Annotated in this window: 57 protein-coding genes and 2 tRNA genes (2 of these 59 cut by a window edge); 20 read left to right on the top strand and 39 right to left on the bottom strand. The window is 50.1% G+C overall.

All coding sequences use genetic code 11. The features are described 5' to 3' along the window. The 12 genes from ACFSW8_RS11080 to ACFSW8_RS11135 form a co-directional block, all read right to left on the bottom strand. On the bottom strand, positions 1-99 hold the beginning of the coding sequence (locus ACFSW8_RS11080; protein ID WP_377086170.1) for a LysM peptidoglycan-binding domain-containing protein. The gene continues 708 nt to the left of window position 1, outside the view; the window shows 99 of its 807 coding nt (coding positions 1-99); it begins with the start codon at positions 97-99; its stop codon lies beyond the left edge, outside the window. A 49-nt stretch (positions 100-148) separates the two neighbouring features. Continuing rightward, positions 149-1,456: a UDP-N-acetylmuramoyl-L-alanine--D-glutamate ligase gene (gene murD / locus ACFSW8_RS11085; protein WP_377178243.1), complete on the bottom strand. Its 1,308-nt coding sequence runs from the start codon at positions 1,454-1,456 to the stop codon at positions 149-151. After that, positions 1,453-2,733, bottom strand: a complete 1,281-nt coding sequence (mraY, locus tag ACFSW8_RS11090) for a phospho-N-acetylmuramoyl-pentapeptide-transferase (RefSeq protein ID WP_377086174.1) — start codon at positions 2,731-2,733, stop codon at positions 1,453-1,455. The genes murD and mraY overlap by 4 nt, the downstream gene beginning before the upstream one ends. 2 nt (positions 2,734-2,735) lie before the next feature. After that, positions 2,736-4,112 (bottom strand): UDP-N-acetylmuramoyl-tripeptide--D-alanyl-D-alanine ligase, encoded by a 1,377-nt coding sequence (locus tag ACFSW8_RS11095; RefSeq protein WP_377086175.1) that lies wholly within the window; start codon positions 4,110-4,112, stop codon positions 2,736-2,738. Positions 4,113-4,124: 12 nt separating this feature from the next. Beyond that, positions 4,125-5,837: a UDP-N-acetylmuramoyl-L-alanyl-D-glutamate--2,6-diaminopimelate ligase gene (locus ACFSW8_RS11100; protein ID WP_377086176.1), complete on the bottom strand. Its 1,713-nt coding sequence runs from the start codon at positions 5,835-5,837 to the stop codon at positions 4,125-4,127. Next, complete coding sequence (locus ACFSW8_RS11105; RefSeq protein WP_377086179.1) at positions 5,834-7,726, bottom strand: peptidoglycan D,D-transpeptidase FtsI family protein; 1,893 nt, start codon at positions 7,724-7,726, stop codon at positions 5,834-5,836. The genes ACFSW8_RS11100 and ACFSW8_RS11105 overlap by 4 nt, the downstream gene beginning before the upstream one ends. Positions 7,727-7,728: 2 nt before the next feature. Further along, positions 7,729-8,064 (bottom strand): hypothetical protein, encoded by a 336-nt coding sequence (locus ACFSW8_RS11110; protein WP_377086180.1) that lies wholly within the window; start codon positions 8,062-8,064, stop codon positions 7,729-7,731. Between the two features lie 12 nt (positions 8,065-8,076). Continuing rightward, positions 8,077-9,132: a 16S rRNA (cytosine(1402)-N(4))-methyltransferase RsmH gene (gene rsmH / locus ACFSW8_RS11115; RefSeq protein WP_377178245.1), complete on the bottom strand. Its 1,056-nt coding sequence runs from the start codon at positions 9,130-9,132 to the stop codon at positions 8,077-8,079. 32 nt (positions 9,133-9,164) lie between these two features. Beyond that, on the bottom strand, positions 9,165-9,629 hold the full coding sequence (locus tag ACFSW8_RS11120; RefSeq protein WP_377086183.1) for a division/cell wall cluster transcriptional repressor MraZ: 465 nt from the start codon (positions 9,627-9,629) through the stop codon (positions 9,165-9,167). Between the two features lie 309 nt (positions 9,630-9,938). Next, on the bottom strand, positions 9,939-10,265 hold the full coding sequence (locus ACFSW8_RS11125) for a hypothetical protein (protein ID WP_377178247.1): 327 nt from the start codon (positions 10,263-10,265) through the stop codon (positions 9,939-9,941). Positions 10,266-10,268: 3 nt separating this feature from the next. Beyond that, positions 10,269-11,771 (bottom strand): hypothetical protein, encoded by a 1,503-nt coding sequence (locus ACFSW8_RS11130; protein ID WP_377086185.1) that lies wholly within the window; start codon positions 11,769-11,771, stop codon positions 10,269-10,271. Between the two features lie 89 nt (positions 11,772-11,860). Then, on the bottom strand, positions 11,861-13,960 hold the full coding sequence (locus tag ACFSW8_RS11135) for a S9 family peptidase (RefSeq protein WP_377178249.1): 2,100 nt from the start codon (positions 13,958-13,960) through the stop codon (positions 11,861-11,863). A gap of 243 nt (positions 13,961-14,203) precedes the next feature. Here ACFSW8_RS11135 and ACFSW8_RS11140 point away from each other — a divergent pair, with 243 nt between their 5' ends. The 3 genes from ACFSW8_RS11140 to ACFSW8_RS11150 are packed head-to-tail and all read left to right on the top strand — an operon-like array spanning position 14,204 to position 17,372. Continuing rightward, complete coding sequence (locus ACFSW8_RS11140; RefSeq protein WP_377086188.1) at positions 14,204-14,866, top strand: HAD family hydrolase; 663 nt, start codon at positions 14,204-14,206, stop codon at positions 14,864-14,866. A 58-nt stretch (positions 14,867-14,924) separates the two neighbouring features. Next, positions 14,925-16,475 (top strand): twin-arginine translocase subunit TatC, encoded by a 1,551-nt coding sequence (tatC, locus tag ACFSW8_RS11145; protein ID WP_377086189.1) that lies wholly within the window; start codon positions 14,925-14,927, stop codon positions 16,473-16,475. Positions 16,476-16,496: 21 nt separating this feature from the next. After that, positions 16,497-17,372 (top strand): YicC/YloC family endoribonuclease, encoded by an 876-nt coding sequence (locus ACFSW8_RS11150; RefSeq protein ID WP_377086191.1) that lies wholly within the window; start codon positions 16,497-16,499, stop codon positions 17,370-17,372. Positions 17,373-17,385: 13 nt separating this feature from the next. On the opposite strand, the gene ACFSW8_RS11155 is transcribed toward ACFSW8_RS11150, so the two are convergent. Further along, positions 17,386-18,966, bottom strand: coding sequence for a LamG-like jellyroll fold domain-containing protein (locus ACFSW8_RS11155; RefSeq protein WP_377178251.1), 1,581 nt, complete (start codon positions 18,964-18,966; stop codon positions 17,386-17,388). Then, the gene (locus ACFSW8_RS11160; RefSeq protein WP_377086195.1) at positions 18,963-19,505 is read right to left on the bottom strand and encodes a sigma-70 family RNA polymerase sigma factor; all 543 of its coding nucleotides are present in this window, start codon (positions 19,503-19,505) and stop codon (positions 18,963-18,965) included. Before ACFSW8_RS11160 ends, ACFSW8_RS11155 begins: the two co-directional genes overlap by 4 nt. Positions 19,506-19,689: 184 nt before the next feature. Here ACFSW8_RS11160 and ACFSW8_RS11165 point away from each other — a divergent pair, with 184 nt between their 5' ends. Then, positions 19,690-20,967 (top strand): hypothetical protein, encoded by a 1,278-nt coding sequence (locus ACFSW8_RS11165; RefSeq protein WP_377178253.1) that lies wholly within the window; start codon positions 19,690-19,692, stop codon positions 20,965-20,967. 92 nt (positions 20,968-21,059) lie between these two features. Here the strand turns inward: ACFSW8_RS11165 and ACFSW8_RS11170 are convergent, their stop codons facing one another. The 4 genes from ACFSW8_RS11170 to ACFSW8_RS11185 form a co-directional block, all read right to left on the bottom strand. Next, positions 21,060-21,242, bottom strand: a complete 183-nt coding sequence (locus ACFSW8_RS11170; protein WP_377178255.1) for a hypothetical protein — start codon at positions 21,240-21,242, stop codon at positions 21,060-21,062. 107 nt (positions 21,243-21,349) lie between these two features. Then, positions 21,350-21,901, bottom strand: a complete 552-nt coding sequence (locus ACFSW8_RS11175) for a DUF4136 domain-containing protein (protein WP_377086200.1) — start codon at positions 21,899-21,901, stop codon at positions 21,350-21,352. 160 nt (positions 21,902-22,061) lie between these two features. Continuing rightward, on the bottom strand, positions 22,062-22,985 hold the full coding sequence (locus ACFSW8_RS11180) for a DUF6607 family protein (protein ID WP_377086202.1): 924 nt from the start codon (positions 22,983-22,985) through the stop codon (positions 22,062-22,064). A gap of 149 nt (positions 22,986-23,134) precedes the next feature. After that, positions 23,135-25,423, bottom strand: coding sequence for a TonB-dependent hemoglobin/transferrin/lactoferrin family receptor (locus tag ACFSW8_RS11185; protein ID WP_377178257.1), 2,289 nt, complete (start codon positions 25,421-25,423; stop codon positions 23,135-23,137). A gap of 274 nt (positions 25,424-25,697) precedes the next feature. Between ACFSW8_RS11185 and ACFSW8_RS11190 the strand changes: the two genes are divergently transcribed. Further along, complete coding sequence (locus ACFSW8_RS11190; protein WP_377086205.1) at positions 25,698-26,384, top strand: DNRLRE domain-containing protein; 687 nt, start codon at positions 25,698-25,700, stop codon at positions 26,382-26,384. A gap of 137 nt (positions 26,385-26,521) precedes the next feature. Here the strand turns inward: ACFSW8_RS11190 and ACFSW8_RS11195 are convergent, their stop codons facing one another. Then, entirely contained in the window at positions 26,522-27,652 is a 1,131-nt protein-coding gene (locus ACFSW8_RS11195) for a citrate/2-methylcitrate synthase (protein ID WP_377086207.1), read from the bottom strand. Positions 27,653-27,806: 154 nt separating this feature from the next. Here ACFSW8_RS11195 and tsaB point away from each other — a divergent pair, with 154 nt between their 5' ends. Beyond that, positions 27,807-28,481, top strand: coding sequence for a tRNA (adenosine(37)-N6)-threonylcarbamoyltransferase complex dimerization subunit type 1 TsaB (gene tsaB, locus ACFSW8_RS11200; RefSeq protein ID WP_377086208.1), 675 nt, complete (start codon positions 27,807-27,809; stop codon positions 28,479-28,481). A gap of 4 nt (positions 28,482-28,485) precedes the next feature. Here the strand turns inward: tsaB and rnhA are convergent, their stop codons facing one another. Further along, positions 28,486-28,974 (bottom strand): ribonuclease HI, encoded by a 489-nt coding sequence (rnhA, locus tag ACFSW8_RS11205; RefSeq protein ID WP_377091363.1) that lies wholly within the window; start codon positions 28,972-28,974, stop codon positions 28,486-28,488. A gap of 61 nt (positions 28,975-29,035) precedes the next feature. Here rnhA and trmD point away from each other — a divergent pair, with 61 nt between their 5' ends. Continuing rightward, positions 29,036-29,710: a tRNA (guanosine(37)-N1)-methyltransferase TrmD gene (gene trmD / locus ACFSW8_RS11210; protein ID WP_377086210.1), complete on the top strand. Its 675-nt coding sequence runs from the start codon at positions 29,036-29,038 to the stop codon at positions 29,708-29,710. Here trmD and ACFSW8_RS11215 read toward each other — a convergent pair. Next, on the bottom strand, positions 29,699-30,103 hold the full coding sequence (locus ACFSW8_RS11215; protein WP_377086211.1) for a putative signal transducing protein: 405 nt from the start codon (positions 30,101-30,103) through the stop codon (positions 29,699-29,701). The two genes, trmD and ACFSW8_RS11215, sit on opposite strands and share 12 nt — an antisense overlap. Positions 30,104-30,106: 3 nt before the next feature. Then, positions 30,107-30,808 (bottom strand): hypothetical protein, encoded by a 702-nt coding sequence (locus ACFSW8_RS11220; RefSeq protein ID WP_377178259.1) that lies wholly within the window; start codon positions 30,806-30,808, stop codon positions 30,107-30,109. Between the two features lie 168 nt (positions 30,809-30,976). Here ACFSW8_RS11220 and hemL point away from each other — a divergent pair, with 168 nt between their 5' ends. Beyond that, positions 30,977-32,260 (top strand): glutamate-1-semialdehyde 2,1-aminomutase, encoded by a 1,284-nt coding sequence (gene hemL, locus ACFSW8_RS11225; RefSeq protein ID WP_377091364.1) that lies wholly within the window; start codon positions 30,977-30,979, stop codon positions 32,258-32,260. 125 nt (positions 32,261-32,385) lie between these two features. Beyond that, positions 32,386-32,460: transfer RNA gene (locus ACFSW8_RS11230), tRNA-Arg, on the top strand. Between the two features lie 7 nt (positions 32,461-32,467). On the opposite strand, the gene ACFSW8_RS11235 is transcribed toward ACFSW8_RS11230, so the two are convergent. After that, the gene (locus tag ACFSW8_RS11235; protein WP_377178261.1) at positions 32,468-33,202 is read right to left on the bottom strand and encodes a hypothetical protein; all 735 of its coding nucleotides are present in this window, start codon (positions 33,200-33,202) and stop codon (positions 32,468-32,470) included. 258 nt (positions 33,203-33,460) lie between these two features. On the opposite strand from ACFSW8_RS11235, the gene tig reads away from it, so the two are divergent. The 3 genes from tig (at position 33,461) to clpX (ending at position 36,999) form a co-directional block, all read left to right on the top strand. After that, complete coding sequence (tig, locus tag ACFSW8_RS11240; RefSeq protein ID WP_377086216.1) at positions 33,461-34,798, top strand: trigger factor; 1,338 nt, start codon at positions 33,461-33,463, stop codon at positions 34,796-34,798. Next, positions 34,791-35,438: an ATP-dependent Clp protease proteolytic subunit gene (locus ACFSW8_RS11245; RefSeq protein WP_377086217.1), complete on the top strand. Its 648-nt coding sequence runs from the start codon at positions 34,791-34,793 to the stop codon at positions 35,436-35,438. Before tig ends, ACFSW8_RS11245 begins: the two co-directional genes overlap by 8 nt. Before the next feature lie 274 nt (positions 35,439-35,712). After that, positions 35,713-36,999, top strand: coding sequence for an ATP-dependent Clp protease ATP-binding subunit ClpX (clpX, locus tag ACFSW8_RS11250; RefSeq protein WP_377086219.1), 1,287 nt, complete (start codon positions 35,713-35,715; stop codon positions 36,997-36,999). Between the two features lie 154 nt (positions 37,000-37,153). On the opposite strand, the gene ACFSW8_RS11255 is transcribed toward clpX, so the two are convergent. Further along, a tRNA-Ser gene (locus ACFSW8_RS11255) sits at positions 37,154-37,243 on the bottom strand. A gap of 134 nt (positions 37,244-37,377) precedes the next feature. Here ACFSW8_RS11255 and ACFSW8_RS11260 point away from each other — a divergent pair. Beyond that, positions 37,378-37,776 (top strand): hypothetical protein, encoded by a 399-nt coding sequence (locus ACFSW8_RS11260; RefSeq protein ID WP_377086221.1) that lies wholly within the window; start codon positions 37,378-37,380, stop codon positions 37,774-37,776. A gap of 177 nt (positions 37,777-37,953) precedes the next feature. Beyond that, positions 37,954-38,382: a MarR family winged helix-turn-helix transcriptional regulator gene (locus tag ACFSW8_RS11265; protein ID WP_377178263.1), complete on the top strand. Its 429-nt coding sequence runs from the start codon at positions 37,954-37,956 to the stop codon at positions 38,380-38,382. Positions 38,383-38,472: 90 nt separating this feature from the next. Here ACFSW8_RS11265 and ACFSW8_RS11270 read toward each other — a convergent pair whose 3' ends face one another. The 4 genes from ACFSW8_RS11270 to ACFSW8_RS11285 all read right to left on the bottom strand — a co-directional run bounded on the left by ACFSW8_RS11270 (position 38,473) and on the right by ACFSW8_RS11285 (position 41,610). Then, a complete protein-coding gene (locus ACFSW8_RS11270) occupies positions 38,473-39,618 on the bottom strand; it encodes a methyltransferase domain-containing protein (RefSeq protein ID WP_377086224.1) in 1,146 nt (381 codons plus the stop codon). 87 nt (positions 39,619-39,705) lie between these two features. Continuing rightward, positions 39,706-40,689 carry a hypothetical protein gene (locus ACFSW8_RS11275; RefSeq protein WP_377086225.1) on the bottom strand — a complete coding sequence of 328 codons (984 nt, stop codon included), beginning with the start codon at positions 40,687-40,689 and terminating at the stop codon, positions 39,706-39,708. Continuing rightward, a complete protein-coding gene (locus ACFSW8_RS11280) occupies positions 40,682-41,212 on the bottom strand; it encodes an RNA polymerase sigma factor (RefSeq protein ID WP_377086227.1) in 531 nt (176 codons plus the stop codon). The genes ACFSW8_RS11275 and ACFSW8_RS11280 overlap by 8 nt, the downstream gene beginning before the upstream one ends. Positions 41,213-41,304: 92 nt before the next feature. Further along, the gene (locus tag ACFSW8_RS11285) at positions 41,305-41,610 is read right to left on the bottom strand and encodes a hypothetical protein (RefSeq protein ID WP_377086228.1); all 306 of its coding nucleotides are present in this window, start codon (positions 41,608-41,610) and stop codon (positions 41,305-41,307) included. A 126-nt stretch (positions 41,611-41,736) separates the two neighbouring features. Here ACFSW8_RS11285 and aroB point away from each other — a divergent pair, with 126 nt between their 5' ends. Then, positions 41,737-42,813 (top strand): 3-dehydroquinate synthase, encoded by a 1,077-nt coding sequence (gene aroB / locus ACFSW8_RS11290; protein WP_377086230.1) that lies wholly within the window; start codon positions 41,737-41,739, stop codon positions 42,811-42,813. Between the two features lie 66 nt (positions 42,814-42,879). On the opposite strand, the gene ACFSW8_RS11295 is transcribed toward aroB, so the two are convergent. From ACFSW8_RS11295 to ACFSW8_RS11330, 8 genes are all read right to left on the bottom strand, one after another. After that, positions 42,880-44,796 carry a hypothetical protein gene (locus ACFSW8_RS11295; RefSeq protein WP_377086231.1) on the bottom strand — a complete coding sequence of 639 codons (1,917 nt, stop codon included), beginning with the start codon at positions 44,794-44,796 and terminating at the stop codon, positions 42,880-42,882. After that, on the bottom strand, positions 44,793-45,320 hold the full coding sequence (locus ACFSW8_RS11300; protein ID WP_377178265.1) for a prepilin-type N-terminal cleavage/methylation domain-containing protein: 528 nt from the start codon (positions 45,318-45,320) through the stop codon (positions 44,793-44,795). The genes ACFSW8_RS11295 and ACFSW8_RS11300 overlap by 4 nt, the downstream gene beginning before the upstream one ends. A 4-nt stretch (positions 45,321-45,324) precedes the next feature. Further along, positions 45,325-45,909 carry a hypothetical protein gene (locus ACFSW8_RS11305; protein WP_377086233.1) on the bottom strand — a complete coding sequence of 195 codons (585 nt, stop codon included), beginning with the start codon at positions 45,907-45,909 and terminating at the stop codon, positions 45,325-45,327. Between the two features lie 219 nt (positions 45,910-46,128). Next, positions 46,129-46,482, bottom strand: a complete 354-nt coding sequence (locus ACFSW8_RS11310; RefSeq protein WP_377178267.1) for a hypothetical protein — start codon at positions 46,480-46,482, stop codon at positions 46,129-46,131. 98 nt (positions 46,483-46,580) lie between these two features. After that, positions 46,581-47,375: a GTP cyclohydrolase FolE2 gene (folE2, locus tag ACFSW8_RS11315; RefSeq protein WP_377086238.1), complete on the bottom strand. Its 795-nt coding sequence runs from the start codon at positions 47,373-47,375 to the stop codon at positions 46,581-46,583. A gap of 112 nt (positions 47,376-47,487) precedes the next feature. Beyond that, positions 47,488-47,733, bottom strand: a complete 246-nt coding sequence (gene rpsR / locus ACFSW8_RS11320; RefSeq protein WP_377086240.1) for a 30S ribosomal protein S18 — start codon at positions 47,731-47,733, stop codon at positions 47,488-47,490. Positions 47,734-47,768: 35 nt separating this feature from the next. Then, positions 47,769-47,942: a 50S ribosomal protein L33 gene (gene rpmG / locus ACFSW8_RS11325; RefSeq protein ID WP_377086242.1), complete on the bottom strand. Its 174-nt coding sequence runs from the start codon at positions 47,940-47,942 to the stop codon at positions 47,769-47,771. Positions 47,943-48,105: 163 nt separating this feature from the next. After that, a complete protein-coding gene (locus ACFSW8_RS11330; protein WP_377086244.1) occupies positions 48,106-49,035 on the bottom strand; it encodes a TraR/DksA family transcriptional regulator in 930 nt (309 codons plus the stop codon). Positions 49,036-49,217: 182 nt separating this feature from the next. On the opposite strand from ACFSW8_RS11330, the gene ACFSW8_RS11335 reads away from it, so the two are divergent. Together ACFSW8_RS11335 and ACFSW8_RS11340 are read left to right on the top strand one after the other, a co-directional pair. After that, complete coding sequence (locus ACFSW8_RS11335; protein ID WP_377086246.1) at positions 49,218-49,733, top strand: hypothetical protein; 516 nt, start codon at positions 49,218-49,220, stop codon at positions 49,731-49,733. Positions 49,734-49,739: 6 nt separating this feature from the next. Next, positions 49,740-50,357, top strand: coding sequence for a hypothetical protein (locus tag ACFSW8_RS11340; RefSeq protein ID WP_377086247.1), 618 nt, complete (start codon positions 49,740-49,742; stop codon positions 50,355-50,357). 109 nt (positions 50,358-50,466) lie between these two features. Here the strand turns inward: ACFSW8_RS11340 and purD are convergent, their stop codons facing one another. Further along, entirely contained in the window at positions 50,467-51,717 is a 1,251-nt protein-coding gene (gene purD / locus ACFSW8_RS11345) for a phosphoribosylamine--glycine ligase (protein WP_377086250.1), read from the bottom strand. 83 nt (positions 51,718-51,800) lie between these two features. On the opposite strand from purD, the gene ACFSW8_RS11350 reads away from it, so the two are divergent. Together ACFSW8_RS11350 and rlmN are read left to right on the top strand one after the other, a co-directional pair. Further along, positions 51,801-52,790 (top strand): cell envelope integrity TolA family protein, encoded by a 990-nt coding sequence (locus ACFSW8_RS11350; protein WP_377086251.1) that lies wholly within the window; start codon positions 51,801-51,803, stop codon positions 52,788-52,790. Between the two features lie 73 nt (positions 52,791-52,863). Next, a complete protein-coding gene (gene rlmN / locus ACFSW8_RS11355; RefSeq protein WP_377086253.1) occupies positions 52,864-53,958 on the top strand; it encodes a dual-specificity RNA methyltransferase RlmN in 1,095 nt (364 codons plus the stop codon). 128 nt (positions 53,959-54,086) lie between these two features. On the opposite strand, the gene ACFSW8_RS11360 is transcribed toward rlmN, so the two are convergent. Next, complete coding sequence (locus ACFSW8_RS11360; RefSeq protein ID WP_377178269.1) at positions 54,087-55,043, bottom strand: DUF3137 domain-containing protein; 957 nt, start codon at positions 55,041-55,043, stop codon at positions 54,087-54,089. Between the two features lie 174 nt (positions 55,044-55,217). Continuing rightward, positions 55,218-56,180, bottom strand: coding sequence for a sialate O-acetylesterase (locus ACFSW8_RS11365; RefSeq protein ID WP_377178271.1), 963 nt, complete (start codon positions 56,178-56,180; stop codon positions 55,218-55,220). A gap of 230 nt (positions 56,181-56,410) precedes the next feature. On the opposite strand from ACFSW8_RS11365, the gene ACFSW8_RS11370 reads away from it, so the two are divergent. Further along, positions 56,411-56,648, top strand: partial view of a DEAD/DEAH box helicase gene (locus ACFSW8_RS11370; protein WP_377178273.1) — the 5' end (the start) only. It continues 2,306 nt past the right edge of the window; only the first 238 of its 2,544 coding nucleotides appear in the window; the start codon lies at positions 56,411-56,413; the stop codon falls past the right edge of the window.

Here is a 56,648-nt window from a genome sequence, read left to right on the forward strand (position 1 = left end):
GACGCGTTGCTTGCGGCGGGCACCAGAGCTCACTCTGGCATGGAGCTTGCGAAAGCCCTTCTTTGTTTGACGCTTAGTCTGGAGTTCTTTGTTTTTCATGGTGATTTTTTGGGGTTCCTATCGGAATGTGTCGTTCGGTGTGCTGTGGCTATCTGAGTTTATGTACGAGTTCGCGGAAATGGTCCCCTCGCGCTTCATAACCAGCAAACTGGTCGAATGATGAGGTTCCCGGAGAAAGTAAGACAACATCTCCATGCTGAGCGTGGCTCTGAGCCAACTTCACTGCTTGGTCGAGTGTCTCTACCGACTCGGTCTCCACAACTTGCGAGAAGGTCTGATGGAGCACGGGTGCGATCTCGCCAAAGACGATGGCGCAGCGCGCTTTATCTTTCAGACGTACTAACAGTTCATCGTATTCAAGGCCTTTTTCTTTTCCGCCTGCTAACAAGACGACTGGTCGCGATTGCGAACGCAAGGCACTATCCAGTGCATGCAGATTAGTCGCTTTCGAGTCGTTGAGGTATTCCACACCATCGAGGGTGCGGATCAACTCACAGCGGTGCATCGGCGGAGCAAACCCTTGCAATGCCGCCTGAGCTGTAGCGTAGGACACCCCAAGCGCATGGCACGCAGCCACTGCACTCATGACATTCTCCGCATTGTGTAGACCACGCATCCGCGTCTCAGAAAGGTCGATGACTTTCTGGCCACCCGCAAAGATGCTGAGTCCATCGAGGTGGTAATCCGCAGCACTCCCCTCAGATGAAAAGCTGATGTGCTGCGCAACGAGTGAACCGAGTTCTTCACCTTCGCGCACCACCGCAGTGTCCGCTGCCGTCTGGTTGATGAAGATCTGCATTTTGGCGCGGAAATAGTCGTCCAAGCTCGTGTAACGGTCCATGTGGTCGGCCGAGAAATTGAGCCAGATGGCCACATCCGCATGAAATTCCACTACTGTCTCTAACTGGAAGGAACTGAGCTCCAGCGCCACGGCGTCAGGCACCGTCTCCATCATCACCACTTCAGAAAATGGCACACCGTAGTTGCCACAGGCCACACAGGAAAGCCCACTGTGCTCGAGAATCCGCTGGACTAACTCCGTCGTCGTTGTCTTCCCATTTGTGCCTGTGATCCCAACAATCTTGCCTACATAGAAGCGATATGCGAGCTCAGTCTCCCCAATCAAGGCACCCGCATTCTCAGCAAAGGCTTTGACGAAGGAACCATAGGTGTCGATGCCCGGAGAAATCACTAAGTAGTCGCACTGGCTGGCGCGGCCAGTCTCTTCACTCGCTCCTGCAAACCCCTCAATGCCATCGGCCAACCCCTCAAAGCTTGCCTGTGGGTTGGCATCGTAAAGGCGCACCTGCGCTCCCTTAGCATGCGCAAGTGTTGCTGCTGCTCGACCACTGCGGCCAGCACCTAACACAATAACCTGTTTACCTGTAAGGGTCATATAATCTTGAGAGTTGCGAGTCCGAGCATGGCGCAGAGGATCGAGATGATCCAAAAACGAATGATCACCTGGCTCTCATGCCAGCCACGTAATTCAAAGTGATGGTGGATCGGAGCCATCGCAAATACCCGCTTCTTACGCAGTTTGAAGCTACCCACCTGAATCATCACCGAGAGGGCCTCCATCACAAACACCCAGCCGATCACCACTAACAAAAGCTCTTGCTTGGTACAAATAGCCGCAGTGCCCAATGCCCCACCAATAGCTAAAGATCCCGTGTCACCCATGAAGACCTTCGCTGGGTGGCAGTTAAACCACAGGAAGCCAAATGCCGCTCCTACCAAGGCCATCATCACCACAGCCAATTCTCCTAACATCGGGTTGTAGGCAATGTGCAAGTAGTCAAAGCCCAAAATCAAATGCCCGCCCAAATAGGCCACCACCGCATAGGCTAGGCCAGTCGTAATCGTACAACCAGCTGCCAACCCATCGAGGCCGTCGGTCAAGTTCACCGCATTCGACGCCCCAATGATGATAAAAGCAAAAAATGGAATAGCTAAAAACCAAAGGTCAAAAAGTGGTTTCTTCACCACTGGTGCCGTCAAGGCACTGGAACGCATCGGCTCAGCCTTGCCATCCACCTGTAACCAATACCCTGTTGCATCCTTCGGTGGGAAACGTTCAGAATTTTCAGATCCAATCCTCTCACCCTCATTTTCAACCACCTCGATGGTCGCACGCCGTGGTTCCTTAGCCTCAATCGACCCCGAGAGCTCAGGCTTAAAGAAAAGGAAACATCCCGCCACCAAGGCGATGCCAAACTGCCAAGCTAACTTCGTCCGAGCACTCACCCCGTCCGAGTTCTTCAATTTCACCTTTGTGTAGTCATCGACAAAACCTAACAAGCCTAGACCTAACATCACAAACATTGTCACGGCCACAAAAGGGTTCAGCGCACGTCCACAGAGCAACACAGCCACCAACACCGAACCCAAGATCATCACCCCACCCATGGTAGGAGTGCCAGCCTTCGCACCGTGAAGCTCATGCAACTTGTGCACCTCTTCAGCTGAACGAATCGGCTGCCCAACTTTGAGAGAAATTAACTTTCGGATCACACGAGGGCCAAAGACCAATGAGAGGATAAAAGTCAACATACAGGCGAGCGCAGCCCGCACCGTAAGGTACTTCAAGATGTTCAAGAAGCTCATTGTCTTCGCCCACTCTGCACCATCTTGCAGAGCTGCAAACCACCATTCATAAATTGCGTATAACATGATTAATCCGTCGGAAAAGCTTTGTGCATCACCCGCTCCATGGCAGCCGCGCGACTCCCCTTAAAGAGGACCGCATCGCCACTAACACAGGTCGTTTGCAACCATTCGGCTGCATCTTCTATTGATTCGAAATGAACTGCCTGAGCACCAGACTCCGCCGCTGCTGCGGAAATCGCGCGCGCTTCGTCCCCCAATGTCATCACTCCCAGGCCACGCTCAGCTGCTAGAGAACCAATCTCTTTGCTTGCCGAGTCAGCGTGTTTGCCTAGCTCAGCCATCTTCCCTAACACCACGTACCTCTGGGCTGAACAAGCAACCTTCACCTCAGATAAGGTCTCAATCGCAGCCTTCATCGACTCTGGATTCGCATTGTAGGTATCGTCAAACACCGTCACCCCAGCCGATTCAAATGAACGCAGGCGCCCACTCGTCAAAGAAGCGCGATTCAACCCCGCTGCAATCTCCTCAATCTTCATCCCAAGCGTGTGGCCAGCACCCGCTGCCAAGAGGGAGTTGGCTACCATGTGCCTCCCAACTACCGGCAATTTCACCTTCTGAGATTCTTGACCGTCGATCACTAACAAAAACTCTGAGCCTGTATGGTCCATCCGCAATTCTTCCGCCCGCACCGCTCCACGACCATTGCCCACAATCATCGTTCTTGCCTGAGTGTGGTCGCGGTAGTAGTCCGCGTAGTCGCAGGCAGCGGAGACAATCAACACCCCATCTGCAGGCAAAGCTCTGGCGAGCGCGCCCTTCTCGTCGGCGATCGCCTGCCGTGAGCCTAAATACTCAATATGTGCGGTGCCGACATTGGTGATGATACCAATCCGTGGCTTGGCAATCTGGCAAAGCGGAGCGATCTCACCGGAGTGGTTCATCCCCATTTCCACCACACACACTTCATCATCCTCTTCGGTTGCCAACACAGTCAGTGGCACGCCGATGTGGTTGTTCAAGTTGCCAATGGTCGCATGCACCTTAAAGCGTTCACCTAACACCGCCTTGGTGAAATCCTTCGTCGAGGTCTTCCCGTTAGACCCCGTGATCGCTACCACCTCAATCTCAAGCGAACGAATATACCAAGCCGCAAATGCCTGCAGTGCGTTGAGTGTGTCCTTCACCACAATCACTGAAGAATTACCCAAGTTCACACCTGCTGGCACATGCTCAACCACAATCGCAGATGCGCCTGCCTCAGCCGCCTTCTCAATGAAGTTGTGGGCGTCGAAGTTCTCACCGCGTAGGGCGAAAAATGCCGAACTCTCCCCAATCGTTCGCGTGTCTGTGGACACAGAGGTCACAACACCAGCGGACTCACCTGAGTGAAGTCGGCCGTGCACAGCATTTACGAGTTGTTGGATTGGGGTGGTTTTCATCGGTCTCTTTGGTTAGCGTTGATCTTTTCGCTCGCCGCTTGGTCGATCGCGGCGGCCTTTGAAGCCATCACGACGGTCGCTCTTACGTGGAGGCTTCCCTCCTACTCGGCGCTCACCATACTTCTCTGGCTTCTGATACTCGGGCTTCTCGCCCTCTTTGCGCTCAGGCTTCTCATCGCGATCTCGCCACTCGCCTTCCTTGCGCGTAAAATTCTTTTTCTTCTCAGCAGGTGCTGCTGCGCGAGTACTTGGTCGATCACGCAATGCCCAATGAGCAACTTTGCGGTCATCGAAGTCCACGGTCTTATCTGCAAATTGCTGGTAGGTCTCATGTCCTTTCCCTGCAATCAAAACGATATCGCCAGCCGCTGCCACATTGACTGCTGTGCGGATCGCTTCCTCGCGATCAACCACTGCCCGGTACGCCTTGCTCTTCATTCCTGCTTCGATCTCTTTAATGATCGCCTCTGGGTCCTCAGACCGTGGGTTGTCAGAAGTAATCAAGCTCAGGTTAGAAAGCTCACTCACAGCCTCAGCCATCAATGGGCGCTTTGATTGGTCTCTATCTCCCCCACAGCCAAATACCGTGATCAGCTTGTTAGGCTCAAGATCCTTCAAAGTCGCGCAAACATTCTTCAGAGCATCTGGTGTATGTGCGTAGTCGACAAACACATTGACTCCCTCGCGTGTCCCAACGTGCTCAAGACGACCAGGAACCTGCGGAGCCTCAGCAAGAGCTTTCACAGCATCGCGGATCTTAATACCACAAGCCGCACAAGCAGCGATCGCTGCGAGCGTATTGTAAACATTGAAGCGTCCAATGTAGGGAGTCCGCACGAGATAGGACTTCCCTCGATTATCCAATTGGAACTCTGTTCCGCGAACCTGCTGGCGCATCTTCGTTACTTTAAAGTCGACGTGTGCCCCCATCCCGTAAGTGATCACCCGCTGGCTCTCACCGAGCTCTTTCACTAACTTCTCACCGTATTGGTCGTCGCTATTGATGATCGCCACAGGCTTTTTCTTGCCACCTTGTTCAGCGAGTCCAGTGAACAATGCCTTCTTCGCCTCATAGTAGGCAGCCATGGAGCCATGGTAATCAAGATGGTCCTGAGAAAGGTTAGTGAATACCGCTGCATCAAACTCAACCGCTGCAATCCGCTGTTGGTCGATCCCGTGCGAGCTCACCTCTAGAGCCACTCCGCGGCATCCATTGTCAGCCATTTCACCCAGCTGTGACTGCAAGGTGTCCGCCATCGGTGTAGTGTGTGTTGCTGCAACGCGCTCAAATCCGTTGTCGACTTCGATCGTCCCCAATAGCCCCGCGCGTGTCCAAACCGACTTCATGATGTGCTGAATCAAAAATGTCGTTGTCGTCTTGCCATTCGTCCCAGTGACTCCCACCGTCTTCATCTGCTGCGATGGATCACCCGCAAGTGCCGCAGCCAACTGCCCAAGAGCATCTCGCGTGTTGTTGCTGTGCACCCACACCGCCTCACCTGTATAGTCGCTCGCCGGCGCTACCTCTGCCACTACCGCACACGCCCCTTGCTTGAGTGCCGCATCGATAAATTTGTGTCCGTCGGTCTCAGTCCCGCGGATGGCGACGAAAACCGAACCAGCTTTGACCTGACGGCTGTCAGATGTCACACCGCTGGCGGTCTGGTCGAGATTGCCCGTGGCCACAGCCTTCGGAATACGAGTGAGTAAATCGCGTAAAATCATTGGTTCTTGGTAAGTTGTTCAGAGATTGCTTCCGTAGGAGTCAGGTGCATGTGCGCTGCAGTGCGCTCAGCAATCCGCTTCCAAACCGGTGCAGCCATGGAGCCGCCGCCGTGCTTTACTTCAGTTGTCTGTGGATCGTCAATAACGACCACACAAACAAATGCAGGATTTTCCGCTGGAAGCATCCCTGCAAAGGAAACTGTGTGACGATCTTTCTGGTACGCCTTGGTCTCTACGTCATAACGCCAAGCGGTTCCTGTCTTCCCTCCCTCGGTGAACCCCTCTACATCAGCCCGTCTCGCAGTACCCTCTTTTGCACAAACCGTCTTCAAGGCCTCGCGCATCGTCTTTGCCGTTTCCTCAGAAATCGCACGCCCAATCACCTCAGGATGGAAACGCTCAATCACCAATCCTGAATTCGTGTCGATTGACTTCACAATCCTCGGCTGCATCAACTTACCTCCATTGGCAATCGTGCAATACGCATTCGCTATCTGCAAAGGAGTGACACTGACACCATAGCCGTATGAAATACGTGAGAAGTCAGTTGGGTTCCCGGTATTTCTCAACAAGCCCTTGCTCTCACCCGCCAGCTGGACATTCGTCTTCATCCCAAAACCAAACGCCTTGGCATACGCGTAGTAAGTATCCACACCTACCATCTTCGCCATTTTGTAGGAGCCGATGTTGTTTGACTTCTGCAAGATCTTCCAAACTGGGATCACACCCTTCGGGTAGCCATCCTTCACGATCACACTGCCATCGCGGAAGTACCCCCATTGGCAATCGATCTCCGTATTCATATACACCTTCCCCTCGTTGATCGCCGCTGCCGCCGCAATCGCTTTGAATGTGGACCCTGGTTCGTAGACTGCCTGAAGCGCAAAGTTGAAGCCGTTGTCCACCACCTTTTCACGGAGGTTCAGATTGTAATGCGGACGGCTCGCCATCGCCAAGATCTCGCCAGTGTGGGGATCCATCAAAACCACACAGCCACGCACCGCTTCAAACTCAGCCATCCCCTTGTCCAATTCCTCTTCGCAAATCGCTTGAATCCCCATATCCAAGGTAAGCTGCACATTCAGGCCATTGTTCGGTGGACGAAAGCTTCCCTTGTGCGCCGGCATCACATTGCCCCGGATATCGCGCATCTCAATCTCATAACCATTCGCCCCCTCCAGCCACTTGTTCGCTGAAGATTCCACCCCCGCAAGCCCCTTACCTTCCCGGTTCACATAGCCAATCAAATGCGTTGCCAACTCAGGAGCCGGATACCAACGACGCTTTTCCTCTCTAAAGAAAAACCCTTTGATCCGACGCTCCTTGATCAAACGCTCCAAACGCACCGCCAACTCCGTCGGCAAGCCTTGGTAAATCACACGTTCACCAGAACGACGCTCCATCGGCACCTTCGCTCGTAAAGCTTCCTTCGTCAGGCCCAATGGCCGCGCCAGCTGGGAAATCGCATAATCCAAATGCATCTCAACTAAGGCATTTGGATTCGTGCTGTGCTCATCTAACAAGGAACGCACCTTGGCATTGATCTTGGAATTGCGCTTCTTTGTGTCCCAAGTTTTCCACGCAGGGTCCTTGCGCAACTCCGCACACGCCACCCCTTTGGCAACGTGCTGGGCATCTTTAAGGTGCTGGACGTCCACCACCACGGACTTAGAAATCACTGAAGTCGCAATGATTTCTTCATTGCGGTCTAGCAACACGCCGCGGTTCGCCTGAATGACTTCCTTGCGGCGATAAGAATTTTCAGCAGTCTCCGCATAACGCGTGCGATCAAAAACCTGGAGGTAAACCAGACGCCCCGATAGAGCACTCAGCCCTGCAATGAGAGCGAGACAGAGGATGATGCAGCGACGCTGTGCGGATTTATCCATTCTTAGGGAGTAGTCTGGGCGACAGAGGTGGATGCAGTTGTCACAACCTCCACGGCCTGTGAAGGAATTTGCTTGAGTTCAGAACCTCGGCTGGCGAGTTCGGCTCGGATCATGTGACGGTTGAGTTTGCGATCAATCTTCACCTGAACCATCTTCATCGTCTCTTCAGCTTCTTCGATCTGAGATTTTGCGGCATCGATTTCACGCGCTACTTCGACCTGACGGTTCTTCATCACAGCGTGAAGAACGCCACCCGTAGCGAGCAACATGCCAATGACAATCACCATAACAATGTGAATAGTGTGAGACTGGTTAGATTGGGTACGTCGTTGATTCATAAAATTAGATAGTTAAAGAGTCTTCTGTAGACGCTCACCCACCCGGAGGATGGCCGAACGCGATCTTGGGTTGCGCTGCACCTCCTCAGCTGTTGCCTTGATCGGTTTGCGCGAAATGGTTTTGAATGTGTGGTCTGGATTAGGGCGCGGCTCTGGCCACTCGGGTCGGTCGATTTCTTCCTGAGAGGCATGCTTAAGAAAGCGCTTCACCATCCTGTCTTCGAGACTGTGGAAGCTGATCACGCAGAGTCTCCCACCAGGCGCCAACAACTCAGCTGCCGATGCCAATAGCTTTTTCAGTGCCCCGAGCTCATCGTTCACCTCAATCCGCAGTGCCTGAAACACCTTGGTCGCCGGATGAATCTTTTTGCCGTGCCGCGGGATTAACTTCTCAATGCTGGCCGCAAGCTGAGTGGTCGTCCTGTATGGCTCTATCTCGCGTTGCTGACAAAGATGCTTGGCGATCTTTCTTGATGCGCGCTCCTCGCCATACTCCCAAAAGATCCGTGCCAATTCCTGCTCTGGCCATTGGTTGACAATCTCCGCGGCTGTCATCGGCGAACTCGGCCCCATACGCATGTCCAAAGGACCTTCCTTCTGGAAAGAGAAACCTCTCTCGTCACAGTCAAACTGCCGCGATGAAACTCCCAAATCCACCAAAATGCCATCGACCTTCTCGACCCCTTCTGCCTCTAACAAGCTCAGAGCATCCGCAAAGTTGCCGACCAATGGATGGAAACGGTCGTCATATTGCTTCAGTCGCTGCCCAGCATAAGCATGCGCTTCTGGGTCTCTATCAATGCTGTAGACATCTGCACCACGCTCTAACATCAAGCCCGTGTGTCCACCACCACCTAGAGTGCCATCCACTAAAACCTTGCCTGGCCCCGCCTGCATTGCATCCACAGATTCCTCCAACAGCACCGTCTCATGATAGTGCGGCAAAGATGCGGAACCACCTCCGCCACCCTCTGTAGGCTCCGCGTAAAGACGCTGCTGCTGCGAACAGGAAATCAGTCGATTGCCTGCTCCGGCTTTGGCCACAGCTGCTTGGTAGGATAGCTTCATTGCTACGCGGATTGTTCAGGGAATGATAAAGATCAGAAGATATCCATCTCCGCGTTGAGCTCAGCAATCTCAGCTTCCTCACGGACACGCATCTCTTCGTAGTTCTCGGGATTGATGATCTCGAAATAGGTTCCTCTCCCGACAAGAGTTACCTGACCTTCCGGCTCGAGACTCGGGTGACTGCAAAGCGCCTTCGGAATCAAAAGCTTCCCCTGCGGGTTGAGCTTCGTCTTCTGACAATCCGAAAACAACTTGCCACTCATCATGCGACGCTGGGCCGGCGTCCACTCACTGCGATTCTTAATCTCCTCAAGAATCGTCGCGAACTCCTCCTCAGTTAGAACACGCAATGTCGGCAACTCATATGCCTTCGAGCGCATCAAACGTAAGGTCCCACTGCCCGCAGCCACTCGCCAATCCGACGGGACAGACACCCGACACTTGGGGTCCATCTTGTGTTCGTACACCCCTTCCAGGGTATGTTCATACGGCGTCATAGTGGTTGCTAATACATGAGAGCGCACTCTTATACACTTTAGTACACTTTGATGTCAAACCTCAAAACGTTAGAAACTCCAGCAAAATGAACGATTTACATAAAAAGCAACGCGAACCATTGTAATTCCAATGGTTAACAGAAAAAACTAACACAAATACACCCTAAGAATAGACCTACCGACCCCAAACCCACACTACCCGCCTAATCCTTGTTAGCTAGGGGATTCAACCCAAGTGTACCCACAAAATCACCCGAGTGTGCACTCGGGTGTACTGAAGCAAACTTCTGCCAACTGCAGCAGCAGAATCTACTCCACCACTTTCGTTCCAGCGTCAGGAGCAGCGAGCATATTCCTATACGCTTTACGCAGAATCAACAAATTCACCGCAATCAAAAAACAATTCCCCACTAGATAGAGAGAAAACATCAACCCCTGAAACTGTGGCATGTACATCCCCACCAGAGAGGAGCTCAAATACAGAAAAACCGCAGCACCCATCGCTGCTAACAAAAGTAAAAGTGGGTACCGCCTCGCCTTCGATGCGGAATACCCCTTACTGGCTGCGAGGCGGCCAAAACGCATTGCCGCCACCGCGCCTGTGATACATATACTTGCAAAGAAGAGCAAAGGCATCGCTTATGCCTTGGGCTCTTCACTGCCTTCTTCAGAAGCTGGAGCCTCCTCGCTGGAAGGAGCCTCAGTCGGCTCCTTTACCTCAGCTGCAGCTTGGTCTTCATTTGCTTCTGGAGTTGCTTGAGCTTCTTCAGTAACCACCTCAGCTACAGGCTCCGGACTTACTTCCTGGGAAACCGGCTTCTGTGACTTCCCCTGCTTCTTCGCAGCCTTTGGTTTAGAAAAGTTAGAGGTAAAAATATGCCCATCGCTCAGAAGCACGATGTAACCTTGATTGATCATCCAGTGAAGGTCATGGAACCATTCCTTCTTCACTTCATCCGTGACATCTTCAGAAAGAAGCCCCTTCCACAACTCATCAACCCCTGCACCTGGGTGCTCATTAACCCACTTGTACAGAGCCTCTGGGCGCTCGGCTAACTTCACATCATCAGCAATAGCATGCGGTCGTGAAGGTCCACAATGCAACTTACCCTGCCACTTAAACACCGCTAGATGACGGCCAGAGAGCTGACGGCACAAAAACGGTGCCAACTTGCCCGGGTACCTGCGTTGCTCAGAGATGGTCTCCTTCAATAAAGTCAACAACCCTGGCGAAAGCAACTTGCCAGGAATTTGAGAATCAACATCCGCACGGTGCGTGGCTCGGAAAGTCTCTCCAAAAGCATTCGCTTCGAAGTGGCTGAGCATCTCTTTCTCGGAAGCGAGTACTGTCTCAGTATCTGCCACTGGACGGTATTGCACCTGCTTCTTCATAGTGTCTAACCATGCGTTGACCGCGTCCTCACCACTCTCAGTCACAATTCGTGACTTGTAGCGGTCCAAACTCATGTTGGAGAACTGAGCTTGGTGCAGGTCCACAATCTTCTGGTTGTATGCATGGTAGTTTGGCGGACCAAACACTTCACCCGAGAAACCACACTTCGCGATCGTTTGAAAACTCCCCTTCGGAGCCTCAACTTCAACCTCCTCGGAGACATAGAGCTCTTTGATCCATTCCGCTGTGCGGAAGTGACTCAGACACTCACCTTTGCTGAGATAAACGGCACCATCATACTTGCACTGAAGCAACTCAGGACCACCTTCTTCTTTTCGGAAGACAATCTTATAGCGCTCGCGTGACGCCAAGATCATACGCGCCAACTCAAACACCGAATAGGTGCGACCAGCTGCCACAATCTCCTTTGAAAGATTATCAATGCCCTCTTCAATTGGCATAATGTCAGCAACGAGACCTTCCGGAGCAGCAACCGGCTGAGGACGCTGCGGGCGACGACGCTCGTCACGCCCACGATGATCTCTAGAGAATTTACCTCTTTCCCCACGTTGTGGTCGACCACCTTCACGGCGTTTTCCTTTGTTGCCATCACGGCGTTGGCCACCACGTTCGCCTGGGTGATCCGTGTATTTCTTACTCGGCTTGGACTCACCTTGTCGCGCCCAAGATGGACCAAAATCCAATGCGCTCAGGTCCAATGCTTTATTATCTTCAGGTTTCTCGTTCATCTGACGCGGCGATGCTGGCAGGTTTTTTCAAGAAAACAACCCCATCTTTATGACTGCTGACGAAGATTCCCAAATTATACAAATCCACTCTATTCTGCTGAGCCCAAGTGTTTCTCGAACCAATCGATCCGCTGCCACTTAGGGTAGAGCCCCTCACCAGCACCATGACCGCCACCCGGAACCACGATCAACTTATGATCAACCCCCGCCTTCATCAGAGCGTTAGAGACTTGCATCGTCGATGCAGGATCTACATTGCGATCTAACTCCCCCACTGTCAGCAAAAGCTTCCCCTTCAGTTTATGGGCATGTGTGACATTCGACTGAGCGGCATAGTGCTCCCCCACTGGCCAATCCATCCATTGTTCATTCCACCAAATTTTATCCATGCGGTTGTCGTGACAACCACAGTCAGAAACTGCCACCTTGTAAAAATCCCCGTGAAAGAGCAAAGCTCCAGTCGAATTCTGACCACCAGCAGACCCACCATAAATCCCCACACGCTCTAAATCCATCTGCGGCACCACTTTCGCCACCGCCCGCATCCATGCAATCCGATCCGGAAAGCCCGCATCCGCGATATTTTTGTAGCAAAAATGAGAAAATTCGCGGCATCGCTTACCCGTTCCCTTCCCATCAATCCTCACCACAATAAAACCACGCTGCGCAAGGTCAGTCGTACTACCATTCCACACCCTGAAACGCTTCGGCACGTGTTGGTCGTGCGGTCCCGCATAGATATTCTCAATCACAGGATACTTTTTGGACGGGTCAAAATCATCGGGGAATTCCACAGATCCCCAGATGTCAAACTTCCCATCACGATCCTTCGCGACAAAGGGCTGAGGCTCTCTCCAACCCGTTTGCTTCAATGCCTCAAGATCACACACCGCAAGCACACACACCTCAGCTGCATCCTTCGCACGACGCAGCACATGGCGAGGAGCCCTGTGAACCTCAGACACAGAATCCACATAATATTTCCCGTCTGGTGAAAACTCCACACTGTGAGTCCCCTCGGCAGGCGTCAGATGCAACATCTGACCAGTCTTGAGATCCACGCGATACCAATGCTTGTAGTAGGGATCTTGCCCCGACTCCTTACCCCCAGCTATCAAGATAACTTCACCTGCTTCCTCATCCACCCGCACCACCTTGTGCACAACATAGTTGCCGTGAGTCAGCTGCTTTTTCACACCACCAGTCTTACCATCCAACAAGTAGAGGTGGTTCCATCCATCACGCTCCGAGAGCCAGAGAATCTCAGACCCTCCATTCAGGTCATGGCGAAAGCCATTCCCCCAAACGTAAATATAAGTCGCGCTTTCCTCCCTAACTAAAACCCGATGCTTTCGCTCCTCCGTATCAGCCTCCAGAACATAATGCTTACCGAAGCCACGCTCAATATACTCATAAGTGAGCCGCTGACTATCCGAGCGCCAAGCCAATTTGTTCACCTGAAATGGATCCTTAAGCAAAGCGTAATCAGGCACCAACACCGGACGACTATCAGTGAAGAAGACATAAGGAGCTTGGGTGTCAATCACATCGCCTGGCTTATCATAGCGCAATGAATGCAGTTTCGGCTGTAGCTGATCAGCCGGCGAAGACTCCACCATTTTAACCATGCGTCTCTGCCCTTTCTTCATTTTCCACACCACAAAACGACTGGAATCTGGAGCCCACAGTACCCCCTGGTAGCCGTGATCGCTATTCCCATCGCTGGTGAGCACGCGCGTCTCCCCCCCCTTGCGTGGCTCCAAAATGACATTGTGGTCTTGAATGCGGACCTCCCACTTCCCGTCCGGAGATTGCTGGGAACTTTGACTCTCACTCTTCGTTTCCTGCTGCTTCGGCACTTTCTCTCCATCTAACTTCTTCCACTCTCCCTTGTGCTGCATTTCAAGCCCCGCACTGCCATAACGCAATGCTTTGATGGGCAATTTATCCGGAGAGGCTTCCAGCACCTTTGCCACCGCCTGATGGTCGAATACTCTCCCTTTCTTCCCATCCTTCAAATGAACCTTCAGGAACTCCCAGCCACCTTCTTTTTCATGCTTGTAGACCATCTCCATCCCATCCGGCGACCATGCCGGCTTCAACTTCAGGTTCCACACCGCCTTCTGACGCGCTTGGTATGCAGCACGTAATTCCTTCTCCCCCTCTGGCACCGCGCAGAGATCCTGCACAATCATGAGACCAAACCAAATCGCTATCAGCATTCGCATACCCACATATATACGTAGATTCCCACATTCTTACAAACTCAACCAAATGCCAACCCCCCACTAGGAAATCAGCAAATTCATTCCCACCATCACCCTCACAATCCCATCCCAGCAAGCAACACCCTAGACGGCACAACCCCACACCCCCCTTGACCCATCAACAAATTGCCTTTTCAAAAAGCAAAGCCCGATTACTCTCCGAGCATGCTCGCAAACGCACAAGCAGTCCTCTTCGACTTCGATGGCGTCATTCTCGACACGGAATGGCCCATCTACGAAACATGGCTGAACCTCTTTCGCTCTGAAGGACAAGACCTTCCTATCGAGACCTACGTCCAGTGCATCGGCTCCGACTTCGATACCTGGTCCCCCGAAAAGCACCTCGAGGAGCTGACTGGAAAATCCTACGACTGGGAAACCATCAACCCAGCTAGACAAATTGAAATCCGAGCTGCCTTGGAAAACCCCATCGCCCTCCCCGGTGTGCGCGAACTCATGCAACACCTCTTTGAGGAAAACATCCCCACCCTCGTCGTCTCATCTTCATCCCATGACTGGGTGGATTCTTGGTTGGAAAAACTCCACCTGACTGAATTTGTTCAGTCCTCAGTCTGTAAAGGGGATGCCCCACGCATCAAGCCCGCTCCCGACCTCTACCTCGAAGCCATCCGCCAAGTCCAGCTTCCCGCCGACCAATGCTTGGTCATCGAAGACTCACTCAATGGCACCAAAGCCGCCATCGCAGCTGGTTGCCAAACCTGCGTCGTGCCCTCGCGCCTCACCGATTGCCTGGACTTCTCCATTGCGGACCGTGTCCTCGGCTCGCTGAAAGAACTCCTCCCTGCTGCCCGTCTCATTGAGGGCTAAGTCACATCAGCTCGCTCCTGATCCCAATTTCACCCAATCCACACCCTGAGATTCCACTATGTTCTTGCTCACCAAAGCCTTCAAAATGCGCGATAAAGCAAATGTTGGCAACGACGAGAAACCCTTTCTCGAGCATTTGGAAGACCTCCGTGTGACGATCACGCGAATCGTGGTCACTCTCCTCATCTCTACGATTGCCTGTTACGCACTCAAAGACACCCTGATGGACCTACTGCGTCGCCCTATCGAAGTGGTCTGGGAACAATCTCAAAAAAGCCGCCTCCCTGACACCATCAGCCCAGAGCGCTGGGAGCTAGCAAAGTCATGCTCAGCCAATATCACCAGCCTCAGCCCAGAGCAAAAAGGCGCCTACTTCCAACAGTTTGATGACAAAGAACTCCCGTTCTACAGCGAGTGCGCCGGTTATTACCGCGCCGCCCGCACCATCAAAGGCGACGGCGATGCCGACACACTCAAGAAACAATTCGATTTCATCGATGCACTCCCTGAGACCGATCAAGCAGTCAAAGATCAGGTCAAAGTTCTCCTAGAACTCAAACCCAACGCCCAAGCCGGAGCTAAAAATAATGTGGTCTACATGCGCTCGCTCAAGCCCACAGAAACCTTCATGCTCTCCCTCAAACTCGCCTTCTTCGCAGGCGTGATTGTCTCCTTCCCATTCATTCTCGCCTTCGTCCTTCAATTTGTTCTGCCTGGCCTCAAAGACGAAGAGAAAAAAGCGCTCTGGCCCGCCCTCGCCATCGGCTTTGGCCTCTTCCTTTCCGGGGTGTGCTTCTGTTACTTCATGGTGCTCCCGAAAGCCCTCGAATTCTTCTACCTCTACTCGGGCAGCATGGGGGTAGAAAACGAGTGGAGAATTGGCGAATACATCACCTTCGCCACCCAGTTCACCCTCATCTTCGGACTCGCATTCGAACTCCCAGTCGTCGTCATGACCTTGGTCAAAATTGGCCTCCTCGATTACGACATCATGAGCAAAACCCGCTCCTATGCCATCGTCTCAATCTTTGTGATTGCAGCCGTAATCACCCCCACTGGCGACGCCCTCACGCTCTGCATGCTCGCCGCGCCAATGACTCTCCTCTACGAAATCTGTATCTGGTTCGCCTTCTTCACTCGTAAAAAAGAACTCGAAGCCGAAGCCGCTGAAATGGCCGAATACCGAGCCAACCTCGCCGAACACACCGACGACTACCAAGAAGACGCTCACGAGTACGAACAAATCCACGACCACGATTACTTCCAACAAGAGGCCTCCGAACAAAATGACCACGAGGGAGAAGAACTCGACGACGGCGACTACACACAAGAACCTGACGACGAAACCACCCACGACGAAGAAATTGAACACCTCGAGATCTTTAATAACCTCCGTGAACCCTACGACCCATTCGCCGAAGAACAAGAGAACCTCGATGCTATTGACTCAAGTCCCGAGGAAGTCGTAGAATCAACAGATTCAGACAGCTCAGACAGCTCAGACAGCTCAGACAGCTCAGACAGCTCAGACAGCTCAGACAGCTCAGACAGCTCAGACAGCTCAGACAGCTCAGACAGCTCAGACAGCTCAGACGAAACCAAATCTTAATAACCCCACGCCGAGAAACAGATGAAATCAATGACCGGATTTGGCCGTGCCGCACGGACCTCAGACACACTCACTGCCAGCGTCGAAGCAAGCTCAGTGAACCGCAAACAAGGCGAAGTCGTCGTCCAACTGCCACGCCACTACAACGAAATCGAAGCCGAAATCCGTAAGTTCGTCCTCAGCAAAATTTCCCGTGGCCGCGTCTCAATCAATATCTCCATCGAACAAGGCGATCAAGGGGCCAGCCCAATCAGCGTTGATAAAGGCCGTGCCAAAGCCCTCTCAGAGGCACTCAAGGAGCTCAGCCACGACATCGGCCACCCGCTCGATATCACCGCAGCCGACATCCTGCGCGTCCCAGACATCATCAAGTTCGAAGACAAATCAGCCGACATCGACTCCGCACGTAACACCATCCTCCCAGCACTCGAAGAAGCCATCGATCACCTCATCGAAATGCGCAGCCGCGAAGGAGCCGACCTCAAGCGTGACACACTCGAGCGCCTCGCCACTCTGGAGAACGAAACCTCTGCTATCGAGAAACATAGCCCATCAGTAGTCGAGCGCTACAGAGATAACCTCCACCGCCGCCTCCAAGAATCAGGCCTCGAACTCGACCTCTCAGACGAGCGCGTGCTCAAGGAAGTCGGCATCTTTGCCGAGCGCTGCGACATCAGTGAGGAAATCACCCGCCTCCGCTCACACTTCTCAAAATTTCAAGAATACCTCGACTCCCAGTCCGCCATCGGCCGCTCACTCGACTTCCTTTGCCAAGAAATCAATCGCGAATTCAATACCATCGGCTCCAAAGCAAACGACGCCACCCTCGCTCAGCATGTCGTCACCTCCAAAACTGAGCTCGAAAAAATTCGCGAACAAATCCAAAATGTCGAGTAGCCCGCAGGCCTCATTAGAGGCCGATTAAGCGATTCTCTTGGTAGAGTTGCTGCACCGCTTCGGCATCCAGCGCCCCCTCGATGATGTATAGCTCGTCTAGAGCTGCTTCGAGACGGTCACTATTTTCAGGCTTGGTATTGCGGAATGGATAGAGGCTCTTCCCGATCACCATCGGAGCCTCTGCATAGGTACCAAGCTCCACCTTCCCCTTTTCATCCAGTCGCGTTGGTCCGTGACGATCTGAGAAAATCTCAACCTGCTGGCCATCAAAGTACAATGCCACCTTCGGCAAACCTTCGTCGTCATACTGCCCACTGTGCACCACGGCGATGTGATGCCATTGGTCATCATCCACCACAATATCCCGCGTGTAGTACCAAAACCCACCAAAGCTCATGTTGAGGATAGGCGAGCGCTGGGCCTGAAAATCTAAATGCACCGTCCACTTTTGGTTGAAGTTCATCATCTTCCCCAGATTCTGACGCCCCCACGCCACTAAATAGGCATCGCGCAAACCACCTTTGCGCCCAGGCTCGAGACGGGTCTGAGGCATCTTGACCCACATCGCGACTGTGCGAGGGTTATCATTGAGCACCCCTTCCCAGTTAGTCTCAATAAACTCACAATTCTGATCGAACTGCAATGCTCCAGCAAAAGGGCCATCGACAATCGAGAGATCCTCGCTACCTGCCGACCCTTGATAGGAAAAATCGCCCGCATCCTTCAGCGTGTTCGATGCTAGCAATTGTTGGCCATCATCAAAGGCAAAGTGCAAATGCGGCAAGGTCTTGGGCAACTCCGTACTAAATCTTTCAGGCGCCACAGTCACTGGCGTGTAGCGACCACTCGCACGCACCTCCACCGCCATATTCTCCACAAGCTCACAAGCATGCATCTCACCATACTTCGCTGTCACTGCCACCTTCCCCTTCATCACATGCACTTGATCCGGATCCTTAGGGCTCGCGAGCACACCAAACTTTGTCCCCAAATCCACCACCTCAAACTCGCGCGTCTTGACTGTAAACCCCTCAGCACCAGCTGGCACATGGAACCAACCACGTCCTGTGTCCATAAACAACTTGTCGTAGTCGTGTAAAGTGATGTCCGCAGGCGCCTCAATCACCGAACGCACCCCTGAACCAAAGTTCAACTCCACCGCACCCTGAAGCAACTTGAGCCTCGATCCCGGCTTGAGCGATGCCAATGACTGGTCGTCGCTAGCCACATGCGTAAGCTCATACTTAGAGCCCGGACTTGAGCTAAACGCTAAATTGCGTTCCGCGTTGGGCCCCAATACCAAACTCAGCACAAAAAATGTCATTGCAACCGCGGCCGCAGCCGCAAGAGCCGCAATCCGATAACTCCGCTTGCGCTGACGCTTCAAGCGCGACTCCGCAAGGCCAACTACCCCCGAGTTCACTGTACTTTTAGCCAGTCGAAACTCCAAATTCTGCTGCATGGAAATGTATTGGTAATACAAATGGCGCAACTCTGGGTCAGCAACCATCGCATCCTGTAATCGCTCAAAGTCTTCAGGACTCATGACGCCATCGATCAAATCTTGAATCAGTTCATTCCACTTTTTATTCATGCCAACCCTCCTTTCGCTTTCAATCCACGTTGAATACATTCCCTCAGCACTGAACGTACTCGATACAACGACACAGAAAGTGCCGAAATGCTCCGCCCTGAAGTCTCAGAATACGCCTGCAAGCCTTCCTTACTCAGGTAACGGTGACGCAATAAATCCTGATCTGCCGGCTTGAGCTTGCTAATACAGTGGTCCAGCTGCTCCAGCTTCGCACTCTGCCCATCAAAGGTGCTGCCCGATTCCTCCGCTATCGTTTCAGATAAATCCTCCCTGAAACACAGCCAATTGCCACGCTTCGCTTTCTTCAAGTGTGTTAACACTTCAAAACGCGCCACACTAAAGGCCCATGCCTTAAAATTTGTCCCCAACTCGAACTGATCTTGCTTCGTCCACAATGTCAGGTTCGTCTTTTGTAAAATATCAGCCACGTCAGGGCTTCCTGGCAACTGCGCCAAGATAAACGCCCACAGGTCAGACTGATGCTCGGTCATCAGGCTCACAAATTCCGCAGATTGGTTGTAATTCGGTGTCTCGTCCAAAAGATTTTCTATAATTCACTAATGAACGGCATTATCCGCAAAAAACTTAACATGCAGACAAAAATAATCTTTTTTTTGCATCATTTTGCAAAACTCAGAGTTTGATCCATTGTATACTTAATTTTATGAACAAGATCATCCCGTATTGCCGCTGTGTAATACGGGTACATTGCCTATTTCTACCATGAACACCAAGATCCTTCTCCCAACAGCTGGCGCCTGGCTCACCACAATCGCAGCGGCCTATTACATTGGCAGCTCAGATAGTTCTGAAAACTCAGCCGCTGACACTTCTGCCTCCTCAGCAAAGTCTTCCCAGTCCGGTCAATACTCCCAACTCAGTGGCAACCGCTATTCCTCAGGCTCCACAAATTCTGCCCGACTTTCCGCACGCTCTAGCGCTAGCAACTCAGGTGCCACCTCAGCCCCATCTGGCTCCATTAGAAGTATCAGCGAACTCGGAGACCCAATCGAAAGATCGCGCCAACTTCTCTCATACATCGACACACTCTCCGCCAGCGAATTCGAATCAGTCGTAGACGAATTCCGCAATATGGGCATGACCCGTGAAAGAATGGGAGAATACTCCATGCTCCTCCATGCCTGGGGCAAGGCAGACCCCACTGGAGCTATTGCCTACCTCAAAGAAAACACCCGCTCAGACTTTGCCGTCAAAGAAGTCCTCGCTTCATGGGCGAGCACCAATGCCAATGCCGCTATCGCATGGGCTAACGAAAATCACACTGGCGATAAAGCCAACCCCTATCTCGTCGGCATCATCCGCGGCCTCGCAGACACCAATCCAACCCTCGCAACCCAAGTTCTCCAACAACTTCCATTCTCTGAGGAACGTGGCGAGGCACTCCGTGGCCTCACTCCGCGCATCGCCGCCCTCGGTGTGACTGGGGCCCAGCAATGGCTCAGCGGCATTGAAGACCCCAAACTTGTCAACGGCGCCTCAGCATACCTCGCCGACCACTTCTCAAAACAAGACCCAGAAATGGGGGCCCAGTGGGTCAGTACCATCACCGATGAAGAGGCTCGCCAACGCGCCCTCCTCGAAGTTGTCGACAATTGGGCTGACAAAGACCCCAGTGCGGCTCAAGTCTGGATCGAAACCCTCCCCTACGATGACCAGATGAAGGCGGGCCCAGAATTTGTGAGCTCGTACGCTTCCAAAGATCCACACGCAGCTGCTGATTGGCTCGATGCCCGCTCAAACTCTGAGAACTACCAAACACTCCTCAGAGAATTTGCCGAAGGAGCCACCCGCAAAGACCCAGTACTCGCTCTCAATTACGGCAACGAACTTAATGACGAAAGCTCACGCTCGCGCACTGTCGGCCGCGCCCTCTGGACCCTCTACCGACAAGATAAAAATGAAGCGCGCAATTGGATCAATAACAACGAACTCCCAGAACGTGTCCAACGTTACGTCGGCCGCATGATGGAAGACCAATAAACCATTCTCCTGAAAATCTGATTACCCTCTATCAAAAAAAGCGCGAAGGCCAACCTTCGCGCTTTTTTCTCTTAAAATAATCAAGCTTTGCCTTACTGGCTAAAGCCACCTAATGCCCCTTGCCCTTCACCAGGCATGCGTCGATTCCAAGGAATCGCACTGTGCTCACTCTGAGGTCCGAGGTCCGGTTCAGGCTGTGGCAAACTACCACATGAGACACTCATTACACTGACGATAGATGCCAGCCCAATTGCAATCCATTTTGCTGCTTTCATTGCTTGGATGTTAGTCCATCCCACCACCTGCGCAAGTTGAAATATTGTGCACAAAAAAAGCTCCCGACCACGAGCCGGAAGCTTTAAAAGGTTCACTAACGAAGTACTTATTTAAAGAACGGTGAGAGAGCCTCATTAACGGCCGCTGCCACAACCTCTTTGCGCTGTACATCACTCGCACCATTGACCAAATCACCCACAGAAACGTTGCGGTAAATCAACTTATTCGTCTTGGTATCAATCACGTCCACAATCAAACCTGCACGCTCAAAGTAATCAGGACGGTTTCCTTCAATCACCCCCTTCTTGTGAGCCTCGCTCAAAATCTTGTCGTTTTCACGTCCATAACCAAAGTAGTCATCAAATGATGTCGTCATCGCATTGTCCTGATACACCACCATGTACCCCACTACGAGATCGGCATTCGGTGAATCAAAGCCCATCCCACGAGCCTTGAATTGAGCTCGGATGTTGCTCTGGATCAAATTATGCACCCTCTTTTCCCGTGAATTAGTAATTGCCGGACTTCCTGGTGCACGCTTTACGATACGCGCAGATGTGTACCCATTGCTATTCCCCTTAGGCATGTCGATGCTCGATGAGCACGAAGAAAAAAGTGCCGCACATGCTGCAACGGCAAGTAAACGTAGAGCTGTCATATCTAAATATCTAACGTTAGAGCTTCTCTATAACAAGACCTTTCTGACACCACTCTACCCTATACTATGAAACCCCTGAGGACGACCAATCATCCCCAGGGGTCTTACTCATTTGTTGTGCACTAACACTCGTTAGCGCACGATCTCACACAGAGTTATTCTATTCACTGCCCGCTTTGACTGAGGAGTCAGGAACCACCACATAGGCTTCAATCGCTTTAGCCAAATCACTAACATTCCCTTCTTTTGCTTCCTCCCTCTCACCTAACATAAACCTCAAAGAACCTTCCTCAGTCCGCTTCTTAAGTTCGTATTGAGACTTTCCTTTAAGCACCTGCTGCCACGCCTGCTTCGCTTGCATCCAAAAGGCTCCATCCTCTTTCCAAAATTGATCCACCACCGAAAAGTCCACCCCATCAATTCTTTTGTATGTGTTCATTCCAACCTCACGACAGAGGGCAAAGTTCTCCCCGTCTCGCACCACCTGCTTCGCATTATCTTGCTCATGCACCCAACCACTTGGGGTCACCGTCTGGCGGTTTGTTGCATTTAAAATGTCGTAGTCCTTACGCTTTTTGTATTCACGTCGAGGCAATGGTCGCGCAGTAACCTGACTCGTCCAGGTGCTGCTATCTTTCTCGTGCTCCCATTTGCCAAAAGATTCATAGCGCGGCGCATCCGTCGTCTGAGTGACCTGCTGGCTCCAAGTCCCCCTGACACTATCAGAACTCAAGCTCTGAACCTTCCACTGCTGATGACCCTGAAACTCTAACAATTCAGTATCCTCGTATTTCCAGATCTGCGACCAATGCTTCACCACCTCCCCCTGCACCATCAATAAATGCTGCAGTTCTATCTCCTTACCTTCATCCCGCACTACCAACACCTTCTCTTTCGCGCTCTCATTATAAGCACCCTCCTTAACCTCGTAGCCCTCACTCAACCCCACCGTCTCTTTGAAAAAAAAGCTCACCTCAAATTCACCTGCCATCTTTAATATGGCTGAACGATCTTGCTCAAAGCCAGCCATCAGACTGCTGCAGCCCATCGCCATCACAAGCGCACTTACATTCGTTGCTCTCATCAATTATCTTTCTATCTATTTTTTGTTCTATTTACTATCGCTGGCTTGCGAAGAAATGACGCTCAATTGTCCTCCTTGCATCGCCAGCTTCATTGAGCCCCACCAGCCCTCAGGCAGTCACAGCCCAGAAAATCACCTAGCCCACTATTCTAAAACGAAAGGGATAAAGTTACAAAACCATTGGTGCCTGGCGCCGTGCTCCGGTCATCCACGGCCAAGTCGTTTGGCAAATGCCCCCCCACTCTGCGCGAGTTCCCCCATTGCCAGTATTTCCGATCTAGCAAATTGTTAACTCCTGCCTGCAAGGTCACATTTTCACTCAATCGATAATACCCTGAAACATCCAAGGTGAAGTACCCAGGAGGCCTAAAGTAGGGCCCGCCGACACTATCGTCCACGTGCTTCACCTCCCCCACGTAAGTACCAGTCACCCTCGCTCCAAATCGATCCTCTGCTGACCGATACCCAATCCACGATACCCCCTTCCACGGCTCTACCGAATTGATCCAGCTGTTGCGCTCATTATCAATCCCCCACGTTTGTCCCACAGACGCACCTATATACAATCCGTTCAAAGAGGTGTGGAGGTCTAGCAAGTCGTATTCACCACTCAGCTCATAACCATAAAAGGTCGCTTCACCTCGGTTGACAGTAGTTAAGATATCACGCCCCTCAGGAGTCACAGCCCCTGTGCGAACCCCATTCTCGATTAAGTCAGAATACTTAGTGTAAAAACTCGCTAAGTGAAACCTTGAGCTTCCATTGAAATACTTATAACCCGCTTCCAGAGCATGGCTGCTCTCCTCCTTCAAATCTGAATTTGGCAATGTTATTGAACCAGCCGACCCACCACCTACCGGTGGATGATCAAAGATCATAGAAAGCTCCTCAGCCGTCGGATTGCGCGTCCCACGAGCATATTGCCCATATAAACTTGATCGATCATCCAACGCGTATACCACATTGAACTTCGGAGATATCGAGAAATTCTCCAAGCCCTCAGCCGGTGCATACGAATCCCTTGCCCCACTCAGATAGTCAATACGCTCGATGTAATCCTCCGTTAAATTTGGATCAATCCCATAGTAATCAAACCCAGCTCCAGCTACAAAACTCCAACGGCTCCCCTCAGATGGTTGAAATTCTGACTGAACAAATGCTGATACTCTTGTCGTCTCAGACGGTGCAAAAGCGATCCTGTTAGGCAGTGGTGGCAAACCATTATCCTCACGAATAAAGCGGTTTTCACTATTACTGATCGAGCCATCCACCCCATACGTTAGAAGTTGCTTCTCAGTCTTTTTTCTTAAGGTCGTGCGCAGCCCCGCGATCTCGGTATCAAATGAAATATCCTGAAGCCTCTCCCTCCCGTACTCAGATTCACTCTGATTACGACTGAAGTTTTTTGTATCCTGAAAATATGCATGAGTGTCAATCGAGTCAAAGAGCAGATTCCTTCCCTCCATAGGCTCATAGAACCACTGCAGGCTATACCTACTCCGCTCCTGGTCCTCCCAGTTGTATACAAACTTATTAAAGATCGGAATAAACCCCTGAGCTGACTGCACATCCACAAATCTCGCCCGCCTAAAATGTTCATACGCGAATAATAAATCGTGTCCATTGTCATTAGCCACACGCATTTTCAACAACACACTATCACTGCTGAAATCTACCGGATTCGGTGGAGTCTCTCCATTATTCTTCGTCTCACTCCCGTCTCGCCTCGCGTAACCGAATAAGAATGATAATGCCTCATGCTCCGCTGCAAAGAATGCCTGTTGGGCAAAACTCTCATTGTGGCTGAAATATTGCCCCTGAACCAAACCCGCGAAATCCCTATCTGTATGAATCAAAAAGTCTTCTGGATCAGGCGTGCGAAATGACACCACACCAGCCATTGCATCACTCCCATACAGCGCACTCGCAGAGCCCTTCAGAATCTCTGTCACCTCAAACATCATCGGGTCATAGTAATCCCTACCAGCCCCTCCCGCTGAGCCCTCTGATTGATCAAATGATGTCGAAACAAATTGCTCCGGCTGGCGAATTCCATCCACTAACATCAACACACGGTTCCCCCCCACCCCTCGGATATTGTACCCAGTGTAACCAGTTTGCCCATAGCCGAATGTCCCGTCCCCACTTCCAATATTCAATGGTGCCGTCACTGTCGGATCATACCTAACAATATCTCCAAAATCTGACCCACCCATTGCTGTAAAGTCACTACGTGTCATCTGTGCAACCGACCCTGATGTCCTCAACCATGGAGTCTCGTTGGCTGTCGCAACTACCACAGTCTCATCTAACACCTCCACCGGATCCGTATTCTTCGACTCCTCAGCCCAAGATAGAGTAGGGAAACATACCCCTCCAATAACTATGACCTGAACGATATCCCCCCAGCTCCTGCCTGTTGTCTCTCTTCGATTCATTGGGACGAACGCTAGAGAGCATCGCGCATTCTCAGCTATCGTTCCATTGTCCCAAGCTAGCGCCAGCTTGTCTAACACCACGAATATGACAACGAGACACAATTGAGGGTCATCCCATCGCTAGCAGCGATTTCACTAACAGGCTAAGCCTAACTTCGTTCAAGCAAGGACCCAAACACCTCGCGAACATGTCCTGCCTCTCGCATAGCTTCCCTACAACCAGAGAAGCTCTCCCAGAGGCAAGCATCCATAAACTAGATAGAACAACGAAACTATGAAAGCTACATTACTGAGCATCTTCACCAGCGGAGCGATCATTTGCGCCTCTTCAGCAGCCACAATCACAACTGCCACCTTCGATACAGACACCTACCTCTACTTCGGCACTAGTAATGCCTTTGACCCGCAAATCACTATCGGTGCGAGCCAGCGCCCAGGTTCAGGCCACTTTAATTTTGGCGTCCTCGAATTTGATGTCAGCACTCTCGATGCCGGCACAAAATCACTCAACCTCTCAGCTGTACAATATGTCACTAACATTCCTAACCCTGCAGGACCACCAACCGCCGTCACCTCCACCACTGGCAATGCCACAGTACACGTCGTAGCCCTTAACGACTCATTCTCTAACTACCAGTTGGCTCCAGACAAAATTGCTTGGTATGACACCTATGTCCAAAGTGGTTCAGCCACCGTCTTAGGCACCTATAATTTTGCAAACCAACAAACTCTCAGCATTGATGTCACCTCCACCGTCGATGCCTGGCAAAGCAACCCGTCCAACAACCACGGATTCGCCATCTTTTCCACCTCAGGTAATGTCGAGCTCGCCTCATCCACCTACGGTAATAGCAGCCTAGTGCCGTCTATCTCGGTGACGCCAGCCTCAGTTCCCGAACCATCCTCCATGGCCCTTCTCGGACTCGGTGGCTTGGCTCTCATCCTACGCAAACGTAGATAACCACATTTTGTCATCCCCCCACAAAACAAAGCGTGCCCACCCAAGCTCATTTCAAGGGCGCGCTTTGTCCCCCCCCCTCATCACAAAAAAATGCCACACCCATCGGGCATGGCATTCCTAAAGTTTCTTGAGTGCGATTAACGCTCGCTAATCGGTGGCACTGGAGAAGTCGTCTCAGGTCCAACGTACTTTGTAAGCGGACGATAGAGTCGGCTATCCTGAAGTTGCTCGAGAACCTGTGCTGTCCACCCAGACATACGTGCAATTCCGAAAATAGGTGTGAACAGATCAGTTGGAATTCCCAATGAGTAATACACAGTCGCTGAGTAAAAATCGACGTTGGCATTCAAGCCCTTGCGCTCACGCATGATCGTGGCAATGCGCTCAGACATGTTAATCCACTTTGCCTCACCCAATTCCTCAGTAAGCTTAATTGCCATCTTCTGAAGATGAGGTGCACGTGGGTCGAGAACCTTGTAAACACGGTGACCGATGCCCATGATCTTCTTCTTGTGAGTGAGACAATCCTCAACAAATGCATCCACAGCGTCTTCGCTGCCAATTTCATTGAGCATTTTGATCACGCCCTCGTTAGCTCCTCCGTGAAGTGGCCCCTTGAGTGTGCCAATCGCAGATGTCATCGCAGAGTAAAGATCAGAAAGAGTCGCAATCGTTACACGAGCCGAGAAAGTAGAAGCATTCATGCCGTGATCCGCGTGCAAAATGTACGCAATATCAAGGGTGCGTGCCGCAGCTTCTGATGGCTCTTCCCCATTGATGAGGTACAAGAAGTGAGCCGCCTCGGAGAGGTCAGTACGAACAGCTGGCAATTCCTTCCCCTGACGTGCCAGGTGGTAGTACGCTACGATCACTGGAGTCTTGGCAACCAAAGACAATGCTACTTCGCGATTCAACTCGTGGTTTGGCTCACCAATTTGAGCGCGGTGGTCAAAGATACCGAGCATTGACACTGCCGTGCGAAGGACATCCATCGGAGTCGCATCCGCAGGAAGTGACTTCAAAAATGTGATGAGCTGCTCAGGAAGCTCGCGGTCACCACGAAGTTTTGCTTCAAATGCGGCAAGTTCCTCAGCGTTCGGAAGGCGACCGTTGTGCAGAAGGAAAGTGACCTCCTCGAAGCTGCAATGCTCAACAAGATCATCAATGCTGTAACCCAAATAGGACAACTTACCTGCGAGGCCTTCAACCTTTGACAAGGCTGATTCATTCGCTACTACTCCTTCTAAACCTTTTGCGTAATCGCTCATAAACTTTTCTGGTGGAAATTTTCTATCACAACTGCCATGCAGCCAGTGACGCGAAAGAGAAAAACATAGAAGCCGTCAGTTTCAAGAGCGAATCGATAAGATTATCAAAGATTCTGCATCCTCGCCATGAATCTCATTCAAATATCCGTTTACTGTGCCTAATATACTCGCAATAGAAACCAGTTTCCCTGCCGCTAGCATCGCCCTCCAACTCGGCGAGGCTCCCGTCATTCAAAAAGACTTTGAAAGCCACCGCCAGCAAAACCAATTACTCTTCCCCCCGCTCCAACAATTGCTAGAGCAATTACCTGACAACCAATCACTCGACCTCATCATCGTCGGTACTGGCCCCGGCTCCTACTCCGGCTCTCGTATTTCCATCGCTGCAGCCCAAGGCATAGCCACTGTCCACGCATGTCCAGTCGTCGGCCAATCCTCATTCCTGGCCACCGACACTTGGCTCCAATCTCAAGACTCCCTCGTAGTAGGCGATGCCCGCCGCGGTGCCTTTTTCGCTACCCACATCCCCGCTGGTAAACTCCCCCCTGAGCCGCAACTCCACGAGCGCCCAGCTTTCGATGCTATCGTCGCATCCTGCCAATCCCCCATCTTCACTCTCGATGCTCAAATGTCCCTCACTGAGGACCAGTCACTCATCTTTGAATCTCCAACCGCCGAAAAGCACATCCTGGCTTGGCGCACGCTCAGCCCAGAAGATCAAAGCCAACAGAAGCTGACGCCCCCATCACCCACTTACCTTCGAGCCCCCTTCATTACAAAAGCCAAACCCGGCCACCCATTGCTGCGCGGAAAAGTAAAAGGCCAGTAACGCCTCAACCTTGAAATAGATCCTCAGCTCCCCCCTCATACCCCACATCCTCAGGCAATTCACCACCTTCCGCTGCGGCGACAGCCAATGCGTCACAGCGCTCATTGTGCTCGTGTCCTGCATGCCCCTTCACCCAGGTCCATGTCACCTGGTGCTTTTCCTGAGCGCGTTCTAGTCGCTGCCACAAATCTGCATTCTTCAAGGGCTTGGAGGGCCCACGACTCCATCCTTTCATCTTCCACCCTCGAATCCACCCCAAGCGCATCGCATCAACCACATACTTGGAATCCGAAACTAACTCGACCACACATGGCTTTTTCAAAGCCTCCAAGCCCACAATCGCAGCCATCAATTCCATGCGGTTGTTCGTTGTCTTGAGAAAACCACCACTCAATTCCTTCCGGTGCTCACCATACAACAATACCGCACCATACCCGCCAGGCCCAGGATTCCCCAATGAGGAGCCATCCGTATAAATCATCACTTTTTGCATCTCCGCCAGCTCTCTTACCTCAATACTTGCAAGTTCCAACCTGAAACTTCATCCTCCGCCCATGCGGATCGATATCATCACACTCTTTCCTGAAATCGCACTCTCCCCACTCAGCGAAAGCATCATCAAGCGAGCTAGAGAAAAAGACCTCGTAGAAATCCATGCCCATAACCTCCGCAACTGGGCCACGGGAAAACACCGTAAGACCGATGAATACCTCTGCGGCGGTGGCCAAGGAATGCTGCTCAAGCCTGAACCCATTTTCGCCGCCATCGAAGAACTCAGAACGAACACTTCCCAAGTCATCCTTATGACTCCTCAGGGGAAACCCTTCAAGCAAGCTACCGCCCAAAACCTTGCCCGCGCCGACCACCTCATCCTCCTATGCGGCCACTACGAAGGTGTGGACCAACGCGTCATCGATACCCTCGTCGACCTAGAAATCTCCATCGGAGACTACGTCCTGACCAATGGCGCCATTGCTGCTGCTGTCGTCACCGACGCCATCGTCAGACTCCTGCCCGGCGCCCTCGGCGACGAACGCTCCCACCAAGACGAATCCTTCTCAGACCCAAACATGCTCGAAGCTCCCGCCTATACTAAACCTAACCTCTTTCGCGACATGCCCGTCCCTGAAGTCCTCCTCTCCGGTAATCACAAAAAAATTGCCGAGTGGAAAAAACAAAAAGCCCTCGAGCGCACCCGCGCTAACCGACCTGACCTCCTAAAAGAGTGACTCCACCAGCATGCACAGGCTTAATGCTAACAAAAACACCACAACCATGGTACCCAGCCACATCACCACCTGCATGCCGGTAGACCGTTTATAACGGTTGGGAACATCATTAAGCATATCATCCCCCTCTGAGCTTTCCTCCGGCTCATCAACCTCCCCCACTACTACTTCTGGTGCATCTTGTTCTCGCAATTGCTTAATCAATGCTACCGCTGGCTCGTAATCTTCATCGTTCACCACCCACAACTCAGGATAGACCTGTTGGAATGGTACTTCCCCAGCAGCTAACTGAGCATACTCGTTCTTAACTGCCGTCTCCACCCCCTCTTCCTGTAGAACCGACTGGTAGTACCCCACCATTGTCATGTCCTGGTCTTCATACACTTTCCGCATGACCTAATATCCAAAATAAATTGGGGGCACAATAATACGAATGTTGCCCGGGCTGTTGTTCTCCAAGCTCGAAATAGCAGTCACCACATCATTCTCAAACTCCACAGTCAACTTCTCCTGTTCCTCTACAGTCACATGAGAAAATCTGCGAAAAACCTGCCCCGTCCTAGGATCTACAGTATTCGTATAGTGTTTCTGCTCCTTGCCTTTGATGAACTCCCACTTTCCTGAACGCCCCTCCTTCGTTAGCCGACTCTCCTTTTTCGTAGGCTCACCAATCGACTTCTGTACCTCACCAATCGTCATACCAATCGCAACCTCTTTGTTCGCAATCAACTCACGAATCGCCATCTCCCTCTCATAATGCTTCTTAAGCTCCTCTACAAATTTTGGCTTTGTAGATGCCAAATTCTTTGGAGATACCCAGCCAGTCACCATGCTATGCTTCGCTTTCCCCTTCACCTTGTATCCCTTGTCCGTCATCCCCAATAGCTGCAGCTTCGTATCCTCAGGATAGGTACCTAACTTCCGCCCACCTTTCTTGGTCGCAAACACCGTTGTCGGCTTGACCACTAACAATGTCATCTTCTTGTCTGATTCAAATAAGACCACATCCGGGTCGTTATCCAATCGCGACTGAGCCATGCTCATTTGGCTAACACATAACCACAAGGCTGCGGTCACAAGAGAGATCAATGGTTTCATGAATAAACTATGAACCAAATTCTCACATTCAGCAAACCTGTTCTCACAGCCCCACATAGCCAACCCGTCAAGTACACTTCAGAATCTCCAAAAAAAGCATCGCTCGCCATCAAGATTTTTGACAAAACCCTCTCAAGCAGCCCCCCTAAGAATACACATTTTAAGATTATGGTAGGTCCACTCTCACAAAAGCTCTTCGCCAAAGCAAAAACGGTCATCCCTGGCGGCGTCAACTCTCCAGTCCGTGCATTTAAAAATGTCGACGGCGACCCCTTCTTTGTCCGCAGAGCCCAAGGTTCTCGTATCACTGATGTCGATGACAAAACCTATATCGATTACATCGGCACTTGGGGCCCTGCCATTCTTGGCCACTCACCCATCCAACTCACCCAAACCATCCACGAAGTAGCCAAAGATGGCGTATCCTTCGGTGCTCCTTGCCCGTGGGAAATCGAAATGGCCCAAACAATCGTCGACTGGGTCCCCTCAGTCCAAAAAGTCCGCATGACCAATTCTGGCACGGAAGCCACCATGTCAGCCATCCGCCTCGCTCGTGGATTCACAGGAAGAGATAAAGTCATTAAGTTCGACGGTTGCTACCACGGACACGTCGACCACCTTCTCGTAGCGGCCGGCTCCGGCGCCCTCACCCACGGTGAACCTGACTCCGCCGGTGTCCCTAAAGACTTCTCAAACCAAACTATCGTCCTCCCATATAACGACTTTGAAGCCATCCAAACTGTGTTCGATTCTATCGGCGACCAAGTCGCTGCCATCATCCTCGAACCCTTCCCCGCAAATGCCGGATTCGTCTTTCCGCGCGAGGGCTACCTCGAATTCCTCAGAGAAATCACCACCAAACACGGCACCGTTCTCATCTTCGACGAAGTGATGACAGGTTTCCGCGTAGCAAAAGGCGGTGTCCAAGAACTCGTCGGCGTCACCCCGGATCTCACTTGTATGGGGAAAGTCATCGGCGGCGGACTTCCTGTCGGCGCCTTCGGTGGCCGCGCTGATATCATGGACTGCGTCGCACCCATCGGCCCGGTCTACCAAGCTGGCACCCTCTCAGGTAACCCACTCGCCATGGCTGCCGGCCTCGCCCAACTCAAAGCTCTAGAAGCGGCAGACGGCTATAACCAACTCGAAAAAACTGGAGCCCGCCTCGAAGCCGGTATCCGTGGCCTACTGAAAGAAAACGGCCTAGACTTCACCTTCCACCGAGTAGGCTCTATGTTCTGCCTCTTCTTCACTGGGAAAGAAATTTGGAATGTCAATGACGTCAATGGAGCCGACATGGAAGCCTTCAAGCGCTTCTTCTGGGCACTCCTCGACGATGGTGTCTACATCGCACCCAGCCCATACGAAACGGGTTTCATTTCTCTTGCTCACAGCACCGGAGATATCGATGATACCCTCGACGCCATGTCCAAAGCATTTAAGGTCATCTAAGCTCGAAATTTCTTAGATTTATTTGTTGTAAGGTGGGACATTTCCCGCCTTACTCCTCTCATCCTAACGAAGGATCTAGAGCACTCTCTATACCTTCTAACTTCCGAAACTTTGCTTCGGAATTTGGTCCCATGGTGTAATGGATAACACATCGGTTTCCGGAGCCGAGGATCCAGGTTCGATTCCTGGTGGGACTACCACTTATCTCTAATAATCTATGAAATCGCTCTCGATCTCCTCTAGATTCTTGTCGTAGGTCACGCCAGCTTTCAGCGTCAACAACGTACTTCCAAACTTCTCTACCAGAGTCGTAGGTACAGACCTAGAAGCCACCACATTCTTCTTCTCGTGGACTATCACAACATAGCCTAAGTACTTGGCCCCATGCTTGTAGCCGACTTTATCATAGACCGTACGATAGGTCTTACATTGAATGATGTGCTTCCCTGCTCCATCAAGCTTAGGCAAATCGTGCGTCTCTTTCTGAAACACCTTGATGCTAGATGTATCGCTCAATGGCCTTCCTAAGGTAAGAACAGTCACCTCAGCCTCTTTCGACTCTAGGTTGTTATCCCCATTCTCAATCGTAACCACCGGCTTAATCGTTAAAGTACGATCATCATCATAATCTTGGCGCGATCTCGAGCTCTTGCCCGAATCAAATTCAATTTCAAAATCAGTAGACAAACCACCTCCAGCATCTTTCCACTTCTTAATTTTATTCTTAGAAGCAACATCGAGATCCGCCAACTTAATGGTATGAACCTTGTGGTTCTTGGCCAACTTTACGGTAACCTCTTTGTCATCAGACTTCTGTAAATACACACTCACAGACTTACCTGAGGTGTTCGTGATAGATATGGGCTTATTCTGAGCCCCTGCCAGCGACACTGAGCAAATCAAAGCAAGAATGCTGAGGGGAAATGACACATTTGTTTTCATTTTATTTTTTGACACGCACCTTATTTGCACAAAAACCACCGTTTGAAAACACTTAAGTTTAGCAAACTTGTCACATTACTCAGAATTGCGTACACAGACGATTTCGCAGCAAATTGAATTGATGCGGAAGAAATTAGAGAAAATCGGGCTTTTTCGGCTTTGACCTTTAACTAAAACTTGCCTAGTTTCCCGCCCCCGTGCTGAACGACTTACGAAGTCGCACACGCTAAACGATCAATCTATCGAACCAATTTCGTCATGAATATCACAGTAGAAAAGAAAACATGTGCCGCAACAGTCAACGTTGAGGTTCCTGCAGACAAGGTCGCTTCTGAGCGCAAAAACATTGTTAAAGCATACATGGGCCAAGCTAAGATCCCAGGCTTCCGCCCAGGTAAAGCTCCTGTGAAAATCGTTGAAAAACGCTTCGAAAACGAAATTAAAGAAGAACTCACTAACCGCTTGGTTCAAGAGGGTTGCCAAGAAGCAATCAAACAAGAAGAGCTTAAAGTCCTCAACGTACAAGCGCCTCAATCACCCGAGTTCAAAGAAGACGGTGCATTCGCATTTGAAACTTCAGTCATGCTCGCTCCTGAGTTCGAACTTCCTGAATACAAAGGTCTTGAAATCGAAGTTCCATCCACTGAAGTCGCCGACGAAGACATCGACAACAGCCTCAAGGAACTCCAACAGCGCTTCGCTGACTTCAAAGACGTTGAAGATCGTGCTATCGAAGAAGGCGACTTCGCAGTTGTCGACTTCACAGCTACTCTCGACGGCAAGCCAGTCGCTGAAGCTATCGGTAAGCCAGCTGGCTTCCTCGAAGGACGTGAAGGCCACTGGGTAAAGATTGAAGAGGATTCTTTCCTCCCACACTTCGGCCCACAACTTGCCGGCCTCAAAGTTGGCGACGAAAAAGATGTCACCGTCACCATCGGTGAAGACTTCCCAATTTCTGACGTACGTGGCACAGACATCGTATTCGCTGTCACCATCAAAGAAATCAAGATTCAAGAGCTCCCTGAACTCAACGACGAGTTCGCTGGCAAGCTCCTCCCTGAAAAAGGCCTCGATGAACTTAAAGATGTCATCAAAGAGCAACTCGGCCAAGAGAAGACACGCGCTGCTGAAGACGCAAAAGTCAACCAAATCGTTGAACAGCTCAACCAAGCTGTCGACTTCGAACTTCCTGAAGAACTCGTTGCCGCAGAAACTCAAGGCAACATCCAAGGTATGGCTCAGCGCGCAATGCAACAAGGCATGACGCAAGATATGCTCGAGTCACAAAAAGAAGAACTCGAAGAGTCCGCTTCTAAGCAAGCGGTTACAAATCTCAAGACCAACTTCCTCCTCCAGGAAATTGCCTTCAAAGAAGGTATCAAGGTCGAAGACCAAGACGTTCTCCAACGCATCTATCAGATGGCTCAGCAGGAGAATAAAGCTCCTAAGAAGTACATCAAAGAACTTCAAAAGGCGAATGCGATTCAGAATGTTAGAAATTCTGTCCTCATCGGTAAGACTATTGACTTTTTGGTAGAGAACGCAAAGGTATCTGGTACAACTGAAAATGTTACCGAAGAAAATACCGATGCTTAATTCTCAAAATACCAACCCAATGGTTCCGCAGGCGAATTATTATCCAATCCCCACGGTCATCGAGCAAGATGGCCGCGGTGAACGCGGGTATGATATCTACTCTCGCCTCCTCAAGGACCGCATCATCTTCATTGGCACTGCGATCGACGATCACGTAGCCAACGCCGTCATCGCTCAGATGCTCTTCCTGCAAATGCAGGACCCCAAGAAAGACATCCACGTATACATCAACTCACCAGGTGGCTCGGTCACCGCTGGTTTGGCAATGTACGACACGATGCAATTCCTCACATGTGATGTGAACACCTACTGTATCGGTATCTGTGCCTCCATGGGCTCAGTCCTCCTGACAGCTGGGACCAAAGGCAAACGCTTCTGCTTGCCTAACTCACACGTCATGATCCACCAGGTATCAGGTGGAGCTCAAGGAACTGCTTCAGATGTCGAACGTACTGTCGAGTTCATGTACGGCCTCAAAAGCCGCCTTAACAACATCCTCGCTAAGCACACAGGAAAAACTGCGAAGCAAGTTGAAAAGGATGCCGACCGTGACAACTACATGTCCGCAGAAGAAGCGGTTGCCTATGGCTTGGTAGACCAAGTTCTTGAGATCAGCAATACTCCTGACAAAAAGAAGTAAGCCTACTCACTTTTAACGACTTAATCATCCTGCAGGCATTATTCCTGCAGGATTTTTTTATTCTCTCCATTCATAAAACCTACACGCCTAATTCGATGAGCTCTGAGCCTCTTCTTTCTTGCAGTGACCATAGATTGAGTGCAAACTTCCCAAACGAGAGTGGCTCAGTCATAATAGACCACCAGCGACTCGACAGAGAGTGCCACATAGCACTCAAAAATAGCTCAGCAAAAATCTCTCCGACTAATAAAAGTAGCGGTTCCGAATTACCATCATGGCACGTTCAAATAATCTTACCCTGTGTTCCTTCTGTGGCAAAAGCCATTCCGAAGTCAAAAAATTGATCGCTGGTCCTGGCGTCTATATCTGCGATGAATGTATCGAGGTGTGCTCCACGATTCTTCAAAAAGAACTCAATGGCGTCAGCAAGTATGCCAACTCGCCCACCGACATTACCGCCCCAGCCACACCACACACTGACGCGCTCACTCCTGCTGAAATTTGCACCAGACTCGACGAGTACATTGTCGGTCAAGAGCACGCTAAAAAGACCCTCTCAGTGGCGGTTTATAACCACTACCAACGCCTGCGTCAGCATGATCATAGCTCAGACCCTGAACTTGATGGCGTCGAAATCGAAAAATCAAACATCCTCATGCTTGGGCCCACAGGCTCAGGGAAAACACTCCTAGCCCGCACCCTCGCCCGCGTACTCGATGTCCCATTCTCAATCGTCGATGCCACCACTCTCACTGAAGCTGGGTATGTAGGTGAAGACGTCGAAAACATCATCCTCAGACTCCTCCAGGCTGCCGATGGTGATGTCCAGCGCGCTGAACGCGGCATCATCTATGTCGATGAAATCGATAAGATTGGCCGCAAAACAGAAAACGTATCCATCACACGTGATGTCTCTGGTGAGGGCGTCCAACAAGCCCTTCTCAAAATCCTGGAAGGCACTGTCTGCAATGTCCCCCCACAAGGCGGACGTAAACACCCACAGCAAGAATATATCCAAGTCAATACGGAGAAGATCCTCTTCATTGTCGGCGGCGCCTTCGTCGGTATGGAAGACCTCGTACGTGACCGCCTCGGTAAACGCACACTAGGTTTCCAAGTATCAGAAGAAGACATCACCCACACCGAAGATAGAGATATTCTCACTAAGGTCCAACCCGAGGACCTCCTCCACTTCGGTCTCATCCCCGAATTCATCGGACGTCTCCCAGTCTTCTCCTCACTTAGGAAACTCGATGAACCTGAACTCGTACGCATTCTCACTGAGCCCAAGAACGCAATGGTAAAACAATACCAAAAGCTTCTCAGCATGAATGAAGTGAAACTTAAAATTACCAACGACGGCCTCACCGCCCTCGCTGAAGAAGCAGTCCGTCGGGGCACCGGAGCACGCGCACTCAGATCAATTGTCGAAAACCTCATGCTCGATGTGATGTACGACGTTCCAAGCCGGAAAGACATTGAAAGCGTCACCATCAATCGTGATGTCGTCGAAGGCAAAAAACAACCAATCCTCAAAAAGAAAAAGAGCAGCGCAGCATAGTTGCAACAAGCTCACCTAACCTTCTTTCAAGTCCCGCACAAACACTGTGCGGGATTTTTTTTATCCCACTTGCCCCAGAAAACACAAGCTCTCTACTAACAAAGACCTTAAACAACAAAAAGCCCCAGTATCACTGAGGCTTTTTTGCTTTGAATGGCGGACCGGGAGGGATTCGAACCCTCGATACCGTTTCCGGTATACTCCCTTAGCAGGGGAGCGCTTTCGACCACTCAGCCACCGGTCCAGTGATTCGTAAGTCGAACGTGCAGGGAAAAAACCATATCAGCCCCCTAACGTCAACCCTGCAGCTTAAAAAAGAGTCGCTTTTTTTCATCTCAAACTTGAGCTTCCCCCCCTAAACTCTAAGCTTTATTCATCATGAGACTTACTCACATTGCTCTGCTTGTTTCACTCTCAGTCGCTTGCATCAATGCTTGCTCAAATTCCCCCACCCCGCCCACTGAAAAAAAAGCACCAGTCGATCAACTTGTCGGTAGAGTCGCAGCTGTTTATCAAAATGACAATTACCTCCTTGTCCAAAAATACCGCTCCTTCCCCACCGATATCGACGCCATATTCTATTCACGTGGTGAGGATGGCTCAGTCAACACTCTGACGATGACTGGACAGAAACTTGGCCAGTTCTACGTCGCCGACCTCAAACAAGGTTCCTACACCCTCAATGACCCCGTCTTCATGCGCGATCTTCGTAACAAATCTCAAGTGGATGAAAATAAAGCCAATGCACAACAACAATTGAAACAACAACTCGAATAATTTTCTCAAAATTTGAAAATTTAAGTCCCTATTTACGTAGATATTTTAAAAAAGTTTATAATTTTTGTTGCTCGTTTTTCAAAAAAAATGTTAGGATGTGATCCACACCGCGAGACTCAACGCTTGAGACTTAACCAACACTTCACACTATCGCCTCCTATGAACACGTCCTCCAAAATGAACACAACCTCGAGCAAGGCTGAAGCCGAGCGCCTTGCAGATTTTGTTCTGTTCACTCAGCGCTCCTGCATTTTGAACCTCTCCTCAGAACTCAACCGTGGCAACATCTCTTTCCCACAGTTCTTTTTGATGGCCTACCTCTCAAGTGAAGATTATCTCACCATGTCGGATATCGCCAAGAAAATGGGACACTCCACAGCTGCCGCAACAGGCCTCGTGGACCGTCTCGAGAAACTCGGCTATGTCGAGCGAGTGCATGCCGCAGAAGATCGCCGTAAAATCATGGTGCGCATCACCAGCAAAGGCACTGACCTCGTTGCACAAATGCGCGGAGAAATCGCTTCTAGCCTCGCTGATACGATGGCCGAAATGGATGAAGAAGAAGCAGACACCATCCGTCACGCTCAAATGATGATCAACAGGTAAGCATTGACTGACCTGATCAAAAAAGCTTTCCCAATAAAAAACGCACCACGTGGTGCGTTTTTTCTTTTTACACAAGATGAATGCGGTTTGTTAACAACAACTGTCTCCATCGCAACAATCAGACGCTTCTGTAGTAAGATTGTAATCTTGACCTTTTGTTTCTCGAGGATGTCTGGTGACGACCCTAGAACAGTCAAATAACTCCGCGTCTTCTAACATCACCTCCTCCAGTGGATCGATAAAGGTAAAATAATCTGAGTACGGGGGCTTCTTATATAGCTGGTAAGTCTTATCACATACTGCATAGCGCTTTCCTCGTTCCATGGCATGACCATCATCATCTAAAACCTTTTTGAATGGACCATTGTAAATCACAGCCTGATTACGCTCACGGCATTCTCCTTGCTTACCTTTCCATGCTTGGACCGTCACTGAACGAAATTCAATCCCCTCGACTGTTTGCCAGGGTTCACTCTCGAACTTCACGAACTCTACTCCGTAAAATCCTGCATCTTCAAATGCCCTGAGAAATGCTTCTTCAGTCATCGCTCCGGAAATACATCCACTCCACAAGTACGCATTGTCTTGTAGATGCTGTGGCACTTCCTCATCAGCTACAATATCAGATATCACAGCTCTCCCCCCTCTTTTAAGCACCCGAAATATTTCCTCAAACATCTGCTTCTTTAAACTTGGCTCAACCAAGTTAAGCACACAATTAGAGACAACCACATCCACTGAACTATCAGAGACTAACGGCTTTTCTTGCCGGATGGCCTCTTCAATACTCCCCAACTGCATCCACCCATTTGCGTCCGTAATGGGCTCGGACTGCAAATGCGCCTCAAGCTCTCTCAAGTCTAGAGACAAATCCTGAATCCTACCCTTTCGAAACTCTACGTTCTCATAACCAATAGCTTCCCCAACGATCGGGGCATTACGTTCGGCCACCTCTAGCATATCATCCGTCATGTCGACCCCAATGACACGACCAGTCTCACCAACCACCTGTGCAGCTATAAAACAAATTTTTCCCGTGCCACTCCCTAAATCGAGGACAACATCTCCTTCCTTCAACCACTTTGAGGGGTCACCACAACCGTAATCTTTCTCTATCACTTCCTGAGGGATTACCTTGAGGTACTGTGGGTCATAGTCGACTGGGCAACATAGTGCCGCCTCCGCTTGATTTGCAGCAGCCGCATATCGGTCTTTTACAGCAGATTCTGTTTTCATGAACTTTGAAAAGGATTTTTTAAATCTTATAGAGGTCAAAAAAAATGCGCAACTTTCAAGCTGCGCATAAAATTAATTCTAACTATCTCAGAAGAGCTTAACCATCTCTTGCTTGTTAGCTTTCGTCAGAATCATGTAAGCTTTGTCGCCTTCACTCCAATGAGCAATGTTAAACTTCGTCCGACTACAGCCATAACAATTCTTCAGCGAGATACTCTTCATCGTATTGAGCTTATCAGCGTCTTTAACATTTGCTGTATCTAGAACAATGAGATGAACCATTCCCATGCCTTCCTTTTCAAAACAAAGTAAGGAAACGGGCTGGCCATTCTCTAAATACATGTCGCGAGCACCTACTAACTTCGCATCGCCGAGCCCAGGTGGTAAAACCTCAGGCACTGGATGCGACTTAGTATCGAGAAACTGCATTGCATCATGAGCACAACCCAAGTCCTTATTCAGATCAACCCCCTCTGGACTTGTAAGCTTCGCAGCCATCTGCTGCACAGCATTATGCACCGCAACAGTTCGGACTTGTGTGTCAACAGGCTGATCCGGAACGGCTAGTTCATTTAAGTTATTTACCAATGCTGGCTCGGGATCACCCAATGAATTTGTTGAAACATAAATACCGACCACAACAGCAGCCGCTGCAGCCGCCACACTTAACCACCTCCATGCAGCGATATCGGTCACCTTCTCCGCCGCCGTCATCTCAGAACTCTCTGTCTGTAGTTCCATCGCAGCAATGATCTGATCACGTAGACCAGCGGGCGGCTGGATCGACGCCATTCCTCCTGTAAAGATACTATCAACTTCAGCATCTCCCTCCTGAGCCCTGCCGTCATATTCTAGCACTGCCAATATCTCATCTCGAAGACCATTGGGAATCGGCACACTCGAAAGAGCTTCAGCAAACGCTGCATCCGTCGCACGTTCTTGCGCTAGCCATTCTCCAAGTTCACGATCCTCTGCAGCTAGTTGCAGAGCCTGTGCAAACTCAGGTGAGCTCGCATCTGCCCCATCTGGGCGAAAGCTGCTGAGTAAAAATTTAGCCTGTTGTTTATCCATTTTGTCGGGCCTTTCCTTCTAAATTAATGATCTTATTCTCCGCATCCACATGCATTTTATTGCGGAGCTGTTCTTTCCCTCGAGAAATGCGAGACATGACGGTGCCTATGGGCACATCCAAAATCTCAGCAATCTCCTTGTAGGAATGTTGCTGTAGAAAGAAAAGAGAGAGTGGTGCCCGAAAGGTCTCATCTAGCTGCTGGAGCAACTCAACGGCCCTTTTGCCATCAATCCCTCGAGTGGTATCCGGTTCGTGACTGTGCAGTTGGTAATCAACCTCTTCAATATCTGTCTCAGGAAACCGCGTTGACCTCCTCGCATGCCCAAGGTGCTCACGGTACAAAGTAGTAAACAGCCAAGTTTTCGCCTTCGAACGATCTTTAAGCTGATGACCTTTTTGCGCCCAAATGCAATAAGTTTGTTGCACTAGATCTGCTGCTCGATCCGGATTCTTTGCCAGTGAATAGGCAAAGCGATAGAGAGCTTGGTAGTGCTGATCTACTAATTCTTGGAACTCACTCATACTTTCTATTCCTGAGAGTACTCAAGCCCCCAAACTATTCCATGAGATTTCTCAATTTCTTAAGACCAAGGCCCCTCAGCAAAAATTCAGCCTTATGGTACATAAAATACATGGCTCATATCTGGATCTGCCGGATCTCTTACCAACTTCCCTGATTCTATACCTGAGACATCCACAACACTCCCTGTATAAGGATTGAACACATAGTTACTGCGTCCAGGGACACGCTCTGCCACCGGAGTGCGAGCCTCTACCTCCTCCGGCTCAGTCGCTTTCGCAACTACTTCCTTCTGAACTTCCGGATACTCAGGGGAAGACCCAAATTGAAATATCCCGCAAGATACACTCGTCATAACTCCCCCTGCCACCAGTATTCTTATCCATAGTCTATCTTTCATAGTGCAGTTTTTATAGCACATAAAAACCATATGACAATGCATAATGCTAAAAAAACAGCACAAATAAAGCATGCCCCAATGTGATTAGCTATTTACGAATCCAAGGCGATACCTTAGTCAGGTGCCATGGCGAACGTTCAAGTTGATTTAGGCACGAGAAGTTATGAAGTCCTCTGTGATTATGGACTGCTTGATCAGGCAGCAGAAAAAATCAAAGCCATAGGCCTCTCTGGTAAAGCTGCCATCATTTCCGACAGTAACGTGAGCCCAATCTATAGTGCAGCACTATGCAGAAAGCTCGAAGAGGCCGGATATGCCACAACTATTCATGAGGTACCAGCTGGAGAAGCATCGAAGTCACTCACAAATTGTGAGCTTCTCTGTAGAGAACTGACTCAGCAGGGCCATGACCGAAGTTCTTTCGTCATCGCTCTTGGCGGAGGAGTTGTTGGCGACCTCGCAGGCTTTGTGGCATCCATTTTTTACAGGGGCGTCCCATTTGTCCAAATACCAACTACGATCGTCTCACTGGTTGATTCGTCTGTTGGCGGTAAAACAGGTGTGAATATCCCCGAGGGGAAAAACCTAGTTGGAGCATTTCATCAGCCCAAATTAGTCTTGGCTGACCCCGCAACCCTGGCAAGCCTACCTGGTCGTGAATACCGCGAAGGTTACGCTGAAGCCATCAAACATGCAGCTATTCGCGACCTTTCAATGTTTGACGCTCTTGAGTCCATCTCACCTGAAGACCAAGCACCACCAGCTGATTTAATCGCTCGAAATATCGCTATCAAAGCACGGGTTGTAGAAGAAGACGAAAAAGAAACGGCAGGAACTCGGGCTCTGCTTAACTTTGGCCACACCATTGGTCACGGTATTGAGGCCGCCGTGCCATACGGTACCCTTCTTCACGGTGAAGCCATCTCACTAGGTATTGTCGCTGCGCTCAAGCTCTCTGAACAATACGCTGATCTCTCACCGGAAGATTCCGCCAGAGTCATCGCCCTATTGGAAAAGTTCCAGCTCCCGCTCACCCTCGATGCCTCGATCCGTACCGAAGTAGTCCTTGAAAAAATGAAGCGCGACAAAAAGTTCAGTGGAGGAAACATTAAGTTCGTACTTCTTCGCCAATTAGGTGACGCATTCGTCTCAGACCAGGTCACTTGGAGTGCGATTGAAGAAGCCATCGAAGGCCTTCGATAAAAGCGCCCACAAAAAAGCATCTACTCCAGCAGAGTAGATGCTTCTAGAAAACCGAATTCCCCCTAACTACTGCCTCTTTTGGATCACGACCAACCAGTTCATTACATTCACTGGGGGTAATTCATCGAGAGCTTCAATAGGTGTAAGTTCCGCGGTTGTCTGAGCAGCTGAAGCTGTACCATCAGTACTCTTCAATGCCAAAATTTCTTTACTGTTAGCATCCTGACTCAGACTACCGAGACTCCCCTTCAAGACCACTTCACGCGCACTATCAGCTTTGCCGTACTGAATATTCGGTGCGAAAATTGATAGAGGTGGGAATTTCGTTCCTCCAACACTCGTCGGAATTTGATTCAAATTCTCGAGGATGTTCAAAGTAAGATTAGTAACAATCGAAAACCCATTCGTATAATCCGTCAGATCCTCTCCCCCACGAAGGATCACAACCAGAGGACTGTCTGAACTTGAATCTAAAGCCGAGATGCCACTCGCTGTGTAGTCAATGTTCACTACCAAAGAATGGTTCTCAGCCACCTCACTCGTGGTCATGCTTCCTCCATCAACGGTCTGCACCCAATCTATAAAGCGGTCCACATAAATAGCGATCCCCGGGCTACCGTTGTCTGCTGTCTCTGAGATGATGGGAAAAACATCATCATCCGTAGCCACCCATTCGACAGACGGAGAGTAGCCAGACTCATAACCACTCTTACATAAAAAGGTCTCAAAACCATCGTAGGCAAAGCGAAGTACCACAGGTGTGTTGTCACCACCAGCCGCATCGACAACCTCAACCACATCCAGCTGCATCTTACACTGGTGGCAACCACGACTATATTGGTTCCAAGATTCCTTACTCAACCCATTGGATATTGCAGTACCGCTGCTTGCGAACCTATCGAAAAATTCAAAACCTGGGTTGATTGGCAAAAACAAACTACGTGCATAACTAGAGGCCTGCGAAATTGGGAAAAAGCTGCTATTCTGAGCCTCATATTCTTCACGAGACAAACCATCGGCAGCCCCTCCTGCAATCGTTGCTCCAGTGGTGGTCGCACCATCCGTCGTCGCCACACTATCAAACGACCCACTCGTCACTTGGGCCTTCTTAGCGTATACATTCCCAGCTATACTCACCTTGCTCTGGTCAAATGCCTGCCCCCCGATGTTACCAATATTCACGAAGGCTGAAGCCGATATCGCCAACTGTGATGGCACTTCATAAATAGAGAGAATGTACTCGTTCTGTAGAGCATCCAAATCAACATTGCCTAACCCAGCCAACTGAATGTCCTGAGCTCTGGGGTGGACAAATATTTGCCACCAATTCTGACGCGCTATAAACGGATCACCAGGATCTTTATACCCAAAGCGTATGTCCGGATACGAAATTAAAGAAAAGTCTCGGTCATCCCCTGAACTACTTGCCGCATTATAGGTGGCATCTGAACTAATCACAGGCGCTAAGCCAGCATTAGTAACTACCGCTGCATCTCTAGCAATCAATGGCACAGGATAATCATTGGCAGCGACTGCCCCTACTCCAGATGGAGTCACCCCTGAACCGTCTCCGACAAAGTCAGTAATGAGAAAACCACTCGTAATCTCTCCAGTATTTCCATTCCGGTAGGTCGTAAAGCCCATACCGGTGTTGTCAGCATCGCTACGTGACACGGCTACTTTCGATATGTTCGCAGCCTCTGTAAATAAGCCTGTAAATGAAGCCGTTGCCGACCCATTCGATTCATCTAGCATAGTGTTCGCTGCATACTTAGGGGCCAGTGTCACTACTGCCCTCAAAAACGCCTGCTGCTTCGCCTCATAGCCCACTTGTAATTGCACCTTCTTCTGAGACTCTAAAGCCCGAATGCTCGTGCGATACATCATCGCCATCACTGTAAGTAAAAAACTACAAATGACGACTGTGGTCAAAATGCTTACAAAGCCAGACCTCCGCCTTCTTCTATAATGTGAAATCTTCATAGTGTCGGTGTCGTTGCATAGGTTACTTGACCTCCATAAGGCCCCGTCAGGGTAAGTTGGTGCACGCTATTGACCACGTCAAACGACGCATCAGCAATGCCTGTTGCAATGGTCCAAGATGAGATGACTCCGTTTCCCGCATCATTAAGCACATTATAAACCAATTCATCCTCATCTCCATCATACTCAATCATCCCATATTTTTTACTTCCATCACCTTGCAAAAAGCCAAGTAAAATTACCTCTCCGTCGATCACAACCCCATTGCCTCCTGTTAGAGCGGAAGTACGGTCAGCAAAAATCTCAATGTCGTCAGCCTTTGAAAACACACGCACAACCATCGAGTTCGTCAATGGCGCATCTTCCGCAATAAATTTCTGTGTGTTCCACCAACTATAAAAACTAACCTGCTGGTTGAGCATCGACACCAAAGTGGATGAAATCAGAACCACCAGAACCAAAACAACGCTGAGTTCAATCAGAGTGTAGCCGAGCCTCGTTCTCCTGTGTTTAAATAGCTTCATAATTCTATTGTGTTCGTATCACACTCCGAGTTTTGACATAAGTTTCACCATCTATGGTATACACCACATGGCTCTGTAACTCATAACAACGAATTCCCAAATCTGCTAACACCAGCTCATCGTTCGTTCCCGATGGAGTAAAAGTCCCCACAGCGGTGTTCGTTTCCACTGGAATCCGCACCCGATGCACCGTTGCCGTAAAATCACGCCCATTGTCCACTCCTGGTGTGAACCCCGGCATCTTGCCCATCAACACATCATTCGCTGAAACCGCATTCGCCAAATTCGCTGTGGCAGCACTCCCACTCCCCCAACCAGATGTACCATTCTCAATGGTATCAAAACTCACCCGGTTCATCAGGGCTATCTCCTGAGATAAAAAGGCGTCCACTAAATTCTGCCTCATCACCCAATTCCTTGGCTTTACAATGTTAAAGGAGGCATTGAGCAATACAATGGCAACTGCAACTAACACAAATAATGATACCGAGGACTCAATCAAGAAGCCCCCTCGTCGTTTCTTAGCTCCGGGGGAAGCTACTACTGCACGCGTTTTCTGCAGCGGTGATCCTAACAGTGATATTTTCATAGCTCTATTGCATAGACTAGTCTTCAATTTAGCGACAATGCCCTGACGAAACAATCCTAAACTTTAACAACAGCCCAATATTCCCCTCATCCCTCAAAAAGAAACAAATACAGAGACAACACTCTGAAACCTCTCGCCTCAATACCGAGCTTCCTCTAGCGCAGGAAGCCCCACAATCATATAGAAACCAAAGGTAAAGCACACCTGCCGCTCAGGCCTCTATAGCCTCACCTCCAACATGAAATCCAATAGTGCGCTTGACCTTTTCTTGTTCATCATCGGGAACTTTCCTCGTATAACAAAGGACCTGCAGACTCGCCTGATGAGAAATAAACATGCAGGCGCACCATCAACAAGCCCTTCTATCACCACACTCGAATGCCCATCCTCACCAATAGTTAACACCTCAACCACATCTCCTGTCGGTAGAAAAGTTAACACCACAGGCACCTCATCTTTTGCTACCCCCTCGCGCCACTTGGCAACCCGATGCGCTAAGCGCCTGATAAACTCACCTGCAGATTCAAAACGATGCTCTTGTTCTTTAGGCATCGAAGCCAATATCTCCTGCATATTGGGCAAGCCCGAGCTCGCCCCTGGCAGTTGAATGTACGGCTTTCTAAAATTGTTCTCCCCATGCGCTTGAGTCATGAGGAGAACTGTAACATGAATTACGCGTGCTTTTCAATCATCGCATACGCATTATGGTTGTGGATAGACTCAAAATTCTCTGCTTCCACCTTGTACCATACAATGTTCTCTTGACCGTTCGCCTTGCCCGCTATGTTGCGAACCAGATCTTCCACAAAAACTGGATTCTCGTACGCCTTTTCTGTCACAAATTTCTCATCGGGACGCTTCAAAAGACTGTAAAGCTCACAGCTCGCAGATGATTCAACTAAATCAATCAAATCCTCCACCCAGATAGGCTGTTTTGCGCGTACTGCAAAAGTCACTAAACCTCTCTGGTTGTGTGCACCATAGTCACTAATAGCCTTCGAGCAGGGACATAAAGTCGCCACCGGCACCATCACCGTACAGACAAAATCTGAATCCCCATTGCCACACGCCTCTACTTCAAAACGTACTGTGTAGTCCAACACCCCCCCCTTACCGGTCACCGGGGCTGGCTTCGTCCGGAAAAATGGAAACTCAAACTCTACATGTGCCCTCGATGCTTCGAGCCTCTCCAATAATTCCTCCGGCACGGTCTTCATCTCCCGAACATCAAGACAATTTCCATGGCTGTTAAGCACTTCCACAAAACGACTCATGTGGGTTCCCTTAAAGTGCTCAGGTAGATCAACAGCGAGAGCTGTCGTCGCCACAGTGCGTTGACTCCCCCCCTCTTTCTCTCTCACCTCTACGGGAAAACGCAGAGCCTTTACCCCCACGCGATCAATCGCTATGTTACGTTCGTCACGTTCATTCTGAGTGTCAGTCAGTGGCTGAATTTGTGCAGGCATGATATTTACAATCCTCTCTCTAACTATATATGAAGAAACAAAGCGAGCTAGCCCAGTGTGCACCGGACTAGCTCGAGAAAACCATTAATCTGGTATCAACACCCTATCTTCCTTATGGAAGAAGGTTGCAAGAACGTGCACGCTTGATTTCACGTGTGATCTTGCGGTGAAGCTTGGCAGATACACCTGTCACACGACGTGGAAGGATCTTGCCTGTTTCAGAGGTGAACTTAGAAAGAATGTCTGTGTTCTTGTAGTCGATCTGTTCTGCTGGAAGGTCGATACGACGACGAGTCATGCAGCGGTTTGCTTTACGGAAAGCAATACGACGCTCGATGGTCTTAGGCTCAGTTGACATAATATTTGAAAATTTTAAATTAAGAATGCAGCGGATTAGCGAAGCTCACGGTGAAGAGTACGGCGACGAAGCGCTGGATTGTACTTAATCTTCTCAAGACGACCCGGTGTGTTTAGGCTCTTCTTGTTGCGTGTAGAGGTGTAGCGAGATGGTGACTTACCTTCTGCGCGTGCTTCTGTGCATTCGAGGATGATGATATCGCGTGGCATGGTTCTTTAAATATTTGAAATCGGGAGGCGGAAGCTACCGAAATCTCGCCCATCGTCAAGTCAAACCGACGCATTTTTCGTTTTTCTTACAAGCCCTCATAAAAAATACCCGCATAACCTACTGGCACACGGGCATTGAAGAGAAATCACAAACTCAGCTTATTTAGAGGGTCAATCCTGAGAAACCAGCCTCGTCAGCGCGACGGTAGCGGTTTTTCCCATGCTTCTCCTCCCACTTTTCTTGACACTCTACTGTCAAGCGGCAGAAAGGAATTGCTTCAAGGCGCTCATTGGGAATCCGCTTCCCAGACATTTCACAGATCCCATACACCCCACGGTCCACACGACGTAGTGCTTCCTCAATCTCATAGAGCGCATCATGCTCTTTTGAGAGAATGTTCAGCGCCAAATCGCGGTCATAGGCATCACTACCTGCATCTCCTTGGTGCATACCTGAACCATTTGCCTCGCTCCCCTCTGGATGATTCCGCAGAGTGTCCTGAGCCTTATCAAAGGTTGTATCCACCAACTCGTCACGAAGATCGAGGAGACGTTGGTGTTGTTTTTTGACAAATGCTGAGAGCTTCACAGGCTTGGTCTTGGTTTCTTTCATGGGTTTTTTCTTACTATTCTTTGGTTTCTTGGCGGCCGCCTTTGGCTTTTCCACCTTCTTTGAGACTTTCTTTACAGCTTTCTTGGCTGCTTTTTTCGTCGGAGCTTTCTTCGCAGCCTTCTTTGACGACGACTTCTTCGTAGCTTTCTTAACCACCTTCTTTGCCGACGACTTCTTCGCAGCTTTCTTAGCCACCTTCTTTGCCGACGACTTCTTCGCAGCTTTCTTAGCCACCTTCTTTGCCGACGACTTCTTCGCAGCTTTCTTAGCCACCTTCTTTGCCGACGACTTCTTCACAGCTTTCTTCGCCACCTTTTTAACAGCAGTTTTTTTCTTCGAGACCTTCTTTGCTACCTTGGTCTTCTTCACTGCTTTTTTGCCGATTTTTTTCGGAGCAGCTTTCTTAGAAGCCCGTTTCACACTTGTCTTTTTCGTCGCTTTCTTTGCAACTTTCTTCGCCTGTTTCTTTTTGGCAGCCATAGAGTTAGGTGGTTTTATTTGGTTAGATTGTTATATCACAAATCTAAAACATTAAGAGAATTAACACTATTTGCTTAAAGCAAAGCATCTTCATGGCAAGAAAAATCGACATACAAGAATGCCCCTAAGCCCTTATTCTCTCTATATTTGACAGCAAGCATCTAACCGTCCACTCTGCATCCATGACTTGGAATGATCAGTTTTTGAAACTCTTTCGCCGCTGTATTGAAGCCTATAGAGGAGGCAATACAGACTTTGAATCCTACTATACCGAAGAAGACCTAAACTTCCTTGCTTCCATTGGCTACAAACCCCGTGAACTCTTCGATTTTGTCGAAGACCTTGCTGATGCTGGCGAGCCAACAGAGTCCACAGCACTTCTGGTTGCAAGTGTTCGTAGAGATTACCTCATGGTCGTACAAAATGGAATTCTCAGTGACCACGAAGTTACCAGCGATGACATTCCCTCCAAGCCAACAGAATATGACGGAATCGCTTACCTCCCCCGAATTGTGGCTAAGGCAGAACACAAACTACGTGGTGAACTTGACCCAAATCTCATGTTCGGCTGCGGTGGTGATAGAAATTTCCTCAGAAACCACGGAGATATCCCCATGGCTGATTTTCTCCGCCACGTCTGGGCTGCCGACGGAGACATCCAGCAAATCGCCGATTACGTAAAATCCCAATCTGCATAACCACCCATGGGTAAAGATTATAAAGGCGAACAAATTCTCGTCATCACTCGCGAGCTCCTTGACTCACTCGGCTCGTTTCAAGGCATCAACACCGACGTGGAGCAATACCTGCCCTCCATACTCGACCCCAAAAATAACTTTTTCATGGATCGAGCTGCTGCTGAAGACGACCCTAGTCACAAGCAACTCATTCCCTATGTCCTCATCAGGCACAATGGCAAATTCGTCCACTACTCACGTGGTAAAGCAGGTGGCGAAGCCCGCCTTCACGCTAAACGCTCACTCGGAATTGGTGGCCACATCAACCCTGAAGATAAGAGAGAAGATCATCTGGGATATGACACCTATATGGCGGGCGTAGAACGCGAAATCGCTGAAGAAGTACTCATTGACGGCTCATACTCTCAGCGCATCATTGGCCTTCTCAATGACGACTCAAATGAAGTTGGAAAAGTCCACCTCGGCGTCGTCCACCTCTTCGATGTCAACGGTAACAGCGTCCAATCTAACGAAGACGCCATCGCCGACCTCCAACTCTCAAGCCCGACAGCCATCAAGTCCGATCACTACCAACAACTTGAGACTTGGTCACAGTTTTGCGCCGACATTCTCGAGAGCATCTAGCCCCCATATCCTCAGCTCAGAACCGATTCATAAAAAAGGCGAGCCGCTTCAGGCTCGCCTTTTCTTTGATGCATGCAATGAGCTTTCCAGCTCTCACTCTGCACCCGCTTTAAAAATTAAAGGTCCCAATGTCTGTGCGGCTTTGCATCCCTGGGAATGTCACTTTCTCCAACTCAGCATAAGCAGCTGAAACAGCCAACTCTCGCGTCTCGCCACCAGCAACTACTGCCAGGACTCGACCACCATGAGTCTCCCAAGCTCCTTCAGCATTCTTTCGAGTGCCAGCATGGTAAACTCGCGCACCATCCACCTCATCAAAACCACTGATGATGTCACCACTCCGCGAACTTTCAGGGTATCCAGCTGAAGCTCTCACAAGACAAACAGACCAACCATCACTGAAATCAAGTAATGACGCGTTCAAAGCCCCTTTGGCCCCCTCAAAACAAAATTCTGCAAGGTCGCCACCAACAATTGGCATCACAGCCTGACACTCCGGATCCCCAAAACGACAATTGTACTCGATGATCTTCGGACCATCCTTTGTCAGCATCAAACCAAAGTAGATGAACCCCCTGTACGGCAGCCCGTCTTTCACTAATCCTGCGACGGTTGGCTTGACGATGCTCTGTTCAATTTGATCTAACACCTCTTGGCTTACCAGCTGGCGAGAAGCCACAGCCCCCATCCCACCAGTATTCGGCCCAAGGTCGCCATCCAACGCCCGCTTGTAATCACGCGCCGGTGTGAAAATCAAATATTCCTCATCCACTACTGCAGCAAATACTGAGACTTCTGGCCCGACCAAACATTCTTCTACCAACAAACGACCATCACCAAATCGACGCTCGACAAGCACCTCATTTAAGAACTCCTCTGCGGAAGCTTCATCTGGACAAACCGCGACTCCCTTGCCAGCAGCGAGTCCATCAAACTTCAACACTGTCGGATACTCGCCATTGATCGCCGCACGAGCCTCATCGATGTCAGCACATCCGGTCGCCGCTCCTGTCGGAATCCCATGACGCAACATGAATTCCTTCGCAAATTCCTTGGATGCCTCTAATTGAGCAGACTGAAAATGTGGTCCCCAACAAGGAATCCCCTCCCGCTCACAGAGGTTTGCTAAACCTTCACCAGTGACTAAATAGCTCTCCTCACCCGCAACACACAGATCAATCGCATTTGACTTCATCCATGCAATCAACTCCTCCAAACCTGCAACCTCCACCAGCGTTGCAATCTCGGCAATCGCATCACTCCCAGGAAAACTATACAATTCGGTTTCTGTCGCCGACTCATCAAATGCTGTCAAAAGCGCATGCTCGCGCCCACCTTTTCCTACAACCAAAATTTTCATATCTGGCGCGAGTCAAAACCAGTGACATAATTTCTCAAGACTGAAGTTTGACTTTCATCACCTTGTTAGCTAGTTAGACGCCAATGTCGTTTTACGTAGGTCGTAATTATACTGTCTGGATCCTGCTATCTACCGGTTTGCTAGCTTGGGGAACCTATTATTTGGCTAACAAAACCAATGAGGAAAAAAACCAGAAGCAAGCAAACCTCCTTGAGCAGGAAGAGAAACGCCGCGAAATAGCACGCCAAAATGAAGCAGACCGCATCAGGCGTAAAGCTGCCTATCAAGCAAAACTCAAAGCTGAAGCCGATGAAAAACAAGCTCGCCTTGAAGCCAAAGCAAATGCCGAGGCTGACGCGCGTCAGCGTGAAGCCGAGAAACTCGCAGCAGTCGCTGCACAAAAAGAGCGCGAGGCTAAAGAACAAGCCAAACGAGAATTCGCTTGGAAACAGTTCAAGGGAACCAAGTACGCTGAACTCGTCGTCGCTGGAAAAACCTACAAAGACGTCACAGTTCTCAGCGCAAATGCACACGGCATCGTCGTCTCCTACGAACATGGTGGCCGCAAGTTCAAATACCAAGATCTCTCAGAAGAAATTCAAAAGCTCTGCCTCTTCGATCAAGCCCACTCAGACCGTATTGCACTGGCAGAATCTGAGCGTAAACAGAAAATGCGCATCCAATACAAGGAATCACTCGCCAGCCGCTCAAAGACTAGTAGCCAGCAACTCCAAGCCCTAAAATCGCAAGATCAGCCCCAGAAACCAACTCGCAGCAAAGAAGAACCCAAAACGTCTCGAGGCACCATCACTTGCCGCGTCACCCGACAATACCGAAAGTATGAACCTTCTCTGCGAAAAGAAGTTCACTTCAAAGACCTCGAGGTGCGAGCCGTAGCCAATGTCCCTGCAACACTCTACATCAATGGCAAGCCCCGTGGCAGCGTCCAAGCACTGAGCCGTCAAAAGTTTAACGTCACCTCCGGCCCCTACGGCAAATACACGATCGAACTCAAAGATAAATCAGGGAAGCTGCTCGACTCAGAAAAACACAACCGTAAATCCGGCCTCTAAATCCCCTTGCCCCCCATCACATTTCTGGCGGGATTTTCTGGACAATTGCGCTAAAGTGGCAAAAACACGCAGCGTGAGCCTTAAACCACAAGCACTTCCCAGCCTTCTAGGCTACACAGCCGATGACCTGACCAAGCTCCTCAAGGAGGAACACGGCCAGCCAGCCTACCGCGTCAAGCAAGCCCTGGAGTGGATCTATCAGCACCGTGCTGACTCTGTGGATGAAATGCTCAACCTACCGGCTGCTCTGAGAACCACCTTGAAAGAAAACTTTCGCCTCAGCCCAGTCGAATTCGTCCGCGTCCAAGGTTCTGAGGACACCACACGCAAGTACCTCTTCAAGCTCCACGATGGGCGCTATGTCGAGACTGTCCTCATCCCAGCATCACCCGCTCTCTACGGCGAAAAGTCTGACCGCCACACCGCCTGCGTCTCCTCCCAAGTCGGCTGCGCCTACGGGTGTAAATTCTGCGCCTCCGGACTCGATGGATTCACCCGTAACCTCACCGCCGATGAAATCGTCGGCCAACTCATGGCGGTTGAAAAGCAAGCTGGGCGCAAAATTAACAACATCGTCTTCATGGGCATGGGCGAACCCCTCGCTAACTTCAAAAACCTCAACAAAGCCCTCGATATCATCACCGGCCATTGGGGGCTCAATATCGGTGCCAGACATATCACTATCTCCACATCGGGCCTCGCCCCAATGATCAAAAAACTGGCAGACCGCCCCCAACAAATCCGACTCGCCATCTCCCTTCACGGTGCCACCAATGACACCCGTGACAAAATTATGCCAGTCAACTCCAAGTGGCAAATTGAAGAACTCTTCGACGCCCTTCACTACTACAAGTCGAAATCCAAAAAGCGTATCACCTTCGAATACATCCTCATCAAAGGAATCAACGACGACCTCGAGCAAGCCACCATCCTCGCCAAACGCGCCAAATCACTCGGCGCCCTCGTCAACCTCATCCCCTACAACACCGTCGAAGGCCTAGAGTGGGTGCGCCCTAGCGAAGATCATTGCTACAAATTCCGCGACATCGTGCGCAACCACGGAGTCACCACCACTCTGCGTATCGAAAAAGGACACGATATCGATGCCGCATGCGGACAACTCCGCCTCAAACAAGAAACCGCAGACGGTAAAATCGAGTCCAAGTAAATCTCTCCAGCCTAGAAGCCTGCTTTTACTTCTCGCTGAGACTTCTCACCCTCATCTCCTCCTCGTGGCTGAGCTCCCACCTCCTGACCTCACTCTCGATTTCTTGGCCGATTGCCCTCTGAGCTCGATCACTCCTTGGTCCATATCCGCGTGTTCAGATTCATCATCTCTACAACATCACAACACGCATTCATCTCTAACACAAAGTTTTCTAGCTGACCCAAATCATTGCTAGCCTTTCCAAAGTCAGGCTCAAACCAGTTAGACTGTGTCGAAAACAACATGACAACCTTGGAGTCCTTGAACGCCAACATCACACTGTCTCCAAGCGCAGCTCGCAAGCTTAACAACCTGTCTTGCATGTCAGGCGTCAGAATATAACGCACCGCCACTTGATCGCCACCACGCACTACAAATGCCTTCTCAAATTCAGGGTTTTCCAAATGAACCACATCCCCACCTAACTTTTGTAACTTCTTTCCAAGCCACCCAAAATTGCGCTCCGCAAAATCAGGCGTCACCGTCGCCCATGTTGAAAACTCCTTGTGGAAATCAGCCATAAAAAAGACTCCATCAAATAATGTCTTCCAAGTCGTCCGCGTATTCCCCTCAGAATCTCGCTTCGTATCCTTGCGCTCAGCCTTCACCTCAGAAAACCAGACTTCCGTCTCACCTACATGCCCAGTGAAAAGATCTTCTGAGTGGTAACGGTCAATGCGTGAAGACACCAGACCCGTACTTTTAAACAAAGACTGAGAGATCCCCTGACTCGGTTGATACTCCATGCCCGGCTGCACCTTCCGTGCTACCTCTGATAACACCCGTAATTTATAGTCCCTTAAATACTCCGCCTTGTATTTGCCAATGAACACATTGTGCACCACTACATAACTCACCACGAATAGAAGCACCCCTGTGATGAGACCCGCCCCCCCTTCACCACTCGCTGATGCGATAATCCCACCTACCAGAAAGCTCACTACCCCAGCCCCAGCTATAGACATAAAGCCCTTCGAGCGCTTCTCTATCGCCTCCTGTCTCTGGTTCTCTAACTGTGACAATAAAGGTGATATACTATCTATCACCTCTTGTACTTGAGATCTAACCGAATAAGACACCGCGCCTCCTCCCTAGACTTGCACTAACTTGAAGCTCCCAATTCCTATTCTCTCTAACTCGTCTAACCATCTGAATGATCAGACAAGTACACACCCTCACACCACAAGCAAAGTATCAAATCCCCACCACACTAGATCACTCTATTGAACTAAGTCTGCTAAACGCTTCCCAACCTCTAATTTGTTATGTGGGTGAATGTCCTTTAGATTCCCAATATCCTCAGTCCTGGCAATATAAACCCCATCTAACTGCTCAGGAACGGCAAGCTGTTGCTTCCAAAATCCCTCAATCTCCACACCCTTGTAGCGAAATGGACAAATTTGAACCATGTAGAATGGCTTGTATGCATCGCCCCAAGCATCTCTCCAAGATTGAACTAACAACTTTTGCCGCTCCGCATAGTCACTCACTTTGACATCATTCTCACCTTGATACCAAACCCAGCCGGCAATGTTGAATCGTGTCACAGGATGCACCAAAGCATTATACAAAGCCGAAGGAGCATGCTTACCTGTACCTCTCACTGGGCTTGCGTATTGAGAGATGGCCTTTTGATCACTAAACGCGTGAATACTCACCCCACCCCACGCTGAGACAATCACCCCCACTGGCACACCTGTCTTCTTGTTCAAATGATAAGCAAAACTATAGGCTGTCCCAGAAAATCCGCGCTTCTTTAATACACCCGTAGTCGCCAACGCCTCTGGACTCGCCACCCTCCACCCATTCAAACCTTTCGGAAAATCATCCAAGGGGGCAGGACTCAAGCCCTGAATAGAACTACAAATCCGAATTTGCTCATTCGCTGACTTTTTTACCAATGCTTCACAATCTTTACTATGCGTCACTGGCATCTCCATGTTCGATTGGCCTGCACAAAAATACACATCGCCCACAAGTACATTGGTGATCCGTACAGCTTCCTCTCTATCCTGCACCACAAGATCTTGTCCCTTCTTGTTGGCACGCATCGCCTTGAGCTCCACCTGCCACTTACCGTCTTCCACTTCAGTCACCACGGACTGCTTCCCAAACTGAACTTTGACCTTATCTGATCCACTTGTCCCCCAAACCTTCACCTCTTGGCCACGCTGTAGCACCATGTTATCCGTGAACACTGAGGGCAATTCGACTGCCTGAGCACAACAACTAAAAAGACAAATGAGAAGTAATGGTGAAAAACGAAACATAAAGAGCGTGGTTTGATTGACCATTTCACTAACAGCCCAAGACTCCCAAAACGAGCGACTTCCACTGGTGGCCCATGCACACCACTCTCCCCCTCTCCTACTTTTTCCTTCCATCCTCGAGCATTTTCCTTCCCACTCCCCGCATGCAGCTCAGCAAGCCCTCCGGCAACTACGATTCAGACGACTCACTCAACCACTTCCTCACCACTGTGGCGGACTCAGGTATCGAGCTCTATGACCACCAAGAAGAAGCCATTCTTGAAATCTTTTCCGACAACAATGTCATCCTCAACACCCCAACCGGTTCGGGCAAATCCATGGTCGCCCTCGCCCACCATTACAAATCCTTCTGCGCAGGACGCACCTCCTATTACACCGTCC

The organism is Rubritalea tangerina (genome assembly GCF_042683245.1).
Taxonomy (GTDB): domain Bacteria; phylum Verrucomicrobiota; class Verrucomicrobiia; order Verrucomicrobiales; family Akkermansiaceae; genus Rubritalea; species Rubritalea tangerina.

Excerpts from the sequence above, each read along its gene's own strand:
- murD (WP_377178243.1), bottom strand. The coding sequence starts at position 1,456 with ATGACCCTTACAGGTAAACAGGTTATTGTGTTAGGTGCTGGCCGCAGT.
- mraY (WP_377086174.1), bottom strand. The coding sequence starts at position 2,733 with ATGTTATACGCAATTTATGAATGGTGGTTTGCAGCTCTGCAAGATGGT.
- ACFSW8_RS11095 (WP_377086175.1), bottom strand. The coding sequence starts at position 4,112 with ATGAAAACCACCCCAATCCAACAACTCGTAAATGCTGTGCACGGCCGA.
- ACFSW8_RS11100 (WP_377086176.1), bottom strand. The coding sequence starts at position 5,837 with ATGATTTTACGCGATTTACTCACTCGTATTCCGAAGGCTGTGGCCACG.
- ACFSW8_RS11105 (WP_377086179.1), bottom strand. The coding sequence starts at position 7,726 with ATGGATAAATCCGCACAGCGTCGCTGCATCATCCTCTGTCTCGCTCTC.
- ACFSW8_RS11110 (WP_377086180.1), bottom strand. The coding sequence starts at position 8,064 with ATGAATCAACGACGTACCCAATCTAACCAGTCTCACACTATTCACATT.
- rsmH (WP_377178245.1), bottom strand. The coding sequence starts at position 9,132 with ATGAAGCTATCCTACCAAGCAGCTGTGGCCAAAGCCGGAGCAGGCAAT.
- ACFSW8_RS11120 (WP_377086183.1), bottom strand. The coding sequence starts at position 9,629 with ATGACGCCGTATGAACATACCCTGGAAGGGGTGTACGAACACAAGATG.
- ACFSW8_RS11125 (WP_377178247.1), bottom strand. The coding sequence starts at position 10,265 with ATGCCTTTGCTCTTCTTTGCAAGTATATGTATCACAGGCGCGGTGGCG.
- ACFSW8_RS11130 (WP_377086185.1), bottom strand. The coding sequence starts at position 11,771 with ATGAACGAGAAACCTGAAGATAATAAAGCATTGGACCTGAGCGCATTG.
- ACFSW8_RS11140 (WP_377086188.1), top strand. The coding sequence starts at position 14,204 with ATGCTCGCAAACGCACAAGCAGTCCTCTTCGACTTCGATGGCGTCATT.
- tatC (WP_377086189.1), top strand. The coding sequence starts at position 14,925 with ATGTTCTTGCTCACCAAAGCCTTCAAAATGCGCGATAAAGCAAATGTT.
- ACFSW8_RS11150 (WP_377086191.1), top strand. The coding sequence starts at position 16,497 with ATGAAATCAATGACCGGATTTGGCCGTGCCGCACGGACCTCAGACACA.
- ACFSW8_RS11155 (WP_377178251.1), bottom strand. The coding sequence starts at position 18,966 with ATGAATAAAAAGTGGAATGAACTGATTCAAGATTTGATCGATGGCGTC.
- ACFSW8_RS11165 (WP_377178253.1), top strand. The coding sequence starts at position 19,690 with ATGAACACCAAGATCCTTCTCCCAACAGCTGGCGCCTGGCTCACCACA.
- ACFSW8_RS11170 (WP_377178255.1), bottom strand. The coding sequence starts at position 21,242 with ATGAAAGCAGCAAAATGGATTGCAATTGGGCTGGCATCTATCGTCAGT.
- ACFSW8_RS11175 (WP_377086200.1), bottom strand. The coding sequence starts at position 21,901 with ATGACAGCTCTACGTTTACTTGCCGTTGCAGCATGTGCGGCACTTTTT.
- ACFSW8_RS11180 (WP_377086202.1), bottom strand. The coding sequence starts at position 22,985 with ATGAGAGCAACGAATGTAAGTGCGCTTGTGATGGCGATGGGCTGCAGC.
- ACFSW8_RS11185 (WP_377178257.1), bottom strand. The coding sequence starts at position 25,423 with ATGAATCGAAGAGAGACAACAGGCAGGAGCTGGGGGGATATCGTTCAG.
- ACFSW8_RS11190 (WP_377086205.1), top strand. The coding sequence starts at position 25,698 with ATGAAAGCTACATTACTGAGCATCTTCACCAGCGGAGCGATCATTTGC.
- ACFSW8_RS11195 (WP_377086207.1), bottom strand. The coding sequence starts at position 27,652 with ATGAGCGATTACGCAAAAGGTTTAGAAGGAGTAGTAGCGAATGAATCA.
- rnhA (WP_377091363.1), bottom strand. The coding sequence starts at position 28,974 with ATGCAAAAAGTGATGATTTATACGGATGGCTCCTCATTGGGGAATCCT.
- trmD (WP_377086210.1), top strand. The coding sequence starts at position 29,036 with ATGCGGATCGATATCATCACACTCTTTCCTGAAATCGCACTCTCCCCA.
- ACFSW8_RS11215 (WP_377086211.1), bottom strand. The coding sequence starts at position 30,103 with ATGCGGAAAGTGTATGAAGACCAGGACATGACAATGGTGGGGTACTAC.
- ACFSW8_RS11220 (WP_377178259.1), bottom strand. The coding sequence starts at position 30,808 with ATGAAACCATTGATCTCTCTTGTGACCGCAGCCTTGTGGTTATGTGTT.
- hemL (WP_377091364.1), top strand. The coding sequence starts at position 30,977 with ATGGTAGGTCCACTCTCACAAAAGCTCTTCGCCAAAGCAAAAACGGTC.
- ACFSW8_RS11235 (WP_377178261.1), bottom strand. The coding sequence starts at position 33,202 with ATGAAAACAAATGTGTCATTTCCCCTCAGCATTCTTGCTTTGATTTGC.
- tig (WP_377086216.1), top strand. The coding sequence starts at position 33,461 with ATGAATATCACAGTAGAAAAGAAAACATGTGCCGCAACAGTCAACGTT.
- ACFSW8_RS11245 (WP_377086217.1), top strand. The coding sequence starts at position 34,791 with ATGCTTAATTCTCAAAATACCAACCCAATGGTTCCGCAGGCGAATTAT.
- clpX (WP_377086219.1), top strand. The coding sequence starts at position 35,713 with ATGGCACGTTCAAATAATCTTACCCTGTGTTCCTTCTGTGGCAAAAGC.
- ACFSW8_RS11260 (WP_377086221.1), top strand. The coding sequence starts at position 37,378 with ATGAGACTTACTCACATTGCTCTGCTTGTTTCACTCTCAGTCGCTTGC.
- ACFSW8_RS11265 (WP_377178263.1), top strand. The coding sequence starts at position 37,954 with ATGAACACAACCTCGAGCAAGGCTGAAGCCGAGCGCCTTGCAGATTTT.
- ACFSW8_RS11270 (WP_377086224.1), bottom strand. The coding sequence starts at position 39,618 with ATGAAAACAGAATCTGCTGTAAAAGACCGATATGCGGCTGCTGCAAAT.
- ACFSW8_RS11275 (WP_377086225.1), bottom strand. The coding sequence starts at position 40,689 with ATGGATAAACAACAGGCTAAATTTTTACTCAGCAGCTTTCGCCCAGAT.
- ACFSW8_RS11280 (WP_377086227.1), bottom strand. The coding sequence starts at position 41,212 with ATGAGTGAGTTCCAAGAATTAGTAGATCAGCACTACCAAGCTCTCTAT.
- ACFSW8_RS11285 (WP_377086228.1), bottom strand. The coding sequence starts at position 41,610 with ATGAAAGATAGACTATGGATAAGAATACTGGTGGCAGGGGGAGTTATG.
- aroB (WP_377086230.1), top strand. The coding sequence starts at position 41,737 with ATGGCGAACGTTCAAGTTGATTTAGGCACGAGAAGTTATGAAGTCCTC.
- ACFSW8_RS11295 (WP_377086231.1), bottom strand. The coding sequence starts at position 44,796 with ATGAAGATTTCACATTATAGAAGAAGGCGGAGGTCTGGCTTTGTAAGC.
- ACFSW8_RS11300 (WP_377178265.1), bottom strand. The coding sequence starts at position 45,320 with ATGAAGCTATTTAAACACAGGAGAACGAGGCTCGGCTACACTCTGATT.
- ACFSW8_RS11305 (WP_377086233.1), bottom strand. The coding sequence starts at position 45,909 with ATGAAAATATCACTGTTAGGATCACCGCTGCAGAAAACGCGTGCAGTA.
- ACFSW8_RS11310 (WP_377178267.1), bottom strand. The coding sequence starts at position 46,482 with ATGCAGGAGATATTGGCTTCGATGCCTAAAGAACAAGAGCATCGTTTT.
- folE2 (WP_377086238.1), bottom strand. The coding sequence starts at position 47,375 with ATGCCTGCACAAATTCAGCCACTGACTGACACTCAGAATGAACGTGAC.
- rpsR (WP_377086240.1), bottom strand. The coding sequence starts at position 47,733 with ATGTCAACTGAGCCTAAGACCATCGAGCGTCGTATTGCTTTCCGTAAA.
- rpmG (WP_377086242.1), bottom strand. The coding sequence starts at position 47,942 with ATGCCACGCGATATCATCATCCTCGAATGCACAGAAGCACGCGCAGAA.
- ACFSW8_RS11330 (WP_377086244.1), bottom strand. The coding sequence starts at position 49,035 with ATGGCTGCCAAAAAGAAACAGGCGAAGAAAGTTGCAAAGAAAGCGACG.
- ACFSW8_RS11335 (WP_377086246.1), top strand. The coding sequence starts at position 49,218 with ATGACTTGGAATGATCAGTTTTTGAAACTCTTTCGCCGCTGTATTGAA.
- ACFSW8_RS11340 (WP_377086247.1), top strand. The coding sequence starts at position 49,740 with ATGGGTAAAGATTATAAAGGCGAACAAATTCTCGTCATCACTCGCGAG.
- purD (WP_377086250.1), bottom strand. The coding sequence starts at position 51,717 with ATGAAAATTTTGGTTGTAGGAAAAGGTGGGCGCGAGCATGCGCTTTTG.
- ACFSW8_RS11350 (WP_377086251.1), top strand. The coding sequence starts at position 51,801 with ATGTCGTTTTACGTAGGTCGTAATTATACTGTCTGGATCCTGCTATCT.
- ACFSW8_RS11365 (WP_377178271.1), bottom strand. The coding sequence starts at position 56,180 with ATGGTGCTACAGCGTGGCCAAGAGGTGAAGGTTTGGGGGACAAGTGGA.